This is a genomic window from Dehalococcoidia bacterium (genome assembly GCA_041653995.1).
Classification (GTDB): Bacteria; Chloroflexota; Dehalococcoidia; order GIF9; family UBA5629; genus CAIMUM01.
The window spans coordinates 1-57,671 of the sequence record JBAZEK010000002.1 but is presented as its reverse complement, the minus strand read 5'-3'; the positions used below and the strand labels follow the sequence as shown (position 1 = coordinate 57,671).

The following is a 57,671-nucleotide window of genomic DNA, read 5'->3' as shown; positions in this document are numbered from 1 at the left end:
CGGTGCTCGCGTATACGTCCAGGGTATCTCTGCCCCAGGTTTTCTTAATCGTGTCCCGGAAAATCTCGACATCGCTGCCGCTGCCCATAATGCCTTTGATATTCCATAAATCCTTGGGCAGGAGTTTGCGCCCGGCCAACTTGCTTTTCAGTAGAGCGCCGGCAACACGGAAAAGCGCCTTCGGGTGAGAGACCAGTGAAGTGATATTCACCTTCCCCATTTGCTGGTTCAGCCTCTCTCCGATGGCAACAAGCGCCAGGGTTAACCCGAAATAAAAATCGAAGCCTTCGGACAGTGCCAGCTTAAAGCTCGATGCCAATCTTTCTTCAAACTCCATTTGTTGTGCTGCCTCAAGAGAAGGAAGGCTGATGCCCCCAATTTCATCTGAGGCTACATAGGCATATGTGCCGGATACATATGGCCTGGGGGCGACGGCATAAATGAATTTTAGCCCTTCCTTCATTGCCGATACATCGCCTTTTTTCTTGCAGCTTGCCAGTATGGCAATTGCCGCCCCTATCTTGCCTGATTCGTGGACGAACTCCTGTGTCAACGGCACCCACTTGGTGCTCTCCCATTTAAAAGGATATTCGCTGGACCGGCCCGATGAATGCTGCCAGTACAGCGGTTTGCCTGGCAGCTGGTCTTCCTGCTTTTCAGACAGCTCGGGGCAGTAATCTTTATAGGTTGTGAGCGGCACCCTCTTTCTGAACGCATCCACGTCCTGCGGGACAAGTCCGCCCATTATTTTCTTGCCGAGGTTGGACTGGTTGAGAAGCTCGATCTGCTCAAGCAGCAGCCTCCTCTGGATTGACATAAATTGCTCGATATTGAGGTCGAGAAAACCGCAGCACATCTGCCACAGCTCCTCTCTGCGACCTGTGCGCAATAACTCTTTAATCGTGGGCATAGTTCACCTCCGTCATGTATAAACAGATACACTATGGCACGATTAAAGTGAATTTGGAAGTGATTATGTTCTAGAAAAGAGTTCTATCTGGTACGAAGTTTGATGAATAAATGGGGGGTTAAATGACTGGCTTGCTTGTGCGCGTCATGTATTACAGTTTCTTGGTCTTGCTGGACTTGGTCAAACCCTGGAGTTTGAAGCTTAACTTATCCAATTCCCCGTCAGTAGGCTGCTTACCCAGTTCGAGGCCATAGCTGAGGAAGAACTCGAGGAAACTGCGCAGGAGATCCCTGATCCCTTCCTCGAAATGGTGAAACTCCTCTTTGGTGACCAGTTCGCTTTGCTGGCTGGCAGCAGGCTCGTCCAGGTGGCTGTCGATAAGAATATTGATGAACTCGGAGACGCTCATGTCACCGCGGTTCTCATCGATTTTCCTGACCGTAGCCGCATCCAATATCAACATCCTTTTTTCCGTCATACGCATCTCCTCCGATCTTATTTTTCTTCCGTTATGTTAAATTTCAGAACCTCTAAAACGGTCTCAATACTGCGCCGCAGGCCGTGGCCTTTTTCGGTAACGATAAAGGTAATCGAGGGGTTACCGACCTCGATCTGATCGATCAGGCCCTGCGCTGTCATGAATTTAAGATATTTCTGCAATTGCCTGTAGCTCATATTGGCGCTGTACATGATCTCGGTTTTGCCTGCCCCCTCAGCACCAATCCTCAGCATTTCGCTGATTATTTCAATGTTAGACCGCCGTTGATTCATTTGCCGGCCTGACCGTGTTCTTATTCATATTTTATGTAAGCTCGAGTAATATATAACGCTTTCTAAATATTGTCAACAGGAACAGTGTTACCGGCGCCCGGGGCTACATAGGATTTCAGGACCTCTTGAAGAGATTGAGAAAGCGGTCCTGGTATGTACTCCACAGGTTCCAGCGATGAAGCTCGCTAACCAGCTCAGGCGCGTAGGAGGGATCTTTACCGGCCATCTCAAAAAGCTCTTCGATGGTCTCGCGCGCATCCCGCGGAATCCCCTGGTTATCTGCCGCCAGTCTGCCCCGGCCGTAGAACTCGGATAAATTGCGGTAGGCCGACGTCCGCGTGAGCTCAAATGTAAATTTCATGAGTGAAACATCCCACAACTCCTCCACCCCTTTGATAATCGCGCTGAGCGGGTCGTTGCGGTTATCGATACGCCTGTTGATGTTATCAAGGATATTACCCAGCGGCTCTGAGACGATATTCATCTCACCCGTTTCATTTTTATATGAATACAGAATGCCCGGTTCATGCGGATTCTGCTCTGCAGCCATCTGAATAAAACGCCTGGCAGGCCCGCTGAAGCCCTCAACATTGATGAGGTAAGTGGGTGTAACTATTTTGGGCCGTGCTGCTATTACTCTTCCTTCCCTGACTACGTTTACCTCATGCATGAGTTCGGTGATCATGTAATAATAGACGTTGGTGATCCCGAAAGTGGCCAACTGCTGTCTGGGCGGACGCAGGACCAGGGTGTTCTCAATAGCCGATCTTATTTTCTCGTCAGCTTCCATGGTCGTCCAAGCTATTCGAAGTACATTTTAACCGCCTGGAAATTTCGCTTTATCATATCCCTGCCCCGCATGACCCCGTTCGGCTCAGTGTTGTGCCCCGGAACCAGGAATTCCACATCAAGTTTTGAGAGCCGTTCTATGCTTTTTTGCAACCATTTGGTACTCCCGCCGGGGAAGTCGGTCCTGCCCACACTCATGTAGAAAACGACATCGCCGGTGATGAGTACTTTGCTGTCAGGCAGATAGAGGCAGACCGATCCGGGCGAGTGGCCGGGGCATAGCAGGACCTGCATATTGAAATCATCTTTGCCCAGCTTGACGTCTCCCTCCTTCAGGAAAAAGAGTGGATCAAATTTGGGGGCTCTCATGCCAAACATAGTGTACATCCGATCCCCGGCGGTTGTTCTAAATGCGTTTTCCTCCTCTGACATGGTCACCGCTGCACCGCTGATATTTATTATCTCCTCGTTGGATTGACAGTGGTCGGGGTGGCTGTGAGTGTTGATGATCAGGCCTATGTCCTTCATTTGAATATGGTCAGCCTTCAAGGATTGGTTCAGGCTGCCCAGGCAGTCCTCGTCAGCCTCGTTGCTTATGTGCCCGGGATCGATGATCACGTGCGGTTTGTCCCCGTTGAGAACACCGGTCAAAACGCATGTGTTACAGTTATTGCCCATACCGGACCATACATAACAAAATAAATTGTCCAGAAGTCTGACTGATTTGTGATACTGCATAACCACCTGCTTATTAAGAAGATATATGCTTTTAGATCAAGCCCATAAGTTGATGAAAAGCTGCATCAATATTATTGTGCGTATCCTCGCTCAGCGTTTCAATAATCGAGCCGGCCACTTTTAGCACCTTGTTTTCCTCGGCTTCACCCAGCAGGGCGATCATCTGCTCCATCCTTACGCTAAGCTGTAATTGCATTTCTGCCGGCACTTTCTTTGTTTTCGGCAGCGAAAGGAGTGGGTCCGTAAAAAGTATCGGCCTCATCAATGCGCTCTCATAGACGAACTTTGTTTGCCTGTTCGTACGCGAGATGGCCCAGGCTGTTTTGTCGTCCTCAGCAGGTTTTATCCACTCCATGGCATAGTGGAACTGGCAATTGATATAGTCATGCTGGATCAGGAACCTGGTAGCCTCGAAGTCTTTGATCCCCAGCGATAATTGGAAAAAAACCTCTTCAAGTTTCTCGTTTTCGATACCTTTAACTGTAGCCGTATGGCGGCAATCCTCAGGTATCTGGAAAATACTGTACTCCAGCGCACCGTGTAGTATTGTATGTGCCGCCTCGTGTCTCATCGCCCCTGCCCTGGCCTGTTTGCTGTATTTTAGCAGCCGTTCCTGGCAGAGCAATAGTCGGGGATAACCTCGCAGCACTTCATGAGTACAGGCGGAAGCGTCATCCACAGTATTGAAAGATAGGCCCAGCTTGAATTTTTCTTCGCGCAGGAAGCTGGAGAGGTTGTCCTCCTTGTCAAATGCATATATCTCTATTTTATAAGGGACTTTTTCAGCAAAGCGTCCGTAGCAGTCGTTGAGAACTTCGGAGACTTCTTTCTTGAAACTGCTTGAGACGTCTCCCCGCGAAAAATAGCTAAGGTCGATCGATGCCATAGCCGGATGAAACAAAGATATCAATCTTGCGCAGCAAAGTCAATAATCGTGCTACAATGTTGAAACTAACTTTTGAGGTATATATCGAATGAAACGAATATGGGCGCCGTGGCGTATGCAGTACATACTGGGAGGACACAAAAGCGGCGGATGCATATTGTGCGATAAGCCCGCTGAAAAAACGGATAAGAAAAATTACATACTCCACCGCGGGAAATATGGTTTTGTTATACTGAACGCGTATCCCTATACCCCCGGACATTTGATGGTGGCCCCTTACCGGCATATTGCGAATATTACCGAGGCGAACGTCAGGGAGGCAAAAGAACTCTTTGAGCTGATTCAACTCTGCGTGAAACTGCTGACACAGACCATCAAACCCGATGGTTTCAATATCGGGATGAACATCGGTCGAGTAGCAGGCGCAGGGTTGGAAGGACATATTCACATGCATGTTGTGCCCAGGTGGAACGGAGACAACAATTATATGAGCGTGGTTGCAGATACTCGAGTTCTTTCCGAGGGTCTGGCGACAACATACAGGAAGCTTAAGGAAGGCCTGTCACACATATCCGGCTGAGCCGGACTTAACTGAGCAGGAGCTTTTCCAGGATTTTCTCGCTGTCCAGAGTAGTCAATGCGATGATTCGGTCGTTCTCTTTAAAAACAGCGTCGGGAGAGGGGATCTTGGGACGTTCTCCCTCACGCATAATGAGCGCGATAGTGGTATCCTGGGGCAGCTTCAACTGACCGATGGACTTACCCACGGCCGGCGATTCTTTAGTGATCAGTAACTCGACGACCTCTTCCATATGTCCGCTCATTGTAAGAAGGTGAATCAATGGATGCGCCGGTATCTCCTGTTCTACATGCTCCAGGATCGTGTTGGTCACAGAGATGGTCGCATCTATACCTAGTTTTCTGAATATGGCATCGTTGTTGGGATTGTTGACCAGAGCTATAGTGCGGGGTACATTAAAACGGTGTTTTGCCACCTGGCAGGATACGAGGTTATCTTCATCCTGGCTGGTGGTCGCTATCAGCGCATCGGCCCGGCTGAGGCCGGCCTCATTGAGCACCACGGTTTCACAGCCGTCGCCGCGCATGCAGCAGCTGCCCAGTTCATCCTCCAGCTTCTCGCATTTCCTCACATCGCGTTCAATAATCAGTACCTCATGTCCCTGATTCAGAAGCGCTTTGCTGAGGTAATAGCCTATATTGCCTCCGCCGATGATCACAATATAAAGCGATTTCATAACGTTCAGATCTTCTCCAGCCTGTTGAACAGGAGGTCTGCAAATACCTCTGTCGGGCTGATGGATTCCAGGCCGAGATGCTCATAGATGTCTTTGCGCAGGGGGTCATAAATGCGACAGATAACACGCGGCACTTTAAAGACGTGTTTGGCTATCTGCGCCGCCATAACATTGCGGTTATCGCCCTGTGTGAGGGCGATGAAGGCGCTGGCGTCCTCGATACCTGCCTTGCGCAGCATCTCTTCATCGGTGCCGTTGCCGATAAGGGCTGTGCCGCTGAACGTGGGCGGGAGCCGCCTGAAACTGTATGCGTCCAGGTCGAGCACCGTGACCTTATGGCCGGCTGCGTCAAACATAGCCGCCAATTTGCCGCCCACACGGCCGCATCCCATTATGACAATAGTCTTTCTGTTCTGTTTTATGGCTTCCGTTCCCGGCATATAAGTACCCGACAGGGCGCCTCTTCGAGGACGTGCGGTACGGCATTCCCCATTGTGAAGGAGCCAAACCTTTTTTTATATGTCAAACCCATTACTATCAAATCAACATTATTCTGCCGGGCCACCTCAATGATCGCCGGCCCGACATCCCGCGCCTGTATGATCTCCGTCTCGACATCGAAATCGTTGTCCTGCGCATATTCCTCGGCCTCGAGAAGCACCTTCTCGGCAGCCTCAACGTCAGGTTTAATTATAGCATCGATCGGCAAGCTCCGATTAACCTCAAGAACGTAAACAATAAATATCTTGGCCTTGGATTTCTTGCCGATTTTACAGGCCAGCTCCACTGCCACCTGGTCGACGCCATTACCTCTGGCGGCTACTAAAATTCTGCCGAATTCCATGGAATTACCTTCAGTTCCTGATAATTTATTTAGTTATTTGGACAGCTATCATTATAATGTCGCTGTTTCCCTTAATCCAATCAGCATCAGGTTGACGTCGTTGTGTTCTTTCCGTTGGAGCCATTGGCCTCTGACTTTCTGCGTCTGCTGGTATACCAGTATATCACCAGCCCGAGGGCAATCCAGGAAAAGCCCACCCATCGGCTGTATGGTTGCATCACAACAACCACGACCCAGATGGCCACGGTTCCGAGAAGGCCCAGTATCGCTGTCAGCGGCAAATCACGGCCCATGACCGGTATATTTAATCCCAGGCGGAAAGGTCGCTCCCTGTAGGGCTCCCTGATGCGTAAAGCCAGGATAGATGCGTGGGCAATGGCAAAGGACATCATCGAGCCGAAGGCGTAAAGGGCACCCAGCTGGGAATACATGTCAGGGACAAAAAAACCCGGCGCTTGCAGAAGAATTGCCAGTACCGAGAAAAGGATGATTGATAAATAGGGGGTCTTGAACCTGGGGTGTACCTTGCCTAATATAGATGGCACAAGTTTGAAGCGGCTGAGCGAGAACGCCAGCCTGGATATGCCCAGCAATCCCGCGTTGGTAGCTATGAGCAGTATGGTTGCCGCCAGCACCGCCACCAGCACAGGAAGTATAGACTGGAGGCTGCTCAGTGCCCAGGTGAATACGATTTGTTGGGCTTCTACGTTGAAAAGCTGGGCCGCGAGATCGGTGGGATTCATGCCATGGGACAGTTTACTGGCTATCCCGGCAATGGGGTCCGTGGCCCAGTTGGTTGCCAGATCAGTCGGGGTCATGGTGCTGAAGGCCGACACCGAGATGCCGGCGTAAACCACCAGCACCACGATGGTCGTAACCGCAAGCGCCCTTGGACCGCGTATCTCGGGACGTTTTGTTTCCTCAGCCATCTGAGATATCGTCTCTATACCGGTAAAGGCGATGGCGGCAATCGCTATACCAAATAGAAAATCCTGGGTCGAGGGCCAGTAGTTCAGGATTCTCTCCATAATAAGCTGGGGATTAAAGAAAAACATCAGGGCCAGGGTGATTAAAACCGCCTGCACGGCCAGGTCCATAATAGCAAGCATAATATTCAATATAGATGATTCTTTGACACCGATAACGTTGATCGTCATAAGAAACACCACTACCATCATGGCGAAGCCGGTCATCACGGCCGGCGACGTCTTAAGAGGGGCCCAGAAAAAACCCAGGTATGAGGGGATGGCGATTGCAGAGATAGAAATAGTGACAATATACCCGAACATCAGTCCCCAACCGGCCAGAAATCCTGCAAAATCGTTGAATCCATGCCTTGCGAAGCTGGCGGAGCCGCCAGATTCGGGGTACATAGCTATTCCCTCTGCATAGGACATAGCAGTGAATACAAAAATTATTCCAGCCAGGCCCAGTGCAAGCGGCGTGGCGCCAGCGGCTGCCAGAACGACTATACCGAGGGCGTAATAGATGGAAGAGCCAACGTTGCCATAGGCGATGCTGAAGAGGTGTGTAGTGCGGAGGACACGCCGCAGCGGTCTGATTTTCAGTCGTTGAGGGCGGCCGAATTTGTCGCCCGGTTTTACCTGCCAGTTATTTTTCACTTTTCAGTTATGATCAGGGACAACTATCGGCAAATTGTATGCTTGACATATGTCCTTGTCAAGATATCATACATTGACCTTCCCCTTGCTTGAAATCAATACAACTTCGGTTTACAATGATTTACCAGAGGCAAGTTATATTTGAGGAGGATAACAACCATGAACAAATGTCGGATAACCGTATTGGTAGCCGTTTCTGTTATGATTATCTCGTTTCTCGCCTGTGCCCCGGCTGCTACGACGCCTACACCGCCCGCGCCCGAGCCCGTTTCGGTAACGGTAACCTGCCAGCAGTTTACTCAGAAGGCCCATATCACACAGGATGTCACGGCCGCTCCGGGAGCTTTTATCACCGTAACCCTTTGCTCCAATCCCACTACCGGCTTTTCATGGGATGAGCAAGCCCGGATCAGCGATTCAGCCGTATTAAAGCAAACGTCTCACAAAACGGTCGCCCCAGAGAATACAGGCATGGTCGGTGCACCGGGCAACCAGGTGTGGACGTTTGAGGCATTAGCGGCAGGCGCCAGCACGGCCTCGTTCTCTTACAGCAGGCCCTGGGAGGGTGGGGAGAAAGACGTGCAAACTTTCAAGCTGCATGTGACTGTGCAGTAGCGCCCTCACTTCTTTATATTGAAAGTATAAGAGCAGGCCGCAATCATCGCCGCTGCGAATCCCAGCAGCAGAATAACTTCTATATATACCGGCAGAGCTGTTGCCGTGCCGGGTGACGTTGCCCAGCGCAGCAGGTCCACTCCATATGTCAGCGGGTTAAAGTAGCTGAATATCTGCAGCCAGCCGGGTGCTGAAGAGATGGGGAAAAGCGCGCCGCTGGTGAAGAACATTGGCATGATGACCAGGCTCATTATAAAGTTGAAGCCCTCCATGCTGTTCATGAGCGACGCGAGCAACAGCCCGACGCAGACCAGCCCGATCGCCAGCAGTATCATGATGGGGATCAACAGAAATATCGATTCAGGAGTCAACCTGATCCCTATCAGAAACGAGAGGGGCAGTAGGATGAACCCCTGTATCAGCGCGCTGGTGCCGCTTCCTAGGGCTTTGCCTATGACGATGGAGGTGCGGGAAACAGGTGCTACCATGATCTCCTTGAGGAAGCCGAATTCCCTGTCCCAGATAATCGAGACACCCGACCATACAGAGGTGAAGAGTAGCGTCATGCCCAGTATGCCGGGAAATATGAATACCTGGTAGTTGTCCACACCCGGCAGCTCCACATTCCGCATGCCGCTGCCGAAGACCAGCAGCCACAGCACCGGCAGGATCAGTGAAGATACGATGCGCGACTTCTCTCTCCAGTATCGCAGCACTTCGCGGTACCACAGGGCGCCTATTTTTCTCAGCTCGCTCATCTTCGCCTGCTTATGACTCTCATTGCTTTTCTCAACTCATTTTCCGCTTCTTCGGAGCGTATATCCTTGCCTGTGTAATACAGGAAAACGTCATTCAACGTAGGCTTATGTATAGAGACGGATTTAAGTTCGATGCCGGCGGCCGATGCCAGTTCTACGATTACCGGCACTTTTTTCTCGGCATCGGACAGGTGAAGGCGCACGGTGCTGTCGACCACCTCGGCATTACGGGTGAAACTGAGTTCTTTGACGCGCTCCAGGAAATCAGCCGGTCTGCCGGTTATGATTGTCACAACATCGCCTTCCAGCGCACCGATCAGGTTAGCGGGAGTATCCACCACCTTGATCCTGCCGGAATCGATGATACCCACCCTGCTGCAGAGGCGTTCCGCTTCCTCCATATAATGTGTGGTCAGTATCACCGTTATATTTGATTGTCTGGCAAGCTCCTCGATGTGTGACCAGAGATGCTGGCGTGTCTGTGGATCCAGTCCAAGCGTGGGCTCATCGAGAAAAAGTACTCTGGGACTGTGCAGAAGTCCCCGTGCCAGTTCAAGCCTGCGCCGCATGCCTCCAGAATATGTCTTCATGGGCGAATCGGCGCGGTCTTGAAGCCCCACCAGGCCCAGTAGCTCGTTTATCCTTTTCCGGGCAAGCATCGTGCCGATGTCATAAAGCGTAGCATGCAGCATCATATTCTCACGGCCTGTCAGCCGGTCATCGATGCTGGGATCCTGAAAAACTATGCCTATGCTGCGCCTCACCTTTCCCGCCTGTCTGCGGATATCGAAACCGTTGACCAGCGCCGTTCCCGATGTGGGAGAGTTAACGGTGCACAGCATGGATATGGCCGTGGTTTTGCCCGCGCCGTTTGGGCCCAGCAGGCCGAACACCTCCCCTGGTTCGATTTTCAGGTCGAGGCTGTCCAGCGCCAGGATTTTACCGTACCTCTTGGTCAGCGCGAATGTCTCAATGGCATAAAGTTGTTTCATCGTGATCGCCGCATACAATTATAAGCCTGAGCACAGAGAGGATGAAATCAGATTAACTGTCGACAAAGTCTGACTTGAATTAAGGATTAAAATATCTGCTGAATTCAGGTTAATGATTTCAGATTGTCGGCGAACTTATTCAAGTACCCATCGGCGGGCAGAATGGAAGAAAGCACCCTGGCCGCCAGTGAGAGCGACTGCGCCTCAGGCAGGCAATATTGCATTGTCAGAAAACGTTGGCGGAGCTCCTTGACTTTATCCTTCACCGGCGTATTCGATTGAACACATTCGCTCAGGTACTCAGCGAGCTGCTCAAAGTCCGCTTCCTTCATGCCGAAGCGCGTCATCTCCTGCACGCCCATTCTTATGCCGCTTGACTCTATAAAACTGTCATCGTCCGGCAGAGCCTGGTAATTGGTAATAATATTATTGTCCTCGAGTCTGCGGGCGATGTCCTCTCCCACACCGTATTTCCTGACACGTATCAGCACCTGGTGTGTCTCTGTGAATCCCTCTTTTGCATCGCCTTCAACTGATATTCCATGTGAATTGAGTGCTTTGGCGAAAGCACGGGCGTTCTTGATCACCTGTGTCTGATAGTCCTGTTTGAATTGGTTCATTTCGTAGGTCGCCATCAGCAGGCCGAGCAGTGTGCCGAGGTGGTGGTTGCTGGTCGAGCCGGGGAAGGCCCTGCTCTTGATCTCAATCCAGAGCTTCTCCAGGCCGGTCCCGCCGGCCATGTTGCCGGCGACTACGCCGCGCTGAGGGCCGAAAAAGGTTTTATGGGTGCTTCCAGTTACGACGTCGGCGCCTTCGCTGAAAGGGGCCTGGAATGCACCGTAAAGGCCCAGCACATGGGCCATATCGAACATCAGGATGGGACGCGGATTCATGCGGCTGACGATTTCGGATACAAATTGAACCGGCTCTCTGTATATAAACATGCTCTTACCGAAGATGATCAGCTCCGGTTTGATCGATTCAATCAGGTCGGCCAGTTTAGCAGTATCAGCCCTATAGGGATTATCTTGGAGAACCGGGAAATGGTATACGTTCTCCTTGCCCGTCTCCGTGTTGTCAGCTACGAAGTTAAACAGGGCGCCCATCGGCTGGGCGCTGAGGTGTCCACCCTTGTTCAAATCGTTGTTGATTACAGCGCGCATTTTTCTCAGCGGCTGGCTGACCGGCTTCTCCCGGTTGAGAAATTTCACTATTCCCTTGAAAACCACCTCGTTGGCCATATTGCCGCTGATAGGACGCAGCTCAATGTTGGTGCATCCGAAGTACTGCTGCAGCTCTTTTTGCAGTTCCTCTTCAACATCCCTGATAAAGTCTGTGGCCTGGTAAAAATATATCTCCCTGCCTTTCATAGTTCGGTGCTCGGCGTACCGCCCGACAGGATCGGATATCTCGCAGAGCTTTACCAGAAGGCTGGGTGATGATTCAGAGGGTATAAGGTTAATACATTCCCGCTGTCGCCACAGGTTATTTTCGGTAGTTCTTTTTACAAGCTTCTCTATCTTGCTTTGAAAATCAGACATGCTATACCTCGGTGAATATTTGTATAAAGCATACATGAAGCGATCAGGATTTAACAAACTCAATTTGCGAAAACATGCTATCGTATTTATCATATATACGATTGCATCATCTATTCGACCGGAGAAGAACACTTGAAGAGACATAACGCAGTAATTTATTTTGCACTTTTCCCTTTGCTTGCCTTTTTATTTGGCGGAGCATGTGTCGCAGCAGCAGCCGCAAATCCCAACACGCCGTTGATATCGTCTCTGGCAGCTGAACATACGAATATTTATCCGCTGGGCAATACTAAGATCACGTGTTCGGCTGTCAGCCCGCAGGGTTTACCGTTGAACTATAAATGGGTTTGCACTGACGGCACTATCACAGGCAGCGGGCCGTCTATCACTTACGAGGCGCCCAGGACCTATGGTGATTTTCATATAATGGTTACCGTGGATGACGGCCAGGGCAATAAGGCCAGCCAGACGGTGAAGGTGACCGTAATTGTGCGAGATCCTACCAAGTGCTGCAAGTAATGGATAATATGCGTTTAAACAAGCGGGCGTTTTTAACATTGTTGATATTGTTTCTCTGCTTGCCAGCCTGCAGCCCTGTTAACGCCGTCAAAATAGTAAAGCATGATATTGTAGTGGCTGAATTTACGGCGGATGTGTCGCATAGCACAGCCACCGTTGGTGGACAGGCACAGAATACGTTTATGTGGCCGCTGGACAACTGCAAAATTTGCGTGACCTTTTACGATTACGCGGGCAATAGCCTGGGTGTATTCTCGGATAGCATAGAGCGGTTGGAGCCGGGTCAGGTTTGGAATTTCAGTGCTGTCCTCACAGGCGGCGATGCCTGGAAGGTGGCACGATATGATATATCGGTGTGTAACTGAAGAGAGTACGAACTGTTGCGTAATGAGAATGGAAGTGTTGACAAGGAATTTTGGCAGGCTCATCTGGATGGTTATCTTGCTGGCCGTTATGTCCGGCGGCTGTTCCGGGAGCAACGGGCTGCAGATCGTCAGTCACGATCTCACGGTCAGACAATTTACGGGTGATCTCAATACGATTAAAAGCATGGCGGTTGTCACCGGCTCTGCGAAAAATATTAGCAGTGCCCCTCTATCGGACTGCAATATTAACGTCCGCTACTTCGATGCCGACAAGCATTTAATCGGCGTTTCTTCAGCCTACAGGCAGTTCCTGGATCCCGGGGAAGTGTGGAGTTTCACTGTTCAGTTGACTGCGGCGGACGCATGGAAGGCGTGCAGCTACGATATCAGCGGCACAAACCGCTGACGGAACTTTGCTTTAGACATAGCGGTTGCTATAATTCTGGTATTGCTAAGAGCGGAGGTTTGAGAGCGAAATGAAGAACTTCGGTCATGTGTTGCTGCTATTATCCTGTATATTGTTGATCTCAACAGGAATGTTATCATGCTCACAGGCGGCATCGCCCTCGGCGGGTCAACAGCTGGCTATCCAGAGTTTGACTCCCGTTCACAATGAGGTCCTTCCAGGCGGAACTGTGGCAATAGAGAGCTCAGTGATCAATCCCTCCAATGATACTCTCAGTTATAAATGGTCGGCCAGCGGCGGCGGATTCGGGGGATCGGGGCAGAACAACATCTGGCAGGCGCCGTCACAGGTCGGTGTATACGAGATAACTCTGGTTATCGAAGATGGCAAAGGAGGTTACGCTCAATCCAGTACCTCGATTACGGTGTCGAGCAACAGGGCGCCGGCAATCACCAGCCTGTCCGCAAACCCCGTTAACGTTATGCCGGGCGGAAGCACCGTTATTACATGCGTGGCCAACGACCCCGACGGGGACATTGTCCGTTATAGCTGGAGCGCCGGTGACGGCTCGATCTCCGGCACGGGAAACAGGGTAACCTGGATATCGCCCAACAAGAACGGCGATATCAGCATCACATGTACGATCAGCGACGGAAAAGGCGCCGAATCCAAGCAGACGATTTTAGTCAATGTCTCGCCGTCGACCAGTGATATCACCATCAAGCAAGTCAGACAGGAAAGCGGGACCGTCTCTTCCACCGGTGACAAGGATACGACCAGGTACAGGGCGGGCGATGATGCGGCGAATCTGACCTACCGGGCATTTTTCAGCTTCGATATCTTCGGCCTTAACAAGACCAATGTCAGGCAGGCCAAACTGAAATTCGGACCGGGAGTGGTAGTTGGCGACCCCTTCAACGCGTTGGGTGGCTTGCGCCTGTGGCAAGTCAACTATGGCGAAGGATTGCCCGGCTATAATATTACAGGGGAGAATTTCTATTCGGCCGGCGCCCTTTTGACATCAGCACCCAACGAGATAGACGTCACCAATGAAGTCAGAAGCCTGGTTGCCGCGGGTGCCGACAGGTTGCAACTGGAAGCCCTTTTCTACAGGGCGAGCAACGGCAATAATTCCATAGATTATATCGAATGGCCGGAGGTTAGCCTGCTTATCACGTTTGCTCCGTAACAGAAATCGATTAATCAGGAGGTTATATATGAGGAAAAACAGGATTGCTTATGCACTGGTACTCATGGCGATTGTCACGTTGACGGCGGTCGCAGCCTGCGCACAGCCGGCCGCCACACCCGCGCAGGAGGCGCCCGCGGGCAATATGCCCCCGGTCATAGCCAGCCTTACTGCCGCGCAAACCCAGACATATCCCGGGGCAATGGTGAATATACAGAGCGTGGTATCCGATCCTAATGAAGATAGTATCAACTTCAACTGGACTGCCACCGGCGGCGAATTTGTCGAGAATGGCAGGCCTAATACCACCTGGCGTGCTCCCAAAGGTTATGGCACCTATGAGATAAAACTGACTGTCGATGACGGCAAAGGCGGGTCGGCGCAGGCAACGGTGTCCATTACTGTGAGCGCTAACCATGCCCCTTCCATCACAGGCCTTACGGCTGATCCTGCCGCGCTTCTGCCGTCAACTACAGCTATTCTCACCTGCATTGCCAGCGATCAGGACGGAGATGCGGTCCAGTACAAATGGGAGGCCAGGGAAGGCGCCCTGAGCGGCGTCGGCAATAAGGTATCATGGACTGCGCCCGGTAAATCGGGTAATTACAGCGTTTTCGTGGTGGTTAGCGATGGAAAGGGCGCCGAGACCAGGCAGGAGATCGTGATACCGGTGGCGTCTCCCAGCAGCGTTCAGACCTTCACCCTGATACCCAAAGAGAGCGGCACGGTTACATCCGAGGGCGACAGGGACAACAGCATATATAAAGCGGGAGACGATGAGAAGAACATAGGTTATCGCGCGTTCTTCAGTTACAATATTTTCCCGCTTTTAGGCATGGAGATAAAACAGGCCAAGCTTAAGTTTATTGATGGTAGAGTGGTGGGTGATGATCCATTCGATCCGGTGACCGGAGTGGGTGGATTCCAGGTCATGCGCATTTCATACGGCACTACGTTGCCCAAGTTTGGCACCGTTGACGGCTCACCTTTCCAGCGATCGGAAGCTTACTTGAACAAACCGATAGTGGAAGTGGATGTAACGCCGGAGCTTATCACTGCGGTGGACAACAGGCTTGAAAGGTTCCAGGCCGAAGCCGGTTTTATGAAGCGGTCCTTTAACGGCAACAACGTTGCCCAGTATATTCAGTGGTCGGATGTTGTATTGGAGGTTATCGCTTCACCCAAATAAGCCCTTATCGCCGGATACATAAAGAACATATCAGGGCGGCCTCCGGGCCGCCCTCCTTCCCCAATTTTGACTTGTTTTTAATCCAGTGCTAAAGTATATAGTAAATTAGCAGTCTAAAGTGGAGAGTGCTAAAAATGAGCAAGGCTGCTTATAAAAGACGAGACGCTGTTTTAAAAATAATAGTCAGTGAGTATATTGCAACGGCCACACCGGTGGCATCGGAAGCTATTCTGCGCCATCACAGTCTTGGCGTGAGCCCGGCCACGATCAGGAATGATATGGCCTCACTCGAGGATGATGGATATATAACGAGGCCTTATACGTCAGCGGGCAGTGTTCCGCTGGACAAAGGCTACAGGTTTTACGTTGAAAATATATCGGGCCACATAGACCTTTCCAGTGAAGAGCAGAAACGTATCAGGCGTTTGCTGGATGCGGCCGTTGATGAGTACGACAGGTTGCTTAAGGTAGCTGCGGGCGTGATGTCGCGCCTGGTGGGGAATACTGCTATTGTCACCTTCCCCAAATCAGCCGAATGCCGGTATAAACACATCGAGCTGATCTCCATGCAGCAATATATCGCCATGATGGTGCTGATACTGGGCAACGCGGTGTTGAGGCGGCAGACCATTAAATTTTCAGACACTGTTGATCAGGCTCAGTTGAGCGAAGCAGCCGTTAAGTTCAACCGGGAATACGCAGGCCGGACGCGCGGCCAGATCGCAGCCAGGAAGCTGGAGATGACCCCCCTGGAGAAGAAGATCTCCGATGCCATTAAAGAAGTTATGGCCAGCGAAGATGCCATTGAATATGAGACATCGTATTTTGATGGATTGCGGCTGATGCTGGAACAGCCGGAGTTTGTGCAGCGTGAGCGCATGCTGGGCGTGCTTGAGCTGATGGAAGCCAAGGGCTGGTTGAGAAACGTAATCGACTGGCAGGTCACGGATGAGGGAGTCAAGGTAATCATAGGCGAAGAGAATCGCGAATCCGCTCTGCGCGACCTCAGCCTTGTATTCAGCAATTACGGCGTGCCTGACCAGGTGCAGGGGGCGGTAGGAATTATCGGCCCCAAGAGGATGGACTACTCAAAGGCCATCTCCACTGTGAATTATATTTCAGGTTTGCTGAGCGAGCTGGTTGCCAGAGTCTGCCGCGATGAAAGCCGGTAATTGAATCAGGAGGTTATCTTGGCAGAGGAATCCGTTTCACAGGAACAGGACACTATCGATGAACTGAAAAAAGCCCTCGCAGAGGCAGAGGAAAAGGCCAATACCTACTTGGCCGATGCCCAGAGGGAACGGGCCGACTATCAGAACCTGAAAAAAAGGACGGAACAGGAGAAACAGGAATATCAATCGCGGGCTAATGCCGAGATGATGAAACAGTTGCTGCCTGTTGCAGACGATATGGAACGCGCTTTTAATATGGTTGATCCCAGGTTTAAAGACTCAACCTGGGTTGAAGGCTTCAGGATCATTCAGCGCAATCTTCAGGATATCCTGCGTACGCACGGCTGCACGGCAATCGACTGCGTGGGCCAGGCCTTCGACCCCAACTTTCATGAAGCGGTTGCCTATGAAGATGGAGACGAGGGAATTGTCGTTTCCGAGCACCGGAAGGGCTATGCTATCAAAGACAGGGTGCTCAGGGCCTCGCAGGTATCTGTCGGTAAAGGGAATAATACCGGGGCGGGTAGTGATAAAAAGTGCCCCGACAATGAATAAAAATGAAAAAAGGAGTATCAGTAAATAAAATACTGAAAATCAGGAGGATAAAATGGGAAGAACAGTTGGCATAGATCTTGGAACAACGTTCAGCCTTGTGGCGACGATGGAGGGCGGCGAGCCGGTAATCATCGCCAACCGCGAGGGCGAGCGTTTGACACCGTCCGTGGTGGCAGTGGACAAAAAAGGCGAACGGCTGGTAGGGTTGCTTGCCAAGCGGCAGGCGATTACCAATCCGGAAAACACCATCTTCAGCATTAAGCGTTTGATGGGCCGCAAGTACAAGGACGCCGAGGTCCAAAACGATATCAAACGACTGCCCTATAAGATCGTTGAGGGGAGCAATGGCGACGCTAAAGTAATTATGGGTGGCAAGGAATACAGCCCCGCAGAGATATCGGCTATGATCCTGCAGAAGCTCAAGATGGACGCCGAAGCTTTTCTCGGCGACAAAGTAACCGATGCCGTAATTACGGTCCCGGCTTACTTCAACGACAGCCAGAGGCAGGCCACCAAAGATGCCGGCACTATCGCCGGCCTTAACGTCATCCGTATAGTTAATGAGCCGACGGCGTCGGCGCTGGCTTACGGTCTTGACAAGAAGAAAGAGGAGATGATCGCGGTTTACGACCTGGGTGGAGGAACCTTCGATATATCCATCCTGGAGCTGGGTGACGGTACCTTCCAGGTTAAATCAACCAATGGCGACACACACCTCGGCGGCGATGATATAGATCTGAAGGTGATGGATTGGCTGACCGACGAGTTTAAAAAGGAGCAGGGCATCGATCTCCGTCAGGACAGGATGGCCCTGCAACGTTTAAAGGACGCTGCGGAAAAAGCCAAGAGGGAGCTCTCAACGACCGGGCAAACCGAGATCAACCTGCCCTTTATCACCGCCGACGCGTCAGGACCCAAGCACCTTAATATCACACTGACCCGCGCCAAGCTGGAACAGCTGGCCGCTGACCTGCTGGAGAGAAGCATCGAGCCGTGCAAGAAAGCCCTTTCGGATGCAGGCCTCACGGCAGCGCAGGTTACAGATGTCATTCTGGTGGGCGGCCAGACCAGGATGCCCAGGGTACAGGAGATCGTACGTCAGTTCTTCGGAAAGGAGCCCATCAAGGGTATCAATCCGGACGAAGCTGTGGCGCTGGGCGCAGCCATACAGGGCGGCGTCCTCAAAGGAGACGTCAAGGACATCCTGCTGCTCGACGTAACCCCGCTCACACTCGGCATTGAGACTCTGGGTGGCGTGATGACTCCTCTCATCCCCAGGAACACCACCATACCCACTTCCAAGAGCCAGGTGTTCAGCACGGCCGCCGATAATCAGCCGAGCGTGGAGATTCATGTGCTGCAGGGCGAACGTCCCATGTCGGGCGACAACAAGACCCTCGGCAGGTTCATCCTGGACGGTATCCTGCCTGCGCCACGCGGTGTGCCTCAGGTAGAGGTCACCTTTGATCTAGATGCAAACGGCATCCTGAATGTCCGCGCGCAGGACAAGGGCACCGGCAAGGAACAGAAGATCACCATTACAGCATCCAGCGGCCTGAGCAAGGATGAAGTGGAAAAGATGCGCCACGAGGCCGAGGCTCATGCTGCCGACGATACGCGTAAGAAGGAAGAGGTTGAAACCAAGAACGTGGCTGAAGCCACCATGTACTCTGCCGAGAAGACCATACGCGAATACAGCGATAAAATACCCGCCGACCTCAAGAGCGAAGTCGAAGGTAAGATAGCGGCCACCAGGTCAGCATTGCAGGGCACCGATATCAGCTACATCAAGAGCTCCCTGCAGGCGCTCAACGAATCCATGCAGAAGATCGGAGCGGCCGTATATCAAAAGACGTCTCCACCGCCCGACGGAGGCCCCGGCGGCCAGGAAGGCCCGCAGGATGCCGGTTCGCCTCCTCCCCCCGGGGATGAGGGCACAGTGGAAGGTGAATTCCGGGAAGTATAAACGCTTGATTATAAAAGGCGGCGGATATTAATATCCGCCGCCTTTTTTTATTGCCGATTGTGATATAACTTTACGTTGAATTGACACTCCAAGTCAAAAGCTTATAATATGTGGAACATTATTGATACAGGAGGTTTACACCTGATGGCAAGTAAGCATTTCACGATGAGCACCGTAGCTAAAGCCGTTCTCGCGATTATTGCCGGTGTTTTATGCATTTTCTGGTTCGATATGGCGCGCTGGATCATCGGCATATTTCTTATCGTTTGGGGTATACTGGCGCTGGTCGACCGCTAATTTCTTCAAAGAGATTATCGGGATTATATCATCGCGGCCCGGTTTGCATCTGTGTCCAGATGTGGGAGGTGAGTAGTGATCTACTGCGGCACCTGCGGCTTCAGCTATAAAGACTGGGTGGGAGTTTATTATCCCGAGGGTCTGCCAGCAAAGAGCTGGTTGAGCTATTACGCCCGGGAATTCAATTCGCTGGAGCTGAACTCTACATATTATGCTCTTCCGGGCCTTGCTGCCATGGAATCCATGGCAGCTAAAACAGGCGAGGGCTTCCTTTTCTCTGTCAAGGCAAACCAGGAGATGACGCATGTGCGTGAAAGCGGGGAAGAGGCCAGCCGCGCTTTTGCACGCATATTACAGCCGCTGGTGACCGCCGGCAAGCTGGGATGTGTACTGGCGCAGTTCCCTTACAGCTTCGGGTACAATTCCACCAACCGCGATTATCTGCAGAGGCTGGGAGATTGGCTGCAGGGGTATCCGCTCGTCATAGAATTCCGCAATTCCGCCTGGCTTAATAACGAGACTCGCAGCTGGCTCACGGCCCGCGATATAGGATTCTGCTGCGTGGACGAGCCGGAGTTGCCCCGGCTGATGCCGCCTGTGGCCAAGGTGACAAGCAGGACAGGATATATCCGGTTCCATGGCAGGAACGCTGCCAGGTGGTGGCACCACGAACAGGCCTGGGAACGCTATGATTATTCATACAGCCCCGGAGAGTTGGAGCAGTGGCTTCCCAGGATTCAGATGATCAGCAGCAAAGCTGAAAACACTTTTATATTTGCCAATAATCACTGGCGAGCTCAGGCCGTTGATACTATCAGGCAGGTTCGCTCAATGCTCGATCGGCTTGTCATATAAATTTTTGTAATATAGAATAGTTCTTTGTACGGATTCGGCCCCTGAGCCATCGCCGGATCATGAGTTTTGTAAGCGGAGAATAATTGCAGCATAAAAAAGTTACGCAAAAACGCGTCAAATGGTGGTATGCCCTTATCTTCATCGCTATTATTGCTGCAATACTGATACTTGATATCCTGTCCAAGGAGTGGATCCGCGCCAGCCTGCCGCCGGGCGGAGCATTCCCCGAGATCGGGCGGTTGACCATCGTAAATGTGCAGAATACCGGGTCGGCTTTCGGCCTGTTCACCAACCAGGCTTTTCTGCTCAGTATCGTTGCCATAGCCGGCCTGGTGGTGGTGCTGCTCTTCTTCAAATATCTCGGTGAGCTTGGTTTTATGGGAGGCCTGGCGCTGAGCTTCATCTTTGCCGGGGCGCTGGGCAATCTCATCGACAGGCTGAGGTTTGGCCGTGTAACGGATTTCATCTACGTCAGGCTCTGGGACAATGTCTACTGGCCTGCATTTAATGTCGCTGACTCAGCCATAACGGTCGGGGCCATCCTGCTCGCCTTCGTCGCCCTGGTCAATCTGGGGAAGAAACATGAGCCAAAGCCGGGAAACACAAAAAAGGACATTTGAGGCCGGTATCGACGATGTCCGGCTGGACAGGTTCCTTGCCGAGGCCCTGCCCGATCTGACGCGTTCGCATATACAGAAGCTGATCAAATCGGGGCAAGTCACCATTAATGGGTGTCAGGCCAGCCCGGCGCGCCGTCTCAAATTCTCTGACCTCGTCGATATCTCAATCCCTCCGACCCCGATATCCAAACTCGAGCCCGAGGACATCGACCTTGACGTCATTTATGAAGATACTGAAATAGCGGTCATCGATAAACCGGCCGGCCTGACTGTCTATCCTGCCCCGGGGCATGCCGGCCATACGCTGGTCAATGCTCTTCTGCAACGCTTTCCCGACTTTGACTGCTTCGGGGATACGGCGCGTCCCGGCATCGTGCACCGCCTGGACAAGGACACTTCCGGACTGATCGTTGTAGCCAGGAACGAGAAGGCGCGGCTGGACCTGGTCGACCAGTTCAAATCCCGGTCAATAAAAAAAGTCTATTTGGTTCTGGTGCAGGGAAAGCTTGAGCCGGAACGGGGCGCCATCGAGGCGCCTATCGGGAGGGACCCTGCGGACCGCAAGAGGATGGCGGTAGTAACCAGCGGCAGGGCGGCCAGAACCGATTATCGCGTGTTGCGTTATCTGAAGAGCTGTACGCTGGCCGAGGTGCGTATCCGGACGGGCCGGACGCATCAGATCAGGGTGCACATGTCCGCCATAGGCCACCCTGTAGTCGGGGATAAAAAATACGGGAGGTCTTCCATCCCGGCGCCCCGCCAGTTCCTTCACGCCTGCTGTCTCGAGATCAGGCTGCCCGGCAGCGGGCAGATACGCTCCTTCACCTGTCCTCTGCCGGCTGACCTTGAGCAGGTACTCAAGTCCCTGGATAAGGGAAAGGTTTGAAACCTGTTGCTATTTAGCCAGGTGGTATGTTAAATTAAACTCAAAAGCGAGGTTTCAAAATGAGACCACAGGATAAATTCGGGCAGTCAAGAAAGGATCCCTACAGCGGGCAGGGCGACGTGTATAGCCAGATCGCAAACACACCGCCGGCGGCCGGCGCTGAGGACTTCACTACCTTTGAAGTTGATGCCGCCAACAGGCGCAACGAGCTGCTCTTCAATATCACCACCCAGATAGAGGAAACCCGTGGCAAGCTCAGACAGGCCGAACAGCTGGTCGAGCGCCTGCGCCAGAACTTGCGGGAATACGAGGAAATGTATAAGACCCTCACCAAGAGCAAGCCTAAAGAGAAGTAAGATTAGAGATAAGGCGCGCCGCTTGATCGGCCCCGGCCTCATATGTCGGCAGGCGACAGGGTTCCGGTTACTGGTTTTCTGCTGATTAAGATAGTCCCCGATAGGAGTCAGCGTTGAAAGAGAAGCCCAAAGATTATGCCCTCGAGTACGCAGGTTTCTGGATCAGGCTGGCCGCTGCGCTGATAGATTTCTTGATATTAATAGCGGGTTTATATATTTTGTACTGCGTAGTATCCCAATCCTTTTTCTGGATATTTCCCAACGTGCCGGGCGTTATCGCCACTTTCGGAAACATCGCTGCGGGCGCGCCGCTGTCGGCGGGCGCCATATGGCTTTTCGCCACCCTGCTGCTGGCTCTGCTGGTGGCCAACACTGTCTATTTCGTGGCCTGCGCTGCAGCCTCGGGCCAGACGGTGGGCAAGCTCAGCCTGGGCATTAAAATCATCCGCACGGACAGCTCTCCGCTGGACCTGCGCTATTCGTTCATCCGCTTTCTCGGCGGCATGCTCTGCGTGGCAACATTGGGCATAGGCTTCATCGTTATCGCTTTCGACAGCCATAAACAGGGCATGCACGATAAAATGGCCGACACCTATGTGGTAAAGCTGCCGGTCAAACAGGTTGTTTATAACCAGTCGCTGGCGCGCGGAGGTATCAGGTAACATGGAAGCACCGGTAAGGGTGCGTTTTGCACCCAGTCCCACCGGATATCCGCATCTGGGCAATATCAGGACGGCGCTTTTCAACTGGCTCTTCGCCCGTCACACCGGCGGGACCTTCATCCTTCGCATTGAGGATACGGACCAGGCGCGAAAAGTGGAGGGTGCCGTTGAGGTCATTCTTAACAGCCTGCAGTGGATGGGGATGGACTGGGACGAAGGCCCGTTTTATCAGTCCCAGCGCCTGGATATGTATCGGGAGTACGGGGATAAGCTGGTGAGCGAGGGCAAGGCATACTATTGTTACTGCTCTTCAGAGAGGCTCGATGCCATGCGGCAGGAGCAGATCAAGCTCAAGCAGCCGCCCGGCTACGACAGACATTGCCGCGACCTCGGCCACGGGAAAACGGCGGCGGGTGACTCCGCTGTTGCGCCGGTGATACGCTTCAAGTCACCCCTGGAGGGAAGGACGGTGATAACCGACCTGATCAGGGGTGAAGTGATATTTGAAAACAGCACCCTGGATGACTTTGTGCTGCTCAAGTCCGACGGTTATCCCACATATCACCTGGCCAATATAGTGGACGATCACCAGATGCAGATCTCGCATGTCATGCGGGCCGAGGAGTGGCTGTCCAGCACTCCCAGGCACGTGCTCCTCTATGCCGCGTTCGGTTGGCAGCCTCCCCTCTTTGCGCACCTTCCCATGATACTCGGTCCGGACAAGTCCAAGCTGAGCAAACGCCACGGCGCCACGTCCATCGATGAATACAGGGACAAAGGATATCTTCCGGAGGCCATGATAAACTTCCTCTCGCTGCTCGGATGGTCGCTGGACGATAAAACGGAGATAATGACCTGCCAGGAGATCGTTAAGAACTTCACCATCGAGCGGGTCAGCAAAACCGCCGCGGTCTTTAACCCGGCCAAGCTGGAATGGATGAACGGTGTCTATATACGCAACCTCAGCCCGCAGGAGTTCAGCGATAGAAGTATGCCTTTCGTGAAACAGGCCATCACTGATACGGTCATCGATGCGGGTTATTTGCAGCGGATATCCACGCTCGTGCAGGAAAGGGCCAGGGTACTGTCCGAAGTGCCCGCCCTGGTGGATTTCTTCTTCAGCGATAAGCTGGAATATGACAGCGCCCTGCTGTGCGGAAAACTGGATAGAGCCCAGGCCGTCGAAGTGCTCAACAGGACGATTCGCGCTCTGGAAAACATCCGCGAATGGCGTGCCTGTGACATGGAAGCTGCGATAAGGCCTCTGGCGGAAGAGCTCGGACTCAAGGCCGGCCCCTTTTTCGGTGTCCTGCGCGTGGCCGTCACCGGCCGTACTGCTTCACCCCCCCTCTTTGAGACGATGGAAGTGCTGGGCAGGGACCGTAGCATGGCGCGCCTCAAGGCAGCGCTACATAAGATATAGCCTCAAGATAATTACCGCGTCCGGCCGGGCAGCCTCTAGGTCTGGTAGCTTTTGGGCATCCCCAGCACCCTTTCACCGATATAAGCCAGTGTCATCTGCTGGGTGACGGGCGCCAGCCTTATCAGGTTGATCTCGCGCCACCATCTCTCGACATCGTATTCAATGGCATAGCCGTAGCCGCCGAAGACCTGCATGGCCCAGTAAACCGCCTTGATGCCATGCTCAACCACAATAGCCTTGGCCATATTGGCTGCCGCGCCCACCTCTGCGGAAGGCTTGCCGGTATCATAGGCGACTGATGCCCGCAAATTGAGCAGTCGTGCCGCCTCAAGGCAGGAATATGACTCGGCCAGTGGGAACTGCAGCGCCTGATAGCTGCCAATGGGCACGTTATTGAAAACCTTGCGTTCGCGCGCGTATTCCACGGCTTTGCGAATGGCCAGGTTGGCTATGCCCACGCCGAGCGCGGAGAAGCTCATGCGCTCGGGATTCAGCGTATCCAGGACATTGTGCCATCCGCCGTCCAGCGGCGGCATCAGCGCGCTCTCCGGGAGCTTGAGGTCGTTGAATGTAACGGTGCAGGAATGAGAGTAGTTGACGGCGTGTTTTGCGATGGGTTCTATCTCTACGGCCTTGTTGGGCAGGTCGGCTAAAAACAGGCTCAGTCCCGAGGTCTTGCTGCCTTTGCTTCCACAGGGGGAGGTGCGGGCTATGATCAGCATACCCTGGGCGCGGTCGGCGCCGCTGATGAACGTCTTATTGCCGTTGATGATCCAGTTTTTCCCATCTTTCCTGGCGGTGGTGCTGATATTGAGGGTATTGGTGCCCGCGTTCGGCTCTGTAAGTGCCATGCAGAATTCGATATCGCCCTTGGCCAGCGCCGGCAGGTATTTCTTTTTCTGCTCTGCCGTGCCGTGTTTCAAAATGCTCAGGCCGCCGAAGACCTCTGATAGAATCAGATACCAGGCGCCCGCCATGCCGCAACCGTACCCGCATAGATTCTCCATAGCGATGAAAAGGTCGGTCGCGCCGTTGCCCGAGCCCCCGTATTCCTCCGGTATGACTATGCCGAGAAAACCGGCATCACATATGGCTTTCCAGAATTCGCTGCCGAATTCGTGCTTCTCTTCCTTTTTGCGCCAGTATTCGGGGCCGAACTCAGTCGCGATCTCCCTGGCAGCGTTGGTGATCATTCGCTGGCTCTCAGTAAGCTCGAAGTCCATAATTACTCAGTCTCCTGCAGATTATTTGCCGATTAACATACCTGTGGGATCGATATCCTTGCGCAGTATTTCGAGATCGCGGTCCGTCGGTTCGGGGCTTACCGCGTATTTATCGGGGATAATGATATCGAAGCTTGAATTGTCGCGGACCTCTTCGATGGTGACGCCGGGATGGAGAGACAGCAGCTTCATACGCTTGGTCTTATCATCGAATCCGTAGACCGCCAGCTGTGTAATCATTCTGAAGGGGCCGGTATTGCTGGGTAATCCTGCCTTTTCCCTTGCTCCGGGCCCGCTCAGGAAGCCGGGTGTTGTGAGAAAATCGACCTTGTTGACGAATGTGCGCTTCGATTGTCCACCTACGATGAGTATGGTCTTGTGGGCGAAGGAAGCGATATCGTTGGCGCCGCCGCTTCCCGGCAGCCTGGCCTTAGGGTGGTCATGGTCGCCTATGCACGTAGTGTTGATATTTCCATACATATCGACCTGGGCGCCGCCCAGGAAGCCGTAATCGATGAATCCCGCCTGGCAGGATGACATTACATCATGCATACTGGTGGCGGCAATCCCCCTGTAGCAGGTTAAAGCCTGCCCTACCGATATGGGCAGCTCGGGCAGTATGGGCCCGACGCCCCCGGCTTCAAATATGATCAGCAGATTGGGGGCGTGCGTCTTTTGAGCCAGCATGCCGGCTATCATGGGAAGGCCTGTGCCGACAAAGACTGACTTGCCGTCCTCCAGCAGGTTTGAGCCTGTGAACGCCAGGAATTCTCGCATGTTATATCTGCCGTTTTGATTATTGGCCATCTGTCATTCATTCTCCCTTATAATCTGGTCCGTCAAGAGCAGCTTTTATTTTCGCCAGGGTGTTACCAGTGGCACCCTCATGTCTTCACGCTTCTTAAGGAACTCGATTTTTTTAAGTCCCCCGCAGGTCTCCAGGTATTCATCGAAATCATTTACGCCGAAAATGTATTTGTCCGAGTACTGCTTGACTCCCTCATCGGTCTTGGAAAGAGCCAGCCATTCAGCTATGTGCTCCTCGTCGAAAAAGTACTCGCCGTGCATCTCGCAGGGATGCGATCCATAGGGCTGCTCAACCACGGCGTCCACAACATAGAAAGGTATAACGTTACGCCAGGGCTCCCTGCGCATTATCTCGTTGTCCACAATCTTCTCGGTGGTTATGATCAGCTTGCGCGCGCAGCGCGCCAGCTCGAAGTCCTCCACCATGATGCCGTCGATCTGGCAGTTGCCGTAGATGTCGCAGCGGTGCACGTGGATGAAAGCCACATCCGGATAGGCTGCCGGTATCAGGTTGATGGGCTTGCCGCTGAAGGGATCTTTCACCACCTTGCAGGAGCTGTATGCGCCTGTATCCGTGCCGAGCAGGTTGCGGCTGGGTATGAACGGCAGGCCCATCATTCCCGCCAGGAACCTCCACTGATAGCCGGAGTTGCTGATCTCAGCGATGACCTTGCACCTGCCGGATTCCACCATGCGCCTGCTGGCCGGTGACAGGCCCCTGACCTCGTGGCCGAAGCTATAAGCCACCTCGACCCTGTCGACACAGCCGTTGCCCACCAGAAGGTCCAGGTCATGCACGGCCGTCTTGCCGGCCATGATCAGGTTGCGCCTGCGTTGGCGAATAATCTCGTAGATTATATTCATGGAGACACGGATGTGTCCGAACCCGCCGCTGGCGATGAAGTCGCCGTCCTTGACGAATTTGCTCACCGCATCGCGTGCGGTCATGGTCTTGTCCTTGAGAGCGCGGGATTTGTTGTGCAGGACGTACTCCCGGTTTTCGTCCGGATCGTGCCATCCGACCAGTTGTCCTTTACCTTCTTGTATAACTTCCATTTGCTGCTCCTTCAGTCGATTTAAGATATCAGTCAACTTGCCGGGAAGCTGCACTGCTCACAGCTTACCGGCAAGTTAAAGTTAACTATTAAATTATACGGGAAACGCGGTTTCTAATTTTTTGTGATACCGAGGATCTTGCGCGCCTCGGCCGGAGTAGCCGGCTCCCTTCCCAGCATGGCGGCTATTTTGACGGCCAATTCTACCTGTTCATAGCTGCCCTTGGCAAGCTCGCCGTCAGGCATCCTGGTGTTGTCCTCCAGGCCAACCCTCATATGCCCTCCCATCATGCATGACTGCATGATGGCGGGGACCTGCTCCGTGCCTACGGCACAGGTGGTGAAGTTGGAGTCGGGCGGAAGCGCGTTAACAAACGCTACAAATACCTCTGGCCTGAATTTCTGGCCGCCGTTAACGCCCCACACGAAGTTGAAGTTATAGGGCTTGCGGAAGATACCCTGTTTGGCTATGATAATCCAGTTGTCCAGGCCGCCGACATCGTATAGCTCGGCCTCGGGCCGGCATCCGATCTCTTCCATAAGCTTGCCGAAATCCTGCAGCATACCGAAGGAGTTAACGAACACGTTATCGATCAGAATCTGGCCGGTCTTGCGGTCAAGCACGCTGAAATTCATGGTATTGGTATTTAGGGAGGCGCTCTCCGGCTTGATGGCCTTGATCGACCGTATCCTTGACTCCATGTTGAGTTTGATCAAATTGTTTATCAGGTTTACGCAATCCGACTCGGGGAAGGGGCCGACCTGACAGGGGAAGCCCACTGATGAAGTGACCTGGATGATCAGGTCGGGGCAGCGCTGCCTTATCGCGTCGTAAGTGGCCTTTACCATTTCCACATCAGATGTATGGTATCCGCCCATTTTTTCATCGCGGCCATGGATATGCACCATGCTGGCGCCGGCCTTGAAGGCTTTCTCGGCTTCTTCTGCGTATTCCTTGGGTGTATAAGGTGTCGCAGGGTTGTTGTTCTTGAACGTGGCCGACCCTGCCAGAGCTGCTGTGATGATTACTTTGTCTTCCATACGTGCCTCCTCTATTATGAATTCATCGTTTTAATATGCGACTATTTGACCGGCCGGAAATACTCGATATCGAAGATGGTGGCTTCACGCTTGTCCTTGAATACCGGTTCCAGCTTCATCCCTGATTTAATGGATTTTGCGTCGACGTCCCCGATGAAATGCGTCATACCCGTATCGGCGCCGTCCAGCTTGATCACGCCTATGGCATAGGGCGGCTTGATCGCCTGCACCGACGATTCGTAGTTCACGATAGTGAATGTTTCCAGCGTGCCTTTGCCGCTCAGATCAATCAACTCTTCCACCTTGCTGAAGCATTTGGGGCAGACGGACCTGGGCGGGACATTGACGAATCCGCACTTCGGGCATTTGGCGCCACTGATCACTTTGCTGTCTCTGATCTTGATGAAAAACTTGCTGGCCATGGAGCCTACGGAGTACTTGTAGGGCATGATAATGAAGCCTTCAAAAATGACGGGTTCTTTTTTTACTGCTTCCATAGTTATTTCCTTCCTATCTCTTCTTTAATCACTCGGTAATCGTCTTGAAGTGGACTATGTCGAAGATATTGCCCTTGCGCTCCGCCTTGGGCCTGATTACCGCCTCGACCCGCATGAAAATTTTAATCTTACTCTCATCCGTCTCCTCGAGCTGGTGCTGCATGATGACGGTTGCGCCGTCCAGCAGAATGATACCGACCGCGAAGGGGATCTTGAGCATCTCCCCTGTTGTCGGCAATAGGAACGACTGCTCTGCCATGAAATAGGACACGACCGTTCCCTTGGGCCCGACCGGAATCCATTTTGATCTGTCGGTACACACGGTGTGGTCCCTGGTGCAGACTGCCTTGGGCAGGCAGAACTGGCGGCCGCAGGTGGGGCACTCGTTGGCATAGATAATGCCGTTTTCCTTCAATTCCCTGAAGAACTCACCCCATACCTCGCCGGTCCTCCATTTGTAGGGGATCTTCGCAGTCTTATTGATGTATATTAACTCTTCCTGTGCTCTTTGCTTCATTTCAATCATTCCCTCCAGTTAATCCATGGTCTTGCTGAGCAGCAGCAGGTCGGACCAGTATGAGCCGCCGAAACCGCTGGCCAGCGCCTGCTTGACCTCCCTGGTCACCTGGTGCTCGCCTCCATCTCCCCTGACCTGCAGGGCAGCCTCGGCTATCCTCAGTATGGCGGAGTCGCCGATGGAGTTGGTGCAGAGCACGCCGCCGGACGGGCTGACCGGGTATTCTCCCTCCAGCTTGAGAGCGCCTTTTTCAACCAGCTTCCATCCTTCATTGGGCTCGCAGACCAGGAAGTCCTCCAGCCACATGGGTATGGCGAAGGCGAAGGGGTCGTACATCTCGAAGACCTGTGTCTCAACCATCGGCTTGGTGATATGGTTGCGCTTAAACAGTTTGGCGCCGGCTTCCATGTGGGAAGTCCAGCGCTTCTCGCCGATACCGAATTGAGCGCCGCCGTATTCCACATGGACCGTCACGTGGTCCTTCATCCAGACCGGCTTCTTGCATATCTTCTTGGCCTTGCTCTCGCTGGCAAGCACCATCGCGGTGGCGCCCAGGCTGGTGGGACAGCACATCAGCAGGTTCAGCGGGTACATCACCATCCTTGCGCTCATAACATCTTCCACGGAGTATATCTCTCTCATATGGGCGTTCGGGTTCCTGTGTGCGGCCTGGGATGAATTGGCGCGTACCATGGCGGCATGCTCCAGCTTGCATCCGCTCCTCTGCATGTAGGCCACCGAGACCGTTGCCAGGCCTCCGATGGCGCCCACCAGGAAATGCCGGTCCACGGCGGGGTCGGTGATGGTCGAGATGGCCGGTGTCACCAGACCCTCATCGTGCTTCTCCCAGCCTATTACCAGGCAGATATCGTATAAACCTGATGCGATATGATACCAACCCTGTATGGCCGTCATGGTCCCGACCGTGCCGCCGGTGTTCATTTTGAAGCCCGGTCTGCCGGCCGCTCCGCTGTAGAGGTTCAGCATGGCATCGTTCAGGTGATGTCCCTCGAAGAAGTCCATGTTGCCCGCCATTACGGCTTCCATATCGTTAATGGTCAGGCCGGCATCCTCCAGTGCCTTGGTAACGGCGTCGTAAATCAGCTCGCCGTCATTGACGTAGGGTCTGCGGCCGCTGTGCGTGGTCTGGCCGATTCCAACAATAGCAACCCTGTTTGCCATTCTATTTACCTCCCTTTTCGAGAACGAGTACACAGTGCATCTGGCCTGCCAGGCCGTCGCATCCGTGGGCGACGGCGCGCCTCGCGCCCTGCACCTGGTGCTCTCCAGCCTTTCCCTGCAGCTGCCAGACGGCTTCAGCCACCCTGGCCATGCCTGCCACCGTCACCGGCGCGCCTGAAAGCAGGCCGCCCGAGGGGTTGACCGGTATCTCACCCTTCATCTGCGTCTTGCCGCTGTCGATCAGCTTGCCGCCCTCTCCGCGTCCGCACAGTCCCAACCCCTCCATCCACAGCAGTTCCTGGGGCGCGTAGAACTCGGAGAGCTCGACCAGGTCCAGATCCTTGACGGGATTGCCGATGCCCGCCATTTTGTAGGCTCTCTTAGTAGCCTTGATCAGGGCATCGCATTCCGCCAGGTCCCGGTCGCCCAGGTTGTGATGCTCGTAAAAATTGCCGACGCCCGTTATCCACACGGGATTGGGTGTTAGTTTTTTTGCGACTTCCTCGCTGGCCATGATCATGGCACAGGCGCCGTCGGAGACGGGTTTCTTCTGCAGCTCGGTGATAGGTTCGGCCAGCATCTTAGACTTGAGCACCTGGTCGACCGTCAGTGTCCTGGCATCCTGCGCCAGTTTATTCTTCAGCGCGTTGCCCTTGTTTTTCACCACGACCTTGGCGAACTGCTCGGGCGTGACCTTGTATTTGTCCATGTAGCGCCTGGCCTGCATGGCCGCGCCCATGGTGTAATCGAGGCCCAGCCAGCGGTGGTAGATGTGGTCGATCGACCAGTTTTCTATCATGGTGCCGTCGGTGATCGATTCCTCGCAGTGGCTCACCACCAGTATCAGGTTGTTGTCGCCCGAAAGTATGTGCATGGCGCCGTAAAGCACCGCATAGGCGCCGTCGCCGGCCACCTTGGATTCGTCCTTCAGGTGCGAGCATACGGCGTCGGGTATGGGCATGGATGAGATCGTCCTCCCGTCCCAGAAGTCCTGGGAACAGCTTACGACGGCTTCGACGTCGTTTTTGAGGTTGATACCCGCGGCCTCGACGACCTTGTCCGTGACCTCCACTACGAGGTCCATCAGGTGATCGTAGGGTTTGGCGGCTTCGAACTTTGTCGAGGAGGCCGCCACTATTCCAACTCTGCCAGCCATTGTTGTATGCCTCCTTTAATATTTAGATTCCGTAGAATTCAGAGCGGTTGTTTTCAGTCAGTTATCGTATTCGGGGTTACCATGCGAATGTAACCCGTCTTCACCGTCCGTGGAGGTTGGAACTGGCCTCTGCATCACTAATCCTCTTCCTGCTTATCAAGTATTAATTGTTAATAGACTACTTTTTTGGCTTTTTGGACACGGCCACCTTGATCAGACATATAGCCACATCCTCGTTGCGCTGGTTCTTGACGTGCCACTGGCTGGATACTACGCCGAAATCTCCCTTATCCTTGAGTTCGGCGACCTCTGTTTCCAGGTGAATCGTATCGCCCAGCCTGGTGGGACCCGTAAACCGCACCTTGTCCATGCCGTAGAAAGCGATGAGGGCGGTCTCGTAGGGAGTAACAAAGCCGGACGCTACAGACAGCACCAGGAATCCGTGCGCGATGCGCCCGCCGAAAATGGTCTTTTTGGCAACCTCCTCGTCGATATGGAGGGGATACCAATCGCCGCTCAGGGCGGCGAACATGGTCACATCAGCCTCCGTAATGGTGCGTCCCCTGGTTACCTCTTTCTCTCCGAGCTTGAAATCCTCGAAATATTTCATGATGCTCCTACCCCCTGGAGATTTCCGCCTATTTTATAACAATTATGAAACCATGTAAACAAGATATCACTCGCAATTCCATAAAAAATTTTGAACGTAAATTGCGTTTGATAAAATTTATTGATTAACCGATTAGTTAATATTGATTAAGGGTATACCTTTTGATAAAATGTCGGGCAGCCCGGCAAGTTGATGTCCCGGCCGATGAGTGGGCATGGAAAGCCGGATATGTGAAGATCAGGAGGATAAAGCCATGGACTTCAAGTTCAGTGCTGAAGAGGAAGCGTTTCGCGATGAAGTAAAGGGCTGGTTGAAAACCGAAATACCGCAGCGCTGGCGGGAGCTGCCCACTGGTCTCTGGCAGGAGACGGAGGAGTCGTGGAAGATATCGCGGCAGTTTCAGAAGAAGCTCGGATCCAAAGGATGGCTGGCGCCGGCTTACCCCGTCGAGCTGGGCGGCGCGGGACTGGGGCACATCAAGCGCCTTATACTGGCCGAGGAGCTCGTTTACCATGACGCCCCCATCAGCATCGAGGCCGAGATCACGGTTAACTGGGTGGGTATGGCCCTGCAGCATTTCGGCAGCGAGGAACAGCAAAAGGACTATATACCGCGTATAGCAAAAGGCGACATAATATTCTGCCTGGGATACAGCGAGCCCAACGCGGGCTCCGACCTGGCGTCGTTGCAGACCCGCGCTACCGAGCAGGGCGATAACTATATGATCAACGGCCAGAAGATATGGTGCAGCTATGCCCACTACGCCGACTACTGCTGGCTGGGGGCCGTCACCGATCCCGAGGCGCCCAAGCACCGCAACATGAGCATGTTCGTGATCGATATGAAGAGCCCGGGCATCACCATTCGCCCGCTGATCAATGTTATCGGCTGCCATTCCTTCAACGAGGTTTTTTTCGATGATGTGCGCGTCCCTAAAAACGGTCTGGTGGGCCAGAAGAACAACGGATGGTTCCAGCTTGCCATGGCGCTGGACTTCGAGCGTTCTGGCGTGGGGACCGCTGCAACCAATAAGCTGATACTCGACCAAATGGTCAAATATGCCAGGACCAATAAGAGAAACGGAAGGCTGATATCGGAAGATCCCATCATGCGCAGCCTGATGGCGGAGATGGCCATCGAGATCGAGGTGGCGCGCATGCTCTGCTACCGCATAGCATGGATATATAGCAAGGGCGGACACTCCAACTACGAGTCGTCTCAGGCTATGGTATTCGGCAGCGAGCTGCTGCGCAGGATATCGGACGCCGGCATGAGGGTGATGGGCCAGTACGGGCAGCTTGCCTTCGGCTCATCCAGGGCGATCGGGACAGCGGAGATGTACAGGGCTTACCTGGCATCGCTGTCCATCGGCGTGGGAGGAGGCACCAACGAGATCCAGCGCAACATCATTGCCATGCGCGGGCTCGGCCTTCCGCGTAAATAGCTGTTCCGGAATGAAATGAGGTGTGCTCAGGCCTATGGATTTTCGCTTAAGCGAAGCTGAAAACAAATTCAGGCAGGAAGTCGAGAAGTTCATTCTCGCCGAAATGCCGCAGGGCTATGCAGAGAGGGATTTGTATTGGCCGGGTGGTTATGGCGCCATCGGTGAATTTGAGATCAGAGATCCGGAAGTGGAGGTATTCAGGCGCAAAATGGGTGAGCGCGGGTGGCTCACCATGGCCTGGCCGAAGGAATACGGGGGAGAAGGCCGTTCATTTGTGGAACAGGCCATATTTTTTGATATCGTCAGCTACTATGGCGCTCCCGGTATGGACATCTCCACGCTCATATCAGGTCCCACCATCCTGCGCTTCGGCAGCGAGCAGTTGAAGCAGGAGTGGATTCCTAAAATAGTCAAAGGCGACCTCAAATTCTGGCTGGCCTACAGCGAGCCCAACGCGGGCTCAGACCTCGCCGCCATACAGACCAGGGCGGTCGAAGACGGGGATTACCTGGTGGTCAACGGTCAGAAGATCTGGGGTAGCGGGGCGCACGTATCGGACTGCGGCTGGATGGTGGCACGAACGGATATGGATGCCCAGCCCTATAAAGGGACCACGCTGTTTATTGTGGACAACAAGACGCCGGGCATCACCATCAGGCCCATCATCAATATCGACGGATTCCACTCGTTCAACGAGGTGTTCTTCGATAACGTCCGCGTGCCCAAAAAAAACGTGGTGGGCGAGATGAACATGGGCTTCTACTACCTCATGGTGGCGCTGGACTTCGAGAGGCTGGTCATATCCATGGGAGGTTTCCGCAGGCGTTTCGAAGACCTCCTCAAATATGCCGGGGAAACCAGGCGCAACGGCGTATTGCTGAGCCGGGATGCGAGGATCAGGGCGAAGCTGGCGGAGCTCGCCATCGAGATCGAAATAGCCTATGTGCTGTACTACCGCACCGCCTGGATGATGGACAACAACCTCTTCCCCAATATCGAGGCCTCCGAGATCAAGCTGGTGACTACCATCCTCAGCAGGAAGCTGGCCGATGTCGGCCTGGAGATAATGGGGCCCTACGGGCAGCTCTGGCCCGGCTCCCGTCACGCGCCGCTCAAAGGCAGGTTCTCGCTGGGATACCTGGATTCCTTATCGGCCGTGATCGGCGCGGGCACCTCCGAGATACAGAGGAATATACTGGCCCAGCGCGGGCTCGGTCTCAAGCGTAAATAGAAAGCGGATTATTAATTAAAACCGGGAGGGACAAACATGGATCTGGGATTGAACGAAGAACAGGAGATGTTAAAGAAATCGGCGCGCGAATTCCTGAGCAAGGAATGTCCCAAGAAGCTCGTGCGGGAGCTGGATGAAAGCGAAAGCGGACTCTCGCAGGACCTCTGGAAAAAGATGGCCGAGCTGGGCTGGATGGGTTTGCCCTTCCCCGAGAAATACGGCGGAAACGGCGGCAGCCTGCTCGACCTCACCGTCCTGCTGGACGAGATGGGCTACAACATAGTGCCCGGGCCCTTCTTCTCCACCGTCGTGCTGTCGGGCTTCACGCTGCTCGCGGCGGGAAATGAAAAACAGAAGGAAACGTATCTGAGCAAGATATGTTCCGGCGATATGATCATGACGCTGGCGCTGACCGGGGTGGAGGGGACATATTCCCCGGCCTCACTCGACACGGAGGCTAAAGCATCGGGTAAGGATTATATATTGAACGGGACCAAGATGTTTGTGCCGGATGCCAACACGGCCGATTACATGCTGGTGGTGGCGCGCACCAAAAAGAGCTCCGATCCGGAGGACGGCGTGAGTATTTTCCTGATGGACGCCAGGAGCGCCGGCCTGAAGGTCACACTGCTTAAGACGCTGGGACGCGACAAGCTGTGCGAGGTGACTATTAAGGATGTTAAAGTGCCCGCCGATAACCTTGTGGGAAAACTGAACGGTGGCTGGCCGGTCATCAAGTCCATATTAAGAAAGGCCACCGTGTGCAAGTGCGCCGAGATGGTGGGCGGCGCCCAGGCCTCGCTGGATATGGCGGTCACCTATGCCAAGGAAAGGGTCCAGTTCAACCGTCCCATCGGCGCCTTCCAGGCCATTCAGCATTACTGCGCGAATATGGTCACCGACGTGGACGGTTCGCGTTTCATAACGTACAAGGCGGCCTGGACCGAGAGCGAGGGCCTGCCCGCCGATATGGAGGTCTCCATGGCCAAGGCATGGACCAGCGATGCCTTCAAGCGGGTGGCCGTGCTGGCCCACCAGATATTCGGCGCCATCGGCTTTACCATGGATCACGATATGCACCTTTACTTCCGCAGGGCCAAGGCCGGCGAAATAGTCTACGGCGATGCGGACTACCACCGGGAGAACGTGGCCGTGCAGCTTGGGCTGTAACGACCTGTTTCAACGCTTAAACGAGCGGGCGGCCGTCAGGCCGCCCGCTTTTTATTATTTACACCGGATACGGCCTGAATCAATGCGTGTGAAGCTGGATTTTTGACGTTCCCATAGATTAGAATATAGCGTTTTAAAAAGGACAAACAAGTTGCCACAGAGTATAAAACGCCCTGAACTGGATTATATCTTTCATCCGCGGTCCACAGCGGTGGTGGGCACCCTGCCTGATTCGCTCAACAAGTTCAAGCTGGGCAACCAGTTCATCAGGATGCTGCTTGAGTACGGGTACAGGGATCCGCTGTACCCGGTCGGAGAGGGCGAGGGGGATGTTTGCGGTATCAAGATATATCAAAGCATCAGCGAGATACCCGGTCCCGTCGACTATGTGATCACCGCCGTCCAGAGCAAGTATGTCCTTGATCTCGTGGAGGAGTGCGGCAGAAAAGGCGTCAGGGTGATGCACTTCTTCACCTCCGGTTTCAGCGAGATCGAGGATAAGTCAGGCATGGAGCTGCAGGAACATATGGTGGGCATCGCCCGGCGGTACGGGATTCGTATTATCGGTCCGAACTGCATGGGCATCTACTGCCCGGAGTCCGGCCTGGCCTTCGGCATGAATTTCTCGAAGAAGCCCGGCAGTGTGGGATACCTGGCGCAGAGCGGAGGGCAGTGCATCATCGGTGTCAGGGAAGCCAACCGCCGCAACATCGATTTCAGCAAGGTGGTCAGCTACGGCAATGCCTGTGATATCAACGAGTGCGACCTGCTGGAGTACTTAACGGATGACCCCGGTACGCATATAATCACCGCTTACATCGAGGGCACCAACCATGGTCCACGTCTGCTCAAGGCTTTGCGTAGGGCGGCCGACAGCAAACCGGTCATCGTATTTAAATGCGCGGACACGGGAGGCGGCTCGCAGGCGGCAGTGTCCCACACCAGCGCCATAGCCGGGTCCAGCCTGACCTGGGATGCGCTGCTGCGACAGACCGGCGCCATCAGGGTCTACAACGTCCAGGAGATGTTCGACGTGGTCACGGTGCTTCAGCGCTGCCCTGAGATCACCGGTTTGAGGACGCTGGTCGTCGGACACGGGGGCGGCTCGTGCGTGCAGGCCTCCGATGACTGTTGCAGGGCCGGCCTCACCATGCCCTTGCTGCCGCCGGAATACCGTCAGGCCCTTTGGGATATATACAAGTTCGATGCAGGCAACATTTTTAAGAATCCGCTTGACATAAATCCTTACTGGGGCGTCGATAAGGCCAGGGAGGCCCTGGCTGCTGTGGGTGGCTGGGATGGGGTGGACCTGATTCTGCTGCATTCCACGCCCGAGCAGGACCCCTTTGTGCCGCGCGAATTTCAGTTCAAGCTGCATACGGATGCCCTCTTGGGCTGGGGTGAGGTCGCGGTCAAGCCTGTTGTGATGGCCATGATGGTCAATACCGTGCCCGGCGATGACGGCCTTCCCGAGAAATCATTTCAGAGGTTGCTCGATGCGGGTTTCGCCGCGTTCCCCAGCGTCGCCCGGGCGTCCACCGCCCTTGTGCGCGCTAATGGATATTACCGGCGCAGGGCCGGCAGGCGCGGCTCCGCTTAGTAAGACCCGCCAACCTTCATCTAAATCTCCCCGGCCATTCATTATAAATTCACAATCCGGCTATAGAATGTCCTTATAAATTAAAGCGCAAAGGAGGCGCAGTCTATGAATAGCTGGATTAAAGTCGGCATCCCCGTAATTATCGCAGTGTTGCTGGTGGTGGCTTCGGTGGCCATTACGCTGGCCGCAACCGGCGGCAATGTTGCCCGGGCGGTGTCTGATTCATACTGGCAGGGACAGGTTTCAGACACGCAGTTTGCCCGCGGGCCGTGGTGTTCCGGTTGCCCCGGTTACGGCCAGGGAACAGGAACTGCCGACCCGGATGACGTTTATATACCGGGTGGGGCAACGTGTCCCAACTACCCGGGATACGGACAGGGCAGCCCCGGCGGCGGCGCGACCACCTACAGGGGCGGATGCTGCTTCCGGTAAAAAATATGATGATATCCTCTGACGCATAACTATCCTCCTGCAAAGGGACGAAGAATCGACCTCTTCGTCCCTTTATTTTAAGTGTGTTAAAATCAGTTTGGGGGATTATCCGAGAATGGCGCGCAGAAAGATACTGGTTGTGGATGACGAACCCAAGGTATGCGATCTGGTCAAGGCGTATCTTGAGAAGGACGGCTTCGACGTCATGCTGTCGGGCAACGGCAAAGACGCAGTGGAGAAAGCCCGCATGATCAAGCCCGATCTGATCGTGCTCGACCTCAACCTGCCGGGCATGGACGGCATCGAGGTCTTCCGCACGGTCAGGGCGTTCTCGAACATACCCGTTATCATGCTTACAGCAAGGGACGACGAGGTGGATAAGATCGTTGGATTGCAGATCGGCGCCGACGATTACGTCACCAAGCCCTTCAGCCCGCGTGAGCTGTCCGCCAGGGTGGCGGCGGTGCTGCGCAGGTATACCGATGGGACCAGGCCCGCCGGCAGGCTGGTCAGCGGAGATTTACTGGTGGATTTCGAACGGCACGAGGTCAAATATAGAAACGAGGCGGTCGGCCTTACCGCCGCCGAGTTCAAGCTTCTTGCCGTAATGGCCCGCAGTCCCGGCCGCGTCTTCACACGGCTGCAGCTTATGGACTCGGCCTTCGGCGAGACCTACGAGGGTTACGACCGGACCATCGATGCGCATATCAAGAACATTCGGCAGAAGCTGGCTAAGATAGTCGGCGATGCTGATAATCTTGTGGTTACGGTGCGGGGTGTCGGCTATAAGCTGGAGGAGTCTCATGAACAGCCTGTCCATTAAGCTCAGCCTGCTCTTCGCCGGCCTTGCTCTGTTGAGCATCGGCGCCCTGGCCGTCTGGGTTAACCAGACGGTGAATGCCAATTTTGCCAGCTATTGCGAGCAGCACAGCACCACCTGCCTGTGCGTCCATCCCGAAACGGGCATGGTGGGACTGGGTCAGGCCGAGCAGGACTTTCTGCAGGACTCGCAGCGCTCGCTGGGAATAGCGGCGGTTGTTGCCATGGCGGTAGCCGTTGCGCTGGGAGTGATTGTGAGTATACTGGTGACCAGGCCCATGCGGGAGCTGGCGGCTTCCGCCAGTAAGGTGGCCTCCGGCGACCTGGCCCAGCGCGTGAAACACAGGAGCGACGACGAAGTGGGAGAGGTATCCGCCGCCTTCAATACCATGGCCGAGCAGCTCGAGATGAAGGAAAAGAGCCGCAAGCAGCTGCTGGCTGACGTGGCTCATGAGCTGCGCAATCCGCTGAGCATAGTCCAGGGCAATCTCGAAGCCTGGCTGGACGGCGTCATTTCGCCCACGCCGGAGCAGATCGCCCCGGTATACGACGAAACAGTGCTGCTCAACCGCCTGATCACCGACCTGCGCGAGCTATCGCTGGCTGAGGCAGGTCAGCTGAAACTCGAAATCGAGGAGACGGACATGGCAGGGCTTATAAATGCCGAGGTAGCCGTTTTCCAGGCGCGCTGCCAGGAGAAGGAAATCTCGCTGTCCGCCGAGCTGGCGGAGGGACTGCCGCGCATCGATATCGACAGCGGACGCATCAGGCAGGTGCTGCACAACCTGCTGGAGAACGCGCTGCGTTTCAGCACACCGGGCGGCAGCATCAGGGTCAGTGCCCTCAAAGAGAAGAACAACGGCGTGGTGATTTCAGTATCCGACACAGGCAGCGGTATCGACCCCGCTGACCTGCCGCATGTTTTCGACCATTTCTATAAGGCCGATAAAGCGCGGCAGCGCAGCTACGGCGGGGCGGGCATAGGGCTGGCGCTGGTGCGGAAGTACGTAGAACTGCACGGCGGAAAGATCCGGGCGGAGAGCGAGCCGGGCAAAGGCAGCACCTTCAGCTTCACACTACCTGTGGCATCTTAATGTTGGGAAGAACCTGGGCACACGCTGTTTGTATTCCAGGTAGTCCTGCCCGAACTTGAGCTCCATCTCCTTCTCCTCGACTTTGGTGATCTGGAAGTAGAAGAAGAGCACCAGCAGCGGCGAGAAGATAAATGTCAGTGATATAGATCCTGTCAGGACACCCACGCCGAAGAACACCAGGAATATGCCCATCAGCATCGGATTGCGGCTGTATGCGTAGAGTCCCGTGGAGATGAGCTTCTGAGGGGGATTGATGGGCACGGGCGTGCCCCTGGCCCTGAAAAACTGTATATAGGTCCAGCTCATCATGGCTGCGCCCGGCACGAGCAGTATCAGCCCCAGTATGATGTTCCAGGGTTGATATACGACCGGGGTCAGGTTGAGCCACCTGTCGGTGAAGTATGCGCCGACGAAGAACAGCGCTATAAAGCAGCCGAAGAGAAATGCCACCAGCGCGGTGTAAAGCCACCGTTTCTTGCTTTCTCCTGAGGCGGCCATGTGGAAGATTGCGTCTGCAATTCGTTCAAATATACCCATTTTCAGGCGATTATACAGCGGCGGTGACATAAATGAAACAGGGGGCCTCACGGCCCCCTGTCCTGTTTAAGGAGGTTTGGATTGTGAGAATCAATCGTATTAAGGATGCGGGTGTCTGCCGTGCAGGGCGCCTATGGTCCATTTCTGCCACTGTGTGCGCAGCTCGCCCGGCTCTATCATGGAGGTATGGTTCCCGCATGAGATCATGACCTGCTTCGGCTCGCTGGCCATGGCGTATGAGTAAAGGAACCTGTTGTATGGGGAAGTCTGGTCGCCCAGGCAGAAGACGAAGAGCTTTGCGCAGTCTTCCAGGCCGGACAGTGCCTCCGAGGGTTTGGTCCTGATCCAGAATTCCAGAAATCTCCTCCAGTCCACGCGCATCTTGATCTTATTAACCAGGTTGAAATACTGAAATATGGACCTGGCTATCAGGCGCAGTAGCGGATGGACGAAATGGTCGGGGTTCCTGACCACTTTGTTTTTAAACTCACCCGGGCAGGCCAGCGCTACCAGCACCCTGGCCTTTCTGAGTTTGCCTGCTGCTAAAATAGCCGAGAAGGCGCCCATGCTGTGCCCTATGAGGCCCATTTTCTTATGGTCGACCTCCGGCCGGTTGTGCAGGAAATCCCAGGCGTCGATAACGTCGTTCACGATGCTGCCGTCGAGAGTACCCTCGCTGGAGCCATGGCCGCGGAAATCGAAGGTCAGGGTGACTATACCCTCGGATGCCAGGGTCCTGGCGCTGTTCTCGAAGGCTACCTGGTCGCCGCCGTACCCGTGGCACATGACCGCGCCGGGCAAGCGGCGTCCTTTGCCTGCGCCGGACGGTATGAAGAGCGTTCCATTAAGTTCTATTCCATTGCTGCCGAAAGTTACGGGCTGCTCCGACACGGTGTGTTTTTGCAGTTCGCTTATAGCTGTCTGTAAGTGTATCACGTGATAATCTCCTCTCTATGAGTGAAGTATACCTGCCGAGGAGATGGATGCCATCGGAGGTTGGGACGGTTTTGAGCGGATGTAATAATTTCGCGCATCGTCCTTACGTACCATGAGGGGATCATACTTTCGGACGACTGCCCGGCGTATCGGGAAGGCAAAAAGAGAGGCCGCCGTTTAAACGGCGGCCTCTGTGAGGCGGATTTGTGATCCGGGTCAGATCCACTTAAGGGGAATGAAGATGAGGAGCGAGATGATGTCCACCGCGGCGATCACCCCCACGGTTATCAGTTTGCTCTTCATGGTCTTCATGTCCAGCACCCAGTAGCTGACCAGGAAGAAGGGCAGGTAGCCGATCAGCCAGATCAGCCAGGGAGCGCCCAGGCTCCACCAGCTGTATTCCCAGGTCAGCGCGCCCACCCAGTTGAGCAGGCACTCTATGCACACCGCCAGGATTGCGCCGACAACGGCGAAGACCAGGCGGTTGTTTATGCCCAGTATTTTCAGGCTCTTGTCCGAGGGGAGCATCTTGCACATGACGATGCCCATGATGGAGAACATGAAGGTGATCTCGATGTTGAGGCCGATCAGCAGCACCAGCGCGCTGCCGTGGTCCGGTGTGCCCCAGACCGGGGCGAAGTTGGTGAAATGGAAGACCAGGCCGTTCCAGATCTCATTGAACCAGTCCATCAGCCAGAAGGCCAGGCCCGCCAGCACCAGGCTCCAGTTCTTCTTTTCGACCTCGTTGGCGTAGACGTACATGACGAGCAGCAGCAGGGGGATGACATACCATTGGAAGTGGCTGCCGTCGCGCAGTAATGCCAGTGCTTGTTGCGCCGATTCTGCCATAATATTCCTCCTCCTTTATATTTTTATTCGATTACTGATTTCAATAACATGGCGCCCGTTATTTCCCGGGTTCACCCAGCCCGATCCGGTTGAATACATACTTTTTCAGCAGCATATCGATGGCGACCAGCAGGCACTTTAAAACAAAGACATGCACGAAACCCCAGTAAGGATTCCAGCCGCCCCCGTGGGCCCATTTGCCCGAAAGGAGGGATGTGGCGATGAAAAACGCCTCGGTGCCGGCTGTTGTTATGATGAAGCACAACAGCACAATTTTTTTATCGTATACAGTTCGATAAAGAAAAAGCAGTATGATACCCAGGACAAACGACCATGCCAGGAAAATCCAGGGAACGGGGGGCACAGCCGTTGCGGTTGGGTCATACCAGATTTGGATGACACATACCCCGTACCATTCAATCAGGAAGGTCGGCCAGGACCAGATAAATGCAGACAGGGCCGCACTGTAAAAATCTCTCTTGTTTTTGGTCCTCCACCACAGGATAAGGACGATAATCACACCGGCTATCGTTGAGAACAACCACACCTGCGTGAGCGCCATAAAGCACCTCCTCCGATGATATCGAGCTATGACCGGCTACAGGTATCGGCGCCAACGGCTTCATCTGCCATATCCGATCATGCTTGTGTCCGAATATTATACACTTACGACTAATGCCCCGCAATAGGCGCCGTGCAGCGTTTTTTCCCTTTGAGCGGCTTGACCGATATGCGTCGTCCCGGGTGCTAAGCTGTGAATCCCAGGCGCTTCCTCATATCGACGATCAGCTTCTCAAGGTCCACAGCTGCAGGCGGCTCGCTCCTGGCTGCCATTACCTTGGCCGTGGTCTTCTGCACTGCCAGCGCCCTGGGATTGATGCCCTGCTGTTTGGCCTCGCTGAGTATGCTGGAGGAGAGCGGTCCGATCAGGTCACGCAGCACCCTGAACAGGTCGTCCGAGCTGCCGCCCAGGACGTCCACCACTCCCAGTATCACCCCTCCTGCGTTGGATATGAAATCAGGCACCGCCAGAATGCCCTTCTTGAAGAGGATGGCCTCGGCCTCGTCCGTCATCGGTATGTTGGCGATGCTGGAGATAATCCTGGCTTTGATGCTGCCCGCGTTCTTTTTGGTTATCACGTACGGCCGCGCGCCGGGTATGAGTATATCCACCGGCAGGCTGTAGATCTCCTGGCTCCTGATGCGTTTGGCCTTTTTATATTCCGTGACAGCCTTGTCGCCCGCCGTCTTGCGCGCCTCCAGCAGGGCTTTCACATCCAGGCCGTCCTTATTGTAGATGCCGCCGTCGATGGTCGAGATCGCCACCACGCTGGCGCCGGACTCGCTGATGTAGCGGGCCACACCGCCGCCCACCTTGCCGAAGCCTTCGATGGCCACCTTTGCGTTCTTGACGTTGACCCCGGCGAACTGGCAGGCCGAAAGGGCGGCTACCGCCACACCGTAACCCGTGGCGTGGTCCTCCAGCGGCTCGCCGTCGATCATCTGGGACGAAAGGCCGGTGAATTTCTTGGGCACACCGGCCCCTTCGAAGAAGGTAGCGACATCGTCGTTGTCAGTGCCCATGTCGGCGGCCAGCGTAACGCCTGCGCCCAGCAGCGTCTTGACGGCCCTGCCGAAGGACAGCATCAGCTCCCTGCGCTGCGGACCGCGGATGCCGGGCTCGGCCCAGATGCCCGCCTTGGCGCCGCCGATGGGGAAGTCGAGGATGGCGAACTTGTGGGTCATGGCTCGTGCAAGCAGGAATATCTCCTCGGTGGTTATATCGGGCAGCATGCGCGTGCCTCCCGCCGCGCCCCCTATGGATACGGTATCGACGACCACGACACCCCTCAGTTCGGTTGAAGGGTCGTAAACGTGCAGGACTTTCTCGGGTCCGAGCTGATCGATAGTTGTAACCCAGGCTGGCATAATGGCCACCTCCTTTTCAAAGTCTGGCCTGTTTTACCATAAATCATATGACAATGCAATAGGCCGTTCGCCCGGTTCGGTTGCACTGCCGCTCAACGTATGGATTTAAGCGCTTTTTTGGCCTCGAGCGGTATGTCCAGCGTGAAGGTCACATCCTCCATGGAAGCGATGACCGGCTTGAGAATTTCCCGGTAGCGGCTGGCCCGAAGGTCGTGCAGGACATGATGCGCCCCCTCCCTCACCTCCTCCGATTCCGGGTTATCTACAATAGCCTGCAGGATCGGCTTGACCGATTTATCCCCAATGCCTATCAGTGCCTCCGCCGCCAGCCAGCGCACGTCGAATAGCCTGTCCTGCAGCGCCGTCACCAGCGCGTCGATGGATTTGGGGTCCATGATCTGTCCCAGCGCTTTGGCCGACTCCCACCTCACGGTCTGATTGCGGTCTTTCAACGCGCCCACCAGCGCGGTTACCGCCGGCCTGCCGATGTCGACCAGGGCCGCCCTGGCCTTGCTCCTGGTGACGCCGTCCTTGCCGCCCAGCAGACTACAAAGTGTATTGACATCGTTGGTTGCGGTAGGATCCGCCGGTTTGGCGGATTTATCCTTGCCCATGTCGTCCTCCTGAAGTTTTACTTGGTTTGCCCGGTGCCGGCTGGCAGCGCGGGCAGAAATAGGTGCCCCTCTGCCCCACCACAATGCGGCTGATGGGTGTGGAGCATCGGGGACAGGAACAGCCGCCGCGGTGCGCCACGGCGAATTCCTCGTGCGCCCGTCCCGCCTCTCCGTCCGGGCGGCGGTAGTTGCGTATGCTCGCGCCCTGGTTTTTCACTGCTTTCTTCAGCACCGCCCTGATGGACCTGTGCAGGGCCGCGATCTCTTTCGGCTTGAGCGAGTTGGACGGTCTCAAGGGATGTATGCCGGCGGCGAAGAGCGCCTCGTCGGCATACATGTTGCCGATGCCCGCGATGCGCTCCTGGTTGAGCAGCGCCGTCTTGACGGGCGTCGAGCGGGTCGCCAGATATGCGGCCAGCGCCGCACGCGTGAATTCGTCACTCAGCGGCTCTATGCCGAGCTTGCCCACCACTTTCCCCGCGTCACGGACCAGATTGAACGTGCCGAACCTTCTCACATCGGTGTAGACCAGCTTTGAGCGGTCGTCCAGTATGAGCTCCAGCCTTGAGAAAGGCTCCGGCCCGGCGGGGTTCCACAGCAGGGCGCCGGTCATGCGCAGATGGACGACCAGATTATTGCCATGCGAGAGGCTGAAAATGATATATTTGCCGCGCCGCGACAGTCCCTTGATGCTGCGCCCTATCAGGCGCCGGCAGAACTCCTCCACCCCGGTCTGCTGTAGCGGCCTGGTGTCCCTGACCACGATGCCGATAATAGTTTTTCCCACCACGCGGGGCCTCAGGTTGTTGACGATGGTCTCGACTTCCGGCAGCTCGGGCATCAGGCCATCTCACCCCAGTTCTGTCCCACCTTGATGTCGATTTTGAGCGGCACCACCAGCTTTATGGCTGCGGGCATGATCTCCAGCACCATCTGTTTAATAGCATCCATCTCCTCCGGCGGCGCCTCGAACACCAGCTCGTCATGCACCTGCAGTATCATCATGGTCTTCATGCCGCGCTTTTTCATCTCGCGGTGAAGGTTGACCATGGCGATCTTGATGATATCCGCCGACGTGCCCTGCACGGGCATATTGATGGCCATGCGCTCGGCGGACTCCCTGGCCAGCCGGTTGGTCGAGTTTATCTCCGGTATAAAGCGCCTTCGGCCCAGCACCGTCTGCACGTAGCCGAGGGCCGCCGCCTGCCGCTTGGTGGCCTCCAGGTAGTTCTTGACGCCCGGGTAGCGCTTGAAATAGGTGCTGATAAATAGCTCGGCCTCCTCCCTGCTCAGGTCGGTGGCCTGCTGGAGGCCGTATCCGCTCATGCCGTAGATGACACCGAAGTTGACCGTCTTGGCGGCGCGGCGCATGCGCGGCGTGACCTCGCTGTCCGGCACCCCGAACACCTCCGAAGCCGTATGCGTGTGGATATCTTCGTCGCGCAGGAAGGTGTCGATCAGCTCCTGGTCCTTCGAGAGGTGCGCCAGCGCGCGCAGGTCGATCTGCGAGTAGTCGGCCGACAGCAGCATCCATCCGGGCTGCGCAATAATAGACTGCCGGATCCTGGCCCCGATCTCGCCCCTCACCGGCAGGTTCTGCAGGTTTGGCTCGCTGGACGACAGCCGTCCCGTCGTCGTGCCCGTCTGGTTGAAGCTGGTGTGCACCCGGCCCGTTTTGGGATTGATCAGCTGCGGCAGGGCGTCGGTGTAGGTGGATTTCAGCTTGGAAAGCTGGCGGTATTCCAGTATGAATTTGATCACGGGGTGCGCGTCCTTCAGCTCCTCGAGCACGGCCGCATCGGTGGAGAAGCCGCTCTGCGTCTTGCGTTTGGACTGCAGCGGCTGCAGCTTGAGCTCATTGAAAAGCACGCCCGAAATCTGCTGGGGCGAGTTGATGTTGAACTGGTGGCCGACCGCCTCATAGATGGACTTCTCAAGCCGCTGCATGTCCGCGCCCAGCGCGGCCGACATCTCCATCAGCAGCGCACGGTCCAGCAGCACGCCGTTCATCTCCATCTCGGCCAGCAGCGGCACCAGGGGCATTTCCACGTCGTTGAACAGGCTCCACAGCTCCTCGCTGCGCAGCTCCTGCTCCAGCGATTCCTTGAGCCTGAGCGTTATGTCGGAGTCGCTGCAGCCCAGCTCGCCCACCTGCTCGATGGAAAGGCGCGCCGGCGATACCTGTTTGGCGCCGCTGCCCGTCAGGTCGGCCAGCTCGCGCGCCTCGATGCCCAGCCTGTTGAAGGCCAGCGACTTGAGATTGAGCGACTTCTCGCCCAGCAGGTAGGCGGCTATCAGCACGTCGAAGTTGACGCCGCCCATCTTCAGCCCGTTCTGGGACATTAATATGATGTCGAATTTGCCGTCGTAGACTATTTTGGCGTAGCGCTCCTGCGTTATGCAGGCGCCCAGTGCCTTGATGATTGTTTTAAGCGGAAGCTGCCCCGTGCGATCGAGAGTCATGTGTCCGATGGGAATGTAATATGATTCGCCACGCGCCGGCGAGATGGCGATGCCCACCAGCCCGGCCTGCATGGCATTGTCGCCGGACGGCGTTACCGAGACCGCGAAAGTTCCTGCGTATGACAGTCGCAGAGCCAGCTCGTCCAGCTTCTGTGCGGAGCTCACGATGATATAGCTGCTCCCGGCCGCTTGTGTTGCGGGGGCGGCTGCAGGGGTGGACGATGGGGTGGATGACGGCGCGGATGACGGCGCCCCGCCGATCTCCTCGGGCAGACGCGACAACAGGGATGAGAAGCCGAGCTCGCGGAACAGCTCCACCACGCTGTTGCGGTCGTACGAGCTGACCTTGCAGGCGTTTATGTCGAAGGCAACAGGCACGTCGGTGACTATGGCGGCGAGCTTCCTGTTCTGCATGGCGGTCTCGCGGCTATCGCGCAGCAGGTTTCGTATGCGCTCCGGCTGGACCTCGTCCACGTGATCGTACAGGTTGGCTATGTCGTGGAACTGCTGCAGCAGCTTGACGGCCGTTTTATCGCCGATGCCCTTGACGCCGGGTATGTTGTCCGAGGGGTCGCCCACCAGCGCCTTGTAGCTGATGAGCTGCTCCGGGTCTAGGCCGTATTTCTCCTTCACGGCGGGGGCGTCGTAGACCACCGTGTCGGCGAAGCCGCGCCGCGGGGACATCACGCGGATGCCCGGCTGCACCATCTGCAGCATGTCGTTGTCGCCGGTTATGATCAACGTGTCCACACCTTCCGCGTTGGCCCGCGTGCTGATGGTGCCGATCAGGTCGTCGGCCTCGAAGCCGTCCATCTCGAACACGGGCAGGTTAAAGGCCCCGGCCAGCTGGTGGACGCGCTCGATCTGCGTGACCAGTTCGGGGGGCGTTTTAGGTCGCTGCGCCTTGTAGTCCTCGAACATCTCGTGCCGGAAGGTGGGGGCGGCGCGGTCGAAGGCGATGGCCCAGTAGTCGGGCTTGTTCTCCCGCAGCAGCTTTAGCAGCGTGCTGGCGAAGCCCTGCACGGCGTTGACCATCTCCCCGGTCCTGGTGATGGAGAGGGGCGGCAGCGCGTGGAATGCGCGGTGCACCAGCGCATTTCCATCGAAGAGAATTAAGAGGGGCTTTTCTTTAGACATCACCCGTACCCGCCTGCATTACCGCAATCTTACGGCACATTATAGCATTAAACCGCGCTATGGCACGGAGTTAAATTGGGTTAGAATATAGCCGGAGAAAGGATGAATATCAAAATCGGCGAATATACCATCAGGGACTGGGCGCCCTCGGACGAGGCGGCCCTGGTTAAATACGCCGACAACCGCAAGATCTGGCTCAACCTGGATGACCGCTTCCCGCATCCCTATACGGCGGCGGATGCCCGCGAATGGATCGGCCTCTCGACCAGGGAACCTGTAACCAACTTTGCCATCGCCACGGACAGGGAGGCCATCGGCGGCATCGGCCTGAAATTGCTTGGCGGCGTCTTCCGCCGGTCGGCCGAGCTGGGCTACTGGCTGGCCGAGCCCTACTGGGGAAAAGGCATCGCCACGGCCGCTGTGCCCGTGATAGTCGACTTCGCCTTCGGCAAGCTGGATATGGTGCGCCTGCAGGCGCTGGTCTTCGCCCGCAACACCGCCTCCGCGCATGTGCTGGAGAAGTGCGGCTTCAAGCTGGAGGGGCGCCTGGTCAAAGGCATTTACAAGGACGGCGAGAACATCGACGGGCTGATCTACGCCCGCTTGCGCGACGGTATCTGAGCGCCTGCGCTGACCCGAGCTTCCTGTTATGGTATACTGATACTTTAATTAAGGAGTGATCGTAGATTGGCTAAACGGGACATACTGTCTGTATCAGACCTCACGCCGGACGAGGTGCAGCAGCTCGTAGAGAAGGCGGCGAAGTCCAAGAAAGGGCCCTGGACTCAGGTCCTGGAGGGCAAGAACATCGCCCTGCTCTTCGAGAAGCCCTCGCTGCGCACCAGGATGAGCTTCGAGCTGGCCGTCCACCAGCTGGGCGGCTACGCTATCTATATGTCCCCCGAAGAGGTCGGGCTGGGCAAGCGCGAGTCGGTGCCCGATGTGGCCCACGTGCTCAGCCGCTACGTGCAGGGAATCGTGTCCCGCACTTTTATGCACCATACGCTTGAGAAACTGGCCGAGTTCGCCTCCATACCGGTGATCAACGCCCTCTCCGACTACGAGCATCCCTGCCAGGCGCTGGCCGACCTGACCACCATCTACGAGCGCAAAGGCAAGTTCAAGGGGCTTAACCTGGCCTTCATCGGGGATGGCAACAACGTGGCAAATTCGCTGCTGCTGGCCTGCTCCATGGTGGGTATCAATTTCCTGATCGCCTCGCCGCAGGAGTACAGCCTCAAGGATAAGATACTGATGGTCGCCAACAAGTACGCCGAGAAGAGCGACAGCCATATCATGCTGCTGGAGGAGCCCGCCATGGCGGCTAAAGACGCCGACATCGTTTACACCGACGTCTGGACCAGCATGGGGCAGGAGGAGGAGTACGAGCAGCGCTGCATCGCCTTCCACGATTACCAGATCAACGAAAAGCTGCTGTCGTACGCAAAAAAAGACGCCATCGTCATGCATCCCCTGCCCGCCCACCACGGCGACGAGGTGGAGGTTGGCATCATCGATAAATACCGCTCAATCATCTTCGACCAGGCGGAAAATCGCCTGCACTTTCAGCGCACGCTGCTGGCCGAGCTATATAAATAGGCCTTTACGGGCGCCCATCTCCGTAGTATTACGTATTAAGTTGCATCGCCGCATGAATTAGAATGGTTGCACGCAGATGAATCCAATAATAAGCATCGTGGGACGGCCCAACGTGGGCAAGTCCACGCTCTTCAACCGCATCGCCGGCGCCCCCATAGCCATCGTGGAGGACCTGCCGGGCACCACGCGCGACCGCATCTTCGCCGATGTCAGGGCGCTCGACCACGAGGTCACGCTGATCGATACCGGCGGGCTGGAGCCCGTGCCGGGCTCCGAGATGGGGCGCAAGGTCAAGAAGCAGGTGGAGGCGGCCATCGCCGAGTCCGACCTGGTCATCTTCGTTGTCGATGCCAGGGACGGCCTGATCGCCGCCGATTCCGAGATAGCCGACAGGCTGCGCAGCCTTGGCAAACAGGTGGTGCTGGCCGCCAATAAGGCCGAAACCGAAAAACAGAGGAGCTCCTCTGCCGAGTTCTATCAGCTCGGATTGGGCGAGCCCCTGCCCATCAGCGCCCACCACGGCCGCGGCATACATGAGCTGCTGGAGGCCGTCGTGGCCAAGCTGCCTCCCCCGTCCGAGACGGCGGAGGAGGATGGCAGGCCCAGGCTGGCCATCGTGGGACGGCCCAACGTGGGCAAGTCCCTGCTGGTCAACGCCGTGGCGGGGTCCGAGCGCACAATCGTCGACCCCACGGCGGGCACGACCAGGGACGCCACGGACACCGTGGTCAAACACGGCGGCAGGGAGGTCGTGCTGATCGATACGGCCGGCATACGCAAGCGCGGCAAGGCGGGCGTGGGGCTGGAGTATTACGGGCTGGTGCGCACGCTGCGCGCCATCAACCGCTGCGACGTGGCCCTGCTGATCATGGACGCCACCGAGTTCATCACGGCGCAGGATACGCACGTGGCGGGCTATATCAAGGAGGCCTGCAAGGGCATCGTGCTGGTGGTCAATAAATGGGACCTGGCGGACCCGGATACCCGGGACGATTACGTGGCCGCCGTTGACAAGCGCATGAAGTTCATCGCGCATGCCCCGATATTATTCACATCGGCCCTCACCGGGCTGGGCGTTAAAAACATCATACCGATTGCCCTTGAAGCCTGGGATGAGAGGCAGAAGCAATTGCCGGACGACGTGATCGACGGGCTGGTCAAAGAGGCGGTGGCCTCGCATGCCCCGCCGCCCCGCGGGACGAAGAGGCTGGTGGTTTACCGGGCATACCAGGGCGGAGTCAATCCCCCCTGCTTCACCTTCCTGGTGAACGACCCGCTGCTGGTGCATTTCTCATACGAGCGCTACCTGGAGAACAGGCTGCGTCAGACGTTCGGTTTCTACGGAACCTCGCTCAAGCTCCTGTTCAAAAAGGCATCGAAGAAGTCAAGTAAAACCGGAGGAAAGATCTCGTGATATTACCCTTGAAATTCCTCGCCATAGCCGTCCTGGCCTACCTTCTGGGCGCCATCCCCTTCGGCCTTATCATCAGCCGCAGCATGGCGCACGTCGACATCCGGCAGCACGGCAGTGGAAACATCGGCGCCACCAACGTGTTCCGCACGCTGGGGACCAGGCCGGGCATACTCACCGCCCTGCTCGACCTGGGCAAGGCCGCCCTGGCGGTCTTGCTGGGCATGCTGATCATCGGCAGCGACACTTTCATCGTTGCCGGACACGATATACATATACAGGCCGCGCAGTGCCTGGCCGCCATCATGGTCATGGTGGGGCACAACTGGTCGGCCTATATCGGTTTCAAGGGAGGCAAGGGGGTGGCCTGCTTCATCGGCGGACTGCTCGTGATCAACTGGATGGTGGCCCTGGTGGGCCTGGCGGCGGGCATAGCCGTGGCATTAACCACACGCTATGTCTCGCTGGGCTCCATGCTGGCCTCCCTCTGCGTATTCTTCGCCATGCTGGTGCTGGCGCTGCTGGCCCTGGTGGCCCCGCTGTACGCGCTCTACGGCCTGGTGGCGGCGGTCCTCATCATCTGGCAGCACCGTACCAATATCACGCGCCTGCAGGAGGGCACCGAGAACAAGCTGGGCGCCGGGCCGCATAAGACAAAAAAATAGTCCGGTTCAGTCCAGGCTCTGCAGCAGCTCTTCGCCCGGACGGGCGAATTCCTCGGTTTTGGGCAGGCTGGCCGCCAGCTCCTCCAGCAGCTGCTTCTGGCGGTGGTCCAGCTTTTCGGGCGTGATCAGTCTGGTTATCACCAGCTGGTCGCCGCGTCCCCGCGAGTTGAGCCGCGGGAATCCGCGTTCCCTGATGCGAAAGACCTTGCCGTGGTGTGTGCCGGGCGGCACCTTGAGGCTGAAGACCCCCTCCATGGTGGGCACGTTGACCGTGCATCCCAGCGCGGCCTGCGCGAAGTTGAGCGGCAGGGCTATCACTATATCTGACTGTCGGCGCACGAAGAACTTGTGCGGTTTGATGTCGAAGCGCAGGTAGAGGTCGCCGGGCTGGCCGCCGTAGTAGCCGGCCTCGCCCTCGTGCTGCATCCTCATCTGGCTCTCCTCGTCCACCCCGGCAGGTATGCTGACGTGCAGCTTGCGTTTGATCCTCTCTCGACCCTGTCCGCGGCACTGAGCGCAGGGCGACTTGATCACGGTGCCCTGTCCGCTGCAGTTGGGGCAGGTGGAGGTCTGCACGAAGCGCCCGAAGATGCTCTGCGCCGTGCGCCGCACCTGTCCCGCCCCGTTGCAGTCGGGACATTTCTCGGGATTGGTGCCGGGTTTGCAGCCGATGCCCTTGCAGGCGGAGCACAGCTCGACGCGGCTGATCTCGATCTCCCTGGCGGCGCCGGTGTAGGCCTCCTCGAAGGACAGCGATACCCTGAATCCGATGTCCTGGCCCTTGTGCGGTGAGCGCCTCTGGTTGGTGGAGGCGGCGCCGCCGAAGAAGGCCTCGAAGATGTCCCCCAGGCCGCCGAACTCGAATGAATCGAAGCCCATGCTGTCGCCGCCGTTGCCGGGCGAGCGGCCGGTGCGGTCGTAGAAAGCGCGTTTATCGGTGTCCGAGAGCACCTCGTAGGCCTCGTTTATCTCCTTGAAGCGCTCGTCGGCGCCGGGGTTGCCGTTGCGGTCGGGATGATACTCCATGGCCATCCTGCGGTAGGCCTTTTTGAGCTGCTCATCCGAGGCGCCGCGCGGCACGCCCAGTATCGAGTAATAGTCTTTAGCGGGAGCCATATTTAAAAAACCTCAATTTACCAGTATAAACAATGCGAGTTTGTATAATCAAATTTTAGCTACGGATGGTGCGGAAGTGCGGCAAATCGCCGCCGGTGGTGCATTGCGTTGACATTATTATTCGACAGGATTAATATAATCTGAGTTCAGCGCGAGAATGTCTGGGCGAGACTGGGTGCGTTTTGCGTTTAAAATACGGATATTCGTATTGTTTATCAGGGAGTGAAACCATGTTACGGTACTGTAACATGGTTTTTTATCAGTGTAGGGGGATTGGCATATGACAGGTAAAATAGCCGCTCTGCTTCTGATCCTGGCACTGGCACTGGCGGTGCTGCCGCTGCAGTCGGAACATGGAGTCAGCGCCGACGGGGGCGTAACCGAGGTCTGGGTAGCGACCACGGGCAGCGACGGCAATCCCGGCACCGAAGCACAGCCCTTCGCCACCATCCAGAAGGGTATAGACACTGTTGAGATAGGCGATGGAGGTACGGTGCATGTGGCTGCCGGGACTTATTATGAGAACCTGGACATATCCAAGGCAGTGGACCTAGCAGGCGCCGGCGCTCCTGATACGATTATAGACGGTGGCGGCTCGGGCAGGGTAATCTACATTTCCAGTAATCCGGATACACAAAACGTTATATCCGGTTTTACAATTCGCAACGGTGTTTCCGACAGTCCCCACGGCGGGGGCATATACATTGGCGAGACACATATAGTCACCCTCAACGACTGCGTTGTCAAAGACAACGCAGCCGAATACGGCGGCGGCATTTACAACACAGGCCAGCTCAACATGTACAGATGCACCGTAAGTGGCAATTCTGCTGTTTATCATGGCGGCGGCATTCAAAATACACCGGGTGTTATAGGAGAAAGTGGTGAGATGTGGCTGACCAACTGCACCATAAGCGATAACCACCTGACCAGAGCTGAATTTAACAGCGGCGGCGGAGTCTGGAATAACGGCACTGTGACGCTGCATAATTGCACTATCGTCAGTAACTCCACGAGCAACTTCACTGGTGCCCTGGGCGGCGGATTCGCTAACTCCTCAGATAGAACTGCCTACTTCAAAAACTGCATTGTGGCCAACAATACGTCAGGTGACGGCATTAACAACAACGGTTATTCCGAACCTCCTGACGGGATCATATCTCAGGGCTGCAATATCGATAGCGAGAACTCGTGTAACTTCAACCATCCATCCGACCTGATAGGCACCGACCCATTGCTTGGCCCGCTGCAGGACAATGGCGGGCCCACCTTCACGCACGCTATTTCTCAGATAAGTCCGGCGTTCAATGGAGCCGCCGACGGCCCGGATCACGACCAGCGCGGCTTTACCAGGCCAATGCTCGACGGCTTCGACATCGGCGCCTACGAGCTCCAGCGCCTGGTCCCCCCTTCAATTACATCGGTCAATCCCAATTCGGGTACCCAGGGGCAGACGCTGGATGTCACCATAACGGGCACTAACTTCACGGGAGCAACCTCGGTCAGGTTCGGCGCACTGGGCAGCTATGTCTCGGTGAATGGCTTCACGGTAGATAGCGATACGCGGATAACCGCCAGTATCACCATAATGTCCTTTGCTTCACCCGGCGTCAGGAATGTCTCGGTTACCACTCCTGCCGGCACCGGCAGCCTGAATGACGGATTTACCGTTACCCGGGCGGGGCAGCAAACCCAGAATGTGCAAACAGCCACGGGAAGCGGCGCCGCCACCTTCACCACCAATGGTGGCTCTATCAATAATCTGACCGCATCGGCCGCGACGGCATGTGGCGATCTGGAAGGATACAGTTTCCCACATGGCTTTTTCTCATTTAATATCACCAATCTTACCCCGGGCTCAACCGTGACTGTAACCATCACGCTTCCCTCTGCTATCCCTGCGGATTCACAGTACTGGAAATGCATCAATGGACAATGGGTGAATGTCACCTCGCTGATCGGCGATAACGATGGTGATAATTTACTGACACTAACCCTGACAGACGGTGGTCCGGCGGATGCCGACGGTGCAGCGAATGGCACCATTATAGATCCGGGTGGTCCTGCCATAGCCGTAACGCCGGGTGTCCAATCCGGCGCGAGCACAGGGCCGCAGTCGTCCTCGCCGTCCCTCCACTCTCCCGCTTCTCAGGCTCCCGTCAGCCTGCCCAATATTTACGTGCAGAGCGCCTCGCTGTCTGTCGACAGGGTGGCGCCGGGGGGCGTACTGACGGTAAACGTCGGCGTGGCCAACAGGGGCACGGGTAAGGGCTCAACCACGATCAGGCTGTACGTCAACGGCGAGGAAGATTCCAGCCGGGGCATCACGCTGGAGAGCGGGGACAGCCGGCAGGTTATTTTCACGCTGAGCCGCAGCCGGCCCGGCGCCTACAGCGTCCGGGTGGATGGTGCGCAAGCAGGCAATTTCATAGTTGAGGAGATCGTTGATGCCAACCTCATCCTGTTCGTCAGCTGCGCCCTGATTTTCGTCTCCCTGGTATTAGGATTTATATACATATCAAGACGGCAGAGATACACGTGCTAAAACAATGAAGACAATGCCGATGTCAGGGGGCAAATCAAACGGGAGAGATACTTCTATGGCAGGGAAGATAGTTTCGCTGGTTTTAATCTTATTGCTGTCGCTGGCGGCGCTGCCGCTGCAGCCGGAACATGGAGTCAGCGCCAACGGCGGTATGCCTGAGGTCTGGGTAGCTACCACTGGCAGCGACGGCAATCACGGCACCGAGGCTGAGCCATTTGCCACCATCCAGAAGGGCATAGATACTGTTGACGCGGGCGGGACTGTTCACGTTGCCGCGGGAACCTACGTGGGACAAATCATAATTTCCAAAGCCCTGACTTTGGAGGGTGCTGGCGCACCCGACACCTTCATAGACGGTGGCGGATTCATTCCTTACGAAACTGTTGTTGAAAGCACGGCGGCTGATGCAGATGTAACCATTTCAGGCTTCACCATCCAGAACGGCTATCAGGATGGTGTTGCCGGTATCTTTATAAGAGCTTTGAATACGCTGAATCTCTATGACTGCACCGTCAGGAACAATGTAGGCTTAGGCACCGGCGGCATATTAAACTGGGGCACGCTTTATATTAACAGGTGCACAGTCAGCGGTAATTACGGGGCGCATGGTGGAGGAATAGAAAACCGGGGCACTCTATATATGTGCAATTGTACTATAAGCGGCAACTCTGCCTCCGGGTCCGAAGGCGGCGGTGGCATTTACAATGGGCAGGGCGACGAAATGACTTCGGAGTATTCAACCATCGCCAATAACCGGGCAACAGACGCTTCAGCCAAAGGCGGTGGGTTCTACAATGAAGGTACTGCTACATTTGAGAGCACCATAGTGGGCAACAACACAGCGGGCGATGCAGCCCATAACAATGGCTACACTGAACCGGGTGGTGTTACCGACTCTAATGGATACAACCTGGACAGTGAGAATAGCTGCGGCTTCAACGTGGGTACCGACCTGATAAACACCGACCCGTTGCTGGGCCCGTTGCAGGACAACGGCGGTCCAACCTTCACCCATGCTCTGCTGCACGGCAGCCTGGCCATAGACCATGGTATCGGAGAAGGCTTCCCAGCGGTGGACCAGCGTGGCGTACCACGTTGGCAGGGAAGCACCTGCGATACGGGCGCCTACGAGCTGACCCAGGCCTCCGTCGCCACGTCCACTGGCAGCGGGACAGCCTATTTTTCAACGCTTAACGGCTATTTTACAAACCTGACCGCGAAGGATGAATCGGCGCTTGCCTGCACGCCCAGGGAGGATCTCAGCTTCCCGCACGGCCTCTTCTCCTTCACCGTCACGGGAATCACACCGGGGTCGTCCGCAACCATTGTCATCATTCTGCCTGCGGATATGCCGGCGGACACGGAATACTGGAAGTGCATTAACGGGCAATGGGTTGACTGTACCTCGATGCTGGGCAGCAACAACAGCGACAGCGTCCTGACTATCACCATCAGAGACGGCGGCCTGGGTGACGCCGATGGGGTGGCTAATGGCGTCATCACCGATCCGGGAGGGCCGGCTTTAGTTGTTACCCCGCCGCCGTCTAACCAGACTTTAGTGAACGCAGGGCCGCAATCTTCCTCGCCGTCCATTCCCGCTCCATCTTCCCAGGCGCCCATAGGCCTGCCCAATATTTACGTGCAGAGCGCCTCGCTGTCTGCCGACAGGGTGGCGCCGGGGGACGTACTGACGGTAAACGTCGGCGTGGCCAACAGGGGCACGGGTAAGGGCTCAACCACGATCAGGCTGTACGTCAACGGCGAGGAAGATTCCAGCCGGGGCATCACGCTGGAGAGCGGGGACAGCCGG

General features: G+C 55.5%; 61 protein-coding genes (1 of these 61 running past the window's edge). 30 read left to right on the top strand and 31 right to left on the bottom strand.

Features of this window, described 5'->3' with window-relative positions:
* The 6 genes from WC359_06495 to WC359_06470 all read right to left on the bottom strand — a co-directional run.
* Positions 1-910, bottom strand: partial view of a GH3 auxin-responsive promoter family protein gene (locus WC359_06495; GenBank protein ID MFA5400068.1) — the 5' portion only. The gene continues 764 nt to the left of window position 1, outside the view; 910 of the gene's 1,674 nt are visible here — the first part of the coding sequence; its start codon is at positions 908-910; the stop codon falls past the left edge of the window.
* A 151-nt stretch (positions 911-1,061) separates the two neighbouring features.
* Positions 1,062-1,388, bottom strand: coding sequence for a hypothetical protein (locus tag WC359_06490; GenBank protein MFA5400067.1), 327 nt, complete (start codon positions 1,386-1,388; stop codon positions 1,062-1,064).
* 17 nt (positions 1,389-1,405) lie between these two features.
* On the bottom strand, positions 1,406-1,681 hold the full coding sequence (locus WC359_06485) for a winged helix-turn-helix domain-containing protein (GenBank protein ID MFA5400066.1): 276 nt from the start codon (positions 1,679-1,681) through the stop codon (positions 1,406-1,408).
* Positions 1,682-1,796: 115 nt separating this feature from the next.
* Positions 1,797-2,471, bottom strand: a complete 675-nt coding sequence (locus WC359_06480) for a hypothetical protein (protein MFA5400065.1) — start codon at positions 2,469-2,471, stop codon at positions 1,797-1,799.
* A gap of 11 nt (positions 2,472-2,482) precedes the next feature.
* A complete protein-coding gene (locus WC359_06475) occupies positions 2,483-3,148 on the bottom strand; it encodes an MBL fold metallo-hydrolase (protein ID MFA5400064.1) in 666 nt (221 codons plus the stop codon).
* A gap of 91 nt (positions 3,149-3,239) precedes the next feature.
* A complete protein-coding gene (locus tag WC359_06470; protein MFA5400063.1) occupies positions 3,240-4,094 on the bottom strand; it encodes a hypothetical protein in 855 nt (284 codons plus the stop codon).
* A gap of 88 nt (positions 4,095-4,182) precedes the next feature.
* On the opposite strand from WC359_06470, the gene WC359_06465 reads away from it, so the two are divergent.
* The gene (locus WC359_06465; GenBank protein ID MFA5400062.1) at positions 4,183-4,674 is read left to right on the top strand and encodes an HIT domain-containing protein; all 492 of its coding nucleotides are present in this window, start codon (positions 4,183-4,185) and stop codon (positions 4,672-4,674) included.
* A 7-nt stretch (positions 4,675-4,681) separates the two neighbouring features.
* Here the strand turns inward: WC359_06465 and WC359_06460 are convergent, their stop codons facing one another.
* From WC359_06460 to WC359_06445, 4 genes are all read right to left on the bottom strand, one after another.
* Positions 4,682-5,350 (bottom strand): TrkA family potassium uptake protein, encoded by a 669-nt coding sequence (locus WC359_06460; GenBank protein ID MFA5400061.1) that lies wholly within the window; start codon positions 5,348-5,350, stop codon positions 4,682-4,684.
* A 5-nt stretch (positions 5,351-5,355) separates the two neighbouring features.
* Complete coding sequence (locus WC359_06455; protein MFA5400060.1) at positions 5,356-5,790, bottom strand: TrkA family potassium uptake protein; 435 nt, start codon at positions 5,788-5,790, stop codon at positions 5,356-5,358.
* Positions 5,769-6,194: a universal stress protein gene (locus WC359_06450; GenBank protein MFA5400059.1), complete on the bottom strand. Its 426-nt coding sequence runs from the start codon at positions 6,192-6,194 to the stop codon at positions 5,769-5,771. Before WC359_06450 ends, WC359_06455 begins: the two co-directional genes overlap by 22 nt.
* An 86-nt stretch (positions 6,195-6,280) precedes the next feature.
* Entirely contained in the window at positions 6,281-7,816 is a 1,536-nt protein-coding gene (locus tag WC359_06445) for an APC family permease (protein ID MFA5400058.1), read from the bottom strand.
* Positions 7,817-7,975: 159 nt separating this feature from the next.
* Here WC359_06445 and WC359_06440 point away from each other — a divergent pair, with 159 nt between their 5' ends.
* Positions 7,976-8,431: a protease inhibitor I42 family protein gene (locus tag WC359_06440; protein ID MFA5400057.1), complete on the top strand. Its 456-nt coding sequence runs from the start codon at positions 7,976-7,978 to the stop codon at positions 8,429-8,431.
* Positions 8,432-8,436: 5 nt separating this feature from the next.
* Here the strand turns inward: WC359_06440 and WC359_06435 are convergent, their stop codons facing one another.
* The 3 genes from WC359_06435 to WC359_06425 all read right to left on the bottom strand — a co-directional run bounded on the left by WC359_06435 (position 8,437) and on the right by WC359_06425 (position 11,722).
* A complete protein-coding gene (locus tag WC359_06435; protein MFA5400056.1) occupies positions 8,437-9,189 on the bottom strand; it encodes an ABC transporter permease in 753 nt (250 codons plus the stop codon).
* Entirely contained in the window at positions 9,186-10,181 is a 996-nt protein-coding gene (locus WC359_06430) for an ATP-binding cassette domain-containing protein (GenBank protein ID MFA5400055.1), read from the bottom strand. Before WC359_06430 ends, WC359_06435 begins: the two co-directional genes overlap by 4 nt.
* Positions 10,182-10,285: 104 nt before the next feature.
* Positions 10,286-11,722: a hypothetical protein gene (locus WC359_06425; protein MFA5400054.1), complete on the bottom strand. Its 1,437-nt coding sequence runs from the start codon at positions 11,720-11,722 to the stop codon at positions 10,286-10,288.
* Positions 11,723-11,854: 132 nt separating this feature from the next.
* On the opposite strand from WC359_06425, the gene WC359_06420 reads away from it, so the two are divergent.
* From WC359_06420 to gltX, 15 genes are all read left to right on the top strand, one after another.
* Entirely contained in the window at positions 11,855-12,241 is a 387-nt protein-coding gene (locus WC359_06420) for a PKD domain-containing protein (protein ID MFA5400053.1), read from the top strand.
* A 113-nt stretch (positions 12,242-12,354) separates the two neighbouring features.
* Positions 12,355-12,606: an FxLYD domain-containing protein gene (locus WC359_06415; GenBank protein ID MFA5400052.1), complete on the top strand. Its 252-nt coding sequence runs from the start codon at positions 12,355-12,357 to the stop codon at positions 12,604-12,606.
* Between the two features lie 37 nt (positions 12,607-12,643).
* Positions 12,644-13,012, top strand: a complete 369-nt coding sequence (locus WC359_06410) for an FxLYD domain-containing protein (GenBank protein ID MFA5400051.1) — start codon at positions 12,644-12,646, stop codon at positions 13,010-13,012.
* Between the two features lie 229 nt (positions 13,013-13,241).
* A complete protein-coding gene (locus WC359_06405) occupies positions 13,242-14,201 on the top strand; it encodes a hypothetical protein (protein ID MFA5400050.1) in 960 nt (319 codons plus the stop codon).
* A 28-nt stretch (positions 14,202-14,229) separates the two neighbouring features.
* On the top strand, positions 14,230-15,390 hold the full coding sequence (locus WC359_06400) for an Ig-like domain-containing protein (protein MFA5400049.1): 1,161 nt from the start codon (positions 14,230-14,232) through the stop codon (positions 15,388-15,390).
* 134 nt (positions 15,391-15,524) lie between these two features.
* On the top strand, positions 15,525-16,562 hold the full coding sequence (hrcA, locus tag WC359_06395; GenBank protein ID MFA5400048.1) for a heat-inducible transcriptional repressor HrcA: 1,038 nt from the start codon (positions 15,525-15,527) through the stop codon (positions 16,560-16,562).
* Positions 16,563-16,580: 18 nt separating this feature from the next.
* On the top strand, positions 16,581-17,117 hold the full coding sequence (locus tag WC359_06390; GenBank protein ID MFA5400047.1) for a nucleotide exchange factor GrpE: 537 nt from the start codon (positions 16,581-16,583) through the stop codon (positions 17,115-17,117).
* 52 nt (positions 17,118-17,169) lie between these two features.
* Positions 17,170-19,083 carry a molecular chaperone DnaK gene (gene dnaK / locus WC359_06385; protein MFA5400046.1) on the top strand — a complete coding sequence of 638 codons (1,914 nt, stop codon included), beginning with the start codon at positions 17,170-17,172 and terminating at the stop codon, positions 19,081-19,083.
* Between the two features lie 144 nt (positions 19,084-19,227).
* The gene (locus WC359_06380; protein MFA5400045.1) at positions 19,228-19,380 is read left to right on the top strand and encodes a hypothetical protein; all 153 of its coding nucleotides are present in this window, start codon (positions 19,228-19,230) and stop codon (positions 19,378-19,380) included.
* Between the two features lie 75 nt (positions 19,381-19,455).
* A complete protein-coding gene (locus WC359_06375) occupies positions 19,456-20,235 on the top strand; it encodes a DUF72 domain-containing protein (GenBank protein ID MFA5400044.1) in 780 nt (259 codons plus the stop codon).
* Between the two features lie 83 nt (positions 20,236-20,318).
* A complete protein-coding gene (gene lspA, locus WC359_06370; GenBank protein ID MFA5400043.1) occupies positions 20,319-20,855 on the top strand; it encodes a signal peptidase II in 537 nt (178 codons plus the stop codon).
* Positions 20,818-21,741, top strand: coding sequence for an RluA family pseudouridine synthase (locus WC359_06365; protein ID MFA5400042.1), 924 nt, complete (start codon positions 20,818-20,820; stop codon positions 21,739-21,741). Before lspA ends, WC359_06365 begins: the two co-directional genes overlap by 38 nt.
* 59 nt (positions 21,742-21,800) lie before the next feature.
* On the top strand, positions 21,801-22,097 hold the full coding sequence (locus WC359_06360; protein ID MFA5400041.1) for a hypothetical protein: 297 nt from the start codon (positions 21,801-21,803) through the stop codon (positions 22,095-22,097).
* A 113-nt stretch (positions 22,098-22,210) separates the two neighbouring features.
* Entirely contained in the window at positions 22,211-22,759 is a 549-nt protein-coding gene (locus WC359_06355; GenBank protein ID MFA5400040.1) for an RDD family protein, read from the top strand.
* Position 22,760: 1 nt separating this feature from the next.
* Complete coding sequence (gene gltX / locus WC359_06350; protein MFA5400039.1) at positions 22,761-24,182, top strand: glutamate--tRNA ligase; 1,422 nt, start codon at positions 22,761-22,763, stop codon at positions 24,180-24,182.
* A 35-nt stretch (positions 24,183-24,217) separates the two neighbouring features.
* On the opposite strand, the gene WC359_06345 is transcribed toward gltX, so the two are convergent.
* The 9 genes from WC359_06345 to WC359_06305 form a co-directional block, all read right to left on the bottom strand.
* Positions 24,218-25,405 (bottom strand): acyl-CoA dehydrogenase family protein, encoded by a 1,188-nt coding sequence (locus tag WC359_06345; GenBank protein MFA5400038.1) that lies wholly within the window; start codon positions 25,403-25,405, stop codon positions 24,218-24,220.
* 21 nt (positions 25,406-25,426) lie between these two features.
* Entirely contained in the window at positions 25,427-26,212 is a 786-nt protein-coding gene (locus tag WC359_06340; GenBank protein ID MFA5400037.1) for a CoA-transferase, read from the bottom strand.
* A gap of 45 nt (positions 26,213-26,257) precedes the next feature.
* Positions 26,258-27,268 carry a CoA-transferase gene (locus WC359_06335; protein ID MFA5400036.1) on the bottom strand — a complete coding sequence of 337 codons (1,011 nt, stop codon included), beginning with the start codon at positions 27,266-27,268 and terminating at the stop codon, positions 26,258-26,260.
* A 113-nt stretch (positions 27,269-27,381) separates the two neighbouring features.
* Complete coding sequence (locus WC359_06330; protein ID MFA5400035.1) at positions 27,382-28,308, bottom strand: 3-keto-5-aminohexanoate cleavage protein; 927 nt, start codon at positions 28,306-28,308, stop codon at positions 27,382-27,384.
* Positions 28,309-28,349: 41 nt separating this feature from the next.
* Entirely contained in the window at positions 28,350-28,805 is a 456-nt protein-coding gene (locus WC359_06325) for a Zn-ribbon domain-containing OB-fold protein (protein ID MFA5400034.1), read from the bottom strand.
* A gap of 28 nt (positions 28,806-28,833) precedes the next feature.
* Positions 28,834-29,322, bottom strand: coding sequence for an OB-fold domain-containing protein (locus WC359_06320; GenBank protein ID MFA5400033.1), 489 nt, complete (start codon positions 29,320-29,322; stop codon positions 28,834-28,836).
* A gap of 18 nt (positions 29,323-29,340) precedes the next feature.
* Positions 29,341-30,504 (bottom strand): thiolase family protein, encoded by a 1,164-nt coding sequence (locus WC359_06315; protein ID MFA5400032.1) that lies wholly within the window; start codon positions 30,502-30,504, stop codon positions 29,341-29,343.
* Position 30,505: 1 nt separating this feature from the next.
* On the bottom strand, positions 30,506-31,660 hold the full coding sequence (locus tag WC359_06310) for a thiolase family protein (protein ID MFA5400031.1): 1,155 nt from the start codon (positions 31,658-31,660) through the stop codon (positions 30,506-30,508).
* A 178-nt stretch (positions 31,661-31,838) separates the two neighbouring features.
* Positions 31,839-32,270: a MaoC/PaaZ C-terminal domain-containing protein gene (locus WC359_06305; GenBank protein ID MFA5400030.1), complete on the bottom strand. Its 432-nt coding sequence runs from the start codon at positions 32,268-32,270 to the stop codon at positions 31,839-31,841.
* A 253-nt stretch (positions 32,271-32,523) separates the two neighbouring features.
* On the opposite strand from WC359_06305, the gene WC359_06300 reads away from it, so the two are divergent.
* The 7 genes from WC359_06300 to WC359_06270 all read left to right on the top strand — a co-directional run bounded on the left by WC359_06300 (position 32,524) and on the right by WC359_06270 (position 40,060).
* Entirely contained in the window at positions 32,524-33,714 is a 1,191-nt protein-coding gene (locus WC359_06300) for an acyl-CoA dehydrogenase family protein (protein MFA5400029.1), read from the top strand.
* A gap of 34 nt (positions 33,715-33,748) precedes the next feature.
* On the top strand, positions 33,749-34,945 hold the full coding sequence (locus tag WC359_06295) for an acyl-CoA dehydrogenase family protein (protein ID MFA5400028.1): 1,197 nt from the start codon (positions 33,749-33,751) through the stop codon (positions 34,943-34,945).
* Positions 34,946-34,981: 36 nt separating this feature from the next.
* Positions 34,982-36,115, top strand: coding sequence for an acyl-CoA dehydrogenase family protein (locus tag WC359_06290; protein ID MFA5400027.1), 1,134 nt, complete (start codon positions 34,982-34,984; stop codon positions 36,113-36,115).
* A gap of 151 nt (positions 36,116-36,266) precedes the next feature.
* Entirely contained in the window at positions 36,267-37,715 is a 1,449-nt protein-coding gene (locus WC359_06285) for a CoA-binding protein (protein MFA5400026.1), read from the top strand.
* A gap of 105 nt (positions 37,716-37,820) precedes the next feature.
* Positions 37,821-38,147, top strand: a complete 327-nt coding sequence (locus WC359_06280) for a hypothetical protein (protein MFA5400025.1) — start codon at positions 37,821-37,823, stop codon at positions 38,145-38,147.
* A gap of 115 nt (positions 38,148-38,262) precedes the next feature.
* Positions 38,263-38,970 (top strand): response regulator transcription factor, encoded by a 708-nt coding sequence (locus tag WC359_06275; protein ID MFA5400024.1) that lies wholly within the window; start codon positions 38,263-38,265, stop codon positions 38,968-38,970.
* On the top strand, positions 38,951-40,060 hold the full coding sequence (locus WC359_06270; GenBank protein MFA5400023.1) for an ATP-binding protein: 1,110 nt from the start codon (positions 38,951-38,953) through the stop codon (positions 40,058-40,060). The genes WC359_06275 and WC359_06270 overlap by 20 nt, the downstream gene beginning before the upstream one ends.
* Here the strand turns inward: WC359_06270 and WC359_06265 are convergent.
* The 8 genes from WC359_06265 to polA form a co-directional block, all read right to left on the bottom strand.
* Positions 40,043-40,558, bottom strand: coding sequence for an isoprenylcysteine carboxylmethyltransferase family protein (locus WC359_06265; protein ID MFA5400022.1), 516 nt, complete (start codon positions 40,556-40,558; stop codon positions 40,043-40,045). The genes WC359_06270 and WC359_06265 overlap by 18 nt on opposite strands.
* 138 nt (positions 40,559-40,696) lie before the next feature.
* On the bottom strand, positions 40,697-41,533 hold the full coding sequence (locus WC359_06260) for an alpha/beta fold hydrolase (GenBank protein ID MFA5400021.1): 837 nt from the start codon (positions 41,531-41,533) through the stop codon (positions 40,697-40,699).
* Between the two features lie 216 nt (positions 41,534-41,749).
* A complete protein-coding gene (locus tag WC359_06255) occupies positions 41,750-42,382 on the bottom strand; it encodes a hypothetical protein (protein ID MFA5400020.1) in 633 nt (210 codons plus the stop codon).
* Positions 42,383-42,440: 58 nt separating this feature from the next.
* Complete coding sequence (locus tag WC359_06250) at positions 42,441-42,944, bottom strand: hypothetical protein (GenBank protein MFA5400019.1); 504 nt, start codon at positions 42,942-42,944, stop codon at positions 42,441-42,443.
* Positions 42,945-43,129: 185 nt separating this feature from the next.
* Positions 43,130-44,311 (bottom strand): Glu/Leu/Phe/Val dehydrogenase dimerization domain-containing protein, encoded by a 1,182-nt coding sequence (locus WC359_06245; protein ID MFA5400018.1) that lies wholly within the window; start codon positions 44,309-44,311, stop codon positions 43,130-43,132.
* 92 nt (positions 44,312-44,403) lie between these two features.
* Positions 44,404-44,925: a HEAT repeat domain-containing protein gene (locus WC359_06240; GenBank protein ID MFA5400017.1), complete on the bottom strand. Its 522-nt coding sequence runs from the start codon at positions 44,923-44,925 to the stop codon at positions 44,404-44,406.
* On the bottom strand, positions 44,912-45,766 hold the full coding sequence (mutM, locus tag WC359_06235) for a DNA-formamidopyrimidine glycosylase (GenBank protein ID MFA5400016.1): 855 nt from the start codon (positions 45,764-45,766) through the stop codon (positions 44,912-44,914). The genes WC359_06240 and mutM overlap by 14 nt, the downstream gene beginning before the upstream one ends.
* The gene (gene polA / locus WC359_06230; GenBank protein MFA5400015.1) at positions 45,766-48,525 is read right to left on the bottom strand and encodes a DNA polymerase I; all 2,760 of its coding nucleotides are present in this window, start codon (positions 48,523-48,525) and stop codon (positions 45,766-45,768) included. Before polA ends, mutM begins: the two co-directional genes overlap by 1 nt.
* 102 nt (positions 48,526-48,627) lie before the next feature.
* On the opposite strand from polA, the gene WC359_06225 reads away from it, so the two are divergent.
* From WC359_06225 to plsY, 4 genes are all read left to right on the top strand, one after another.
* On the top strand, positions 48,628-49,146 hold the full coding sequence (locus WC359_06225) for a GNAT family protein (protein MFA5400014.1): 519 nt from the start codon (positions 48,628-48,630) through the stop codon (positions 49,144-49,146).
* 66 nt (positions 49,147-49,212) lie between these two features.
* Positions 49,213-50,124 carry an ornithine carbamoyltransferase gene (argF, locus tag WC359_06220; protein ID MFA5400013.1) on the top strand — a complete coding sequence of 304 codons (912 nt, stop codon included), beginning with the start codon at positions 49,213-49,215 and terminating at the stop codon, positions 50,122-50,124.
* 76 nt (positions 50,125-50,200) lie between these two features.
* On the top strand, positions 50,201-51,538 hold the full coding sequence (gene der, locus WC359_06215; protein ID MFA5400012.1) for a ribosome biogenesis GTPase Der: 1,338 nt from the start codon (positions 50,201-50,203) through the stop codon (positions 51,536-51,538).
* Entirely contained in the window at positions 51,535-52,200 is a 666-nt protein-coding gene (plsY, locus tag WC359_06210) for a glycerol-3-phosphate 1-O-acyltransferase PlsY (protein ID MFA5400011.1), read from the top strand. The genes der and plsY overlap by 4 nt, the downstream gene beginning before the upstream one ends.
* 6 nt (positions 52,201-52,206) lie before the next feature.
* On the opposite strand, the gene dnaJ is transcribed toward plsY, so the two are convergent.
* The gene (gene dnaJ / locus WC359_06205; protein MFA5400010.1) at positions 52,207-53,316 is read right to left on the bottom strand and encodes a molecular chaperone DnaJ; all 1,110 of its coding nucleotides are present in this window, start codon (positions 53,314-53,316) and stop codon (positions 52,207-52,209) included.
* 280 nt (positions 53,317-53,596) lie between these two features.
* Here dnaJ and WC359_06200 point away from each other — a divergent pair, with 280 nt between their 5' ends.
* Complete coding sequence (locus WC359_06200; GenBank protein MFA5400009.1) at positions 53,597-55,861, top strand: choice-of-anchor U domain-containing protein; 2,265 nt, start codon at positions 53,597-53,599, stop codon at positions 55,859-55,861.
* 55 nt (positions 55,862-55,916) lie between these two features.
* The coding region (locus tag WC359_06195) for a choice-of-anchor U domain-containing protein (GenBank protein ID MFA5400008.1) at positions 55,917-57,671 on the top strand (1,755 nt) is incomplete at its 3' end.

Excerpts from the sequence above, each read along its gene's own strand:
- WC359_06490 (MFA5400067.1), bottom strand. The coding sequence starts at position 1,388 with ATGACGGAAAAAAGGATGTTGATATTGGATGCGGCTACGGTCAGGAAA.
- WC359_06485 (MFA5400066.1), bottom strand. The coding sequence starts at position 1,681 with ATGAATCAACGGCGGTCTAACATTGAAATAATCAGCGAAATGCTGAGG.
- WC359_06480 (MFA5400065.1), bottom strand. The coding sequence starts at position 2,471 with ATGGAAGCTGACGAGAAAATAAGATCGGCTATTGAGAACACCCTGGTC.
- WC359_06475 (MFA5400064.1), bottom strand. The coding sequence starts at position 3,148 with ATGGGCAATAACTGTAACACATGCGTTTTGACCGGTGTTCTCAACGGG.
- WC359_06470 (MFA5400063.1), bottom strand. The coding sequence starts at position 4,094 with ATGGCATCGATCGACCTTAGCTATTTTTCGCGGGGAGACGTCTCAAGC.
- WC359_06465 (MFA5400062.1), top strand. The coding sequence starts at position 4,183 with ATGAAACGAATATGGGCGCCGTGGCGTATGCAGTACATACTGGGAGGA.
- WC359_06460 (MFA5400061.1), bottom strand. The coding sequence starts at position 5,350 with ATGAAATCGCTTTATATTGTGATCATCGGCGGAGGCAATATAGGCTAT.
- WC359_06455 (MFA5400060.1), bottom strand. The coding sequence starts at position 5,790 with ATGCCGGGAACGGAAGCCATAAAACAGAACAGAAAGACTATTGTCATA.
- WC359_06450 (MFA5400059.1), bottom strand. The coding sequence starts at position 6,194 with ATGGAATTCGGCAGAATTTTAGTAGCCGCCAGAGGTAATGGCGTCGAC.
- WC359_06440 (MFA5400057.1), top strand. The coding sequence starts at position 7,976 with ATGAACAAATGTCGGATAACCGTATTGGTAGCCGTTTCTGTTATGATT.
- WC359_06435 (MFA5400056.1), bottom strand. The coding sequence starts at position 9,189 with ATGAGCGAGCTGAGAAAAATAGGCGCCCTGTGGTACCGCGAAGTGCTG.
- WC359_06430 (MFA5400055.1), bottom strand. The coding sequence starts at position 10,181 with ATGAAACAACTTTATGCCATTGAGACATTCGCGCTGACCAAGAGGTAC.
- WC359_06425 (MFA5400054.1), bottom strand. The coding sequence starts at position 11,722 with ATGTCTGATTTTCAAAGCAAGATAGAGAAGCTTGTAAAAAGAACTACC.
- WC359_06400 (MFA5400049.1), top strand. The coding sequence starts at position 14,230 with ATGAGGAAAAACAGGATTGCTTATGCACTGGTACTCATGGCGATTGTC.
- hrcA (MFA5400048.1), top strand. The coding sequence starts at position 15,525 with ATGAGCAAGGCTGCTTATAAAAGACGAGACGCTGTTTTAAAAATAATA.
- dnaK (MFA5400046.1), top strand. The coding sequence starts at position 17,170 with ATGGGAAGAACAGTTGGCATAGATCTTGGAACAACGTTCAGCCTTGTG.
- WC359_06380 (MFA5400045.1), top strand. The coding sequence starts at position 19,228 with ATGGCAAGTAAGCATTTCACGATGAGCACCGTAGCTAAAGCCGTTCTC.
- WC359_06365 (MFA5400042.1), top strand. The coding sequence starts at position 20,818 with ATGAGCCAAAGCCGGGAAACACAAAAAAGGACATTTGAGGCCGGTATC.
- WC359_06360 (MFA5400041.1), top strand. The coding sequence starts at position 21,801 with ATGAGACCACAGGATAAATTCGGGCAGTCAAGAAAGGATCCCTACAGC.
- gltX (MFA5400039.1), top strand. The coding sequence starts at position 22,761 with ATGGAAGCACCGGTAAGGGTGCGTTTTGCACCCAGTCCCACCGGATAT.
- WC359_06345 (MFA5400038.1), bottom strand. The coding sequence starts at position 25,405 with ATGGACTTCGAGCTTACTGAGAGCCAGCGAATGATCACCAACGCTGCC.
- WC359_06340 (MFA5400037.1), bottom strand. The coding sequence starts at position 26,212 with ATGGCCAATAATCAAAACGGCAGATATAACATGCGAGAATTCCTGGCG.
- WC359_06335 (MFA5400036.1), bottom strand. The coding sequence starts at position 27,268 with ATGGAAGTTATACAAGAAGGTAAAGGACAACTGGTCGGATGGCACGAT.
- WC359_06330 (MFA5400035.1), bottom strand. The coding sequence starts at position 28,308 with ATGGAAGACAAAGTAATCATCACAGCAGCTCTGGCAGGGTCGGCCACG.
- WC359_06325 (MFA5400034.1), bottom strand. The coding sequence starts at position 28,805 with ATGGAAGCAGTAAAAAAAGAACCCGTCATTTTTGAAGGCTTCATTATC.
- WC359_06320 (MFA5400033.1), bottom strand. The coding sequence starts at position 29,322 with ATGAAGCAAAGAGCACAGGAAGAGTTAATATACATCAATAAGACTGCG.
- WC359_06315 (MFA5400032.1), bottom strand. The coding sequence starts at position 30,504 with ATGGCAAACAGGGTTGCTATTGTTGGAATCGGCCAGACCACGCACAGC.
- WC359_06310 (MFA5400031.1), bottom strand. The coding sequence starts at position 31,660 with ATGGCTGGCAGAGTTGGAATAGTGGCGGCCTCCTCGACAAAGTTCGAA.
- WC359_06305 (MFA5400030.1), bottom strand. The coding sequence starts at position 32,270 with ATGAAATATTTCGAGGATTTCAAGCTCGGAGAGAAAGAGGTAACCAGG.
- WC359_06300 (MFA5400029.1), top strand. The coding sequence starts at position 32,524 with ATGGACTTCAAGTTCAGTGCTGAAGAGGAAGCGTTTCGCGATGAAGTA.
- WC359_06295 (MFA5400028.1), top strand. The coding sequence starts at position 33,749 with ATGGATTTTCGCTTAAGCGAAGCTGAAAACAAATTCAGGCAGGAAGTC.
- WC359_06290 (MFA5400027.1), top strand. The coding sequence starts at position 34,982 with ATGGATCTGGGATTGAACGAAGAACAGGAGATGTTAAAGAAATCGGCG.
- WC359_06280 (MFA5400025.1), top strand. The coding sequence starts at position 37,821 with ATGAATAGCTGGATTAAAGTCGGCATCCCCGTAATTATCGCAGTGTTG.
- WC359_06275 (MFA5400024.1), top strand. The coding sequence starts at position 38,263 with ATGGCGCGCAGAAAGATACTGGTTGTGGATGACGAACCCAAGGTATGC.
- WC359_06270 (MFA5400023.1), top strand. The coding sequence starts at position 38,951 with ATGAACAGCCTGTCCATTAAGCTCAGCCTGCTCTTCGCCGGCCTTGCT.
- WC359_06265 (MFA5400022.1), bottom strand. The coding sequence starts at position 40,558 with ATGGCCGCCTCAGGAGAAAGCAAGAAACGGTGGCTTTACACCGCGCTG.
- WC359_06255 (MFA5400020.1), bottom strand. The coding sequence starts at position 42,382 with ATGGCAGAATCGGCGCAACAAGCACTGGCATTACTGCGCGACGGCAGC.
- WC359_06250 (MFA5400019.1), bottom strand. The coding sequence starts at position 42,944 with ATGGCGCTCACGCAGGTGTGGTTGTTCTCAACGATAGCCGGTGTGATT.
- WC359_06245 (MFA5400018.1), bottom strand. The coding sequence starts at position 44,311 with ATGCCAGCCTGGGTTACAACTATCGATCAGCTCGGACCCGAGAAAGTC.
- WC359_06240 (MFA5400017.1), bottom strand. The coding sequence starts at position 44,925 with ATGGGCAAGGATAAATCCGCCAAACCGGCGGATCCTACCGCAACCAAC.
- mutM (MFA5400016.1), bottom strand. The coding sequence starts at position 45,766 with ATGCCCGAGCTGCCGGAAGTCGAGACCATCGTCAACAACCTGAGGCCC.
- polA (MFA5400015.1), bottom strand. The coding sequence starts at position 48,525 with ATGTCTAAAGAAAAGCCCCTCTTAATTCTCTTCGATGGAAATGCGCTG.
- WC359_06225 (MFA5400014.1), top strand. The coding sequence starts at position 48,628 with ATGAATATCAAAATCGGCGAATATACCATCAGGGACTGGGCGCCCTCG.
- der (MFA5400012.1), top strand. The coding sequence starts at position 50,201 with ATGAATCCAATAATAAGCATCGTGGGACGGCCCAACGTGGGCAAGTCC.
- dnaJ (MFA5400010.1), bottom strand. The coding sequence starts at position 53,316 with ATGGCTCCCGCTAAAGACTATTACTCGATACTGGGCGTGCCGCGCGGC.
- WC359_06200 (MFA5400009.1), top strand. The coding sequence starts at position 53,597 with ATGACAGGTAAAATAGCCGCTCTGCTTCTGATCCTGGCACTGGCACTG.